Annotated in this window: 60 protein-coding genes, 2 tRNA genes and 1 CRISPR repeat array (2 of these 63 running past the window's edge); of the genes, 16 read left to right on the top strand and 46 right to left on the bottom strand. The window is 35.8% G+C overall.

From position 1 onward, the window contains the following. On the bottom strand, positions 1-659 hold the 5' portion of the coding sequence (locus EPR_RS04150; protein ID WP_200764014.1) for a bifunctional 3,4-dihydroxy-2-butanone 4-phosphate synthase/GTP cyclohydrolase II. 364 nt of this gene lie to the left of the window's left edge; 659 of the gene's 1,023 nt are visible here — the first part of the coding sequence; its start codon is at positions 657-659; its stop codon lies beyond the left edge, outside the window. A gap of 156 nt (positions 660-815) precedes the next feature. Here EPR_RS04150 and EPR_RS04145 point away from each other — a divergent pair. The 11 genes from EPR_RS04145 to cas2 all read left to right on the top strand — a co-directional run bounded on the left by EPR_RS04145 (position 816) and on the right by cas2 (position 10,481). Next, positions 816-890: transfer RNA gene (locus tag EPR_RS04145), tRNA-Gln, on the top strand. 13 nt (positions 891-903) lie between these two features. Beyond that, positions 904-980 (top strand) — tRNA-Met (locus tag EPR_RS04140). Between the two features lie 129 nt (positions 981-1,109). After that, the gene (locus EPR_RS04135) at positions 1,110-1,931 is read left to right on the top strand and encodes a helix-turn-helix transcriptional regulator (RefSeq protein WP_200764013.1); all 822 of its coding nucleotides are present in this window, start codon (positions 1,110-1,112) and stop codon (positions 1,929-1,931) included. Positions 1,932-2,078: 147 nt separating this feature from the next. After that, on the top strand, positions 2,079-2,786 hold the full coding sequence (gene cas6 / locus EPR_RS04130) for a CRISPR-associated endoribonuclease Cas6 (RefSeq protein WP_200764012.1): 708 nt from the start codon (positions 2,079-2,081) through the stop codon (positions 2,784-2,786). Between the two features lies 1 nt (position 2,787). Continuing rightward, positions 2,788-4,449 carry a hypothetical protein gene (locus EPR_RS04125; protein ID WP_200764011.1) on the top strand — a complete coding sequence of 554 codons (1,662 nt, stop codon included), beginning with the start codon at positions 2,788-2,790 and terminating at the stop codon, positions 4,447-4,449. Beyond that, the gene (locus EPR_RS04120) at positions 4,446-5,381 is read left to right on the top strand and encodes a type I CRISPR-associated protein Cas7 (RefSeq protein ID WP_200764010.1); all 936 of its coding nucleotides are present in this window, start codon (positions 4,446-4,448) and stop codon (positions 5,379-5,381) included. The genes EPR_RS04125 and EPR_RS04120 overlap by 4 nt, the downstream gene beginning before the upstream one ends. Continuing rightward, entirely contained in the window at positions 5,378-6,133 is a 756-nt protein-coding gene (gene cas5b, locus EPR_RS04115) for a type I-B CRISPR-associated protein Cas5b (protein ID WP_200764009.1), read from the top strand. Before EPR_RS04120 ends, cas5b begins: the two co-directional genes overlap by 4 nt. Then, positions 6,126-8,459: a CRISPR-associated helicase Cas3' gene (gene cas3 / locus EPR_RS04110; RefSeq protein ID WP_200764008.1), complete on the top strand. Its 2,334-nt coding sequence runs from the start codon at positions 6,126-6,128 to the stop codon at positions 8,457-8,459. Before cas5b ends, cas3 begins: the two co-directional genes overlap by 8 nt. A 226-nt stretch (positions 8,460-8,685) precedes the next feature. Further along, positions 8,686-9,171: a CRISPR-associated protein Cas4 gene (locus EPR_RS04105; RefSeq protein WP_200764007.1), complete on the top strand. Its 486-nt coding sequence runs from the start codon at positions 8,686-8,688 to the stop codon at positions 9,169-9,171. A 9-nt stretch (positions 9,172-9,180) separates the two neighbouring features. Continuing rightward, positions 9,181-10,179 carry a type I-B CRISPR-associated endonuclease Cas1b gene (cas1b, locus tag EPR_RS04100; protein ID WP_200764006.1) on the top strand — a complete coding sequence of 333 codons (999 nt, stop codon included), beginning with the start codon at positions 9,181-9,183 and terminating at the stop codon, positions 10,177-10,179. After that, a complete protein-coding gene (cas2, locus tag EPR_RS04095; RefSeq protein ID WP_234697175.1) occupies positions 10,176-10,481 on the top strand; it encodes a CRISPR-associated endonuclease Cas2 in 306 nt (101 codons plus the stop codon). Before cas1b ends, cas2 begins: the two co-directional genes overlap by 4 nt. A 175-nt stretch (positions 10,482-10,656) precedes the next feature. Then, positions 10,657-12,333: direct repeats of the CRISPR family, unit length 30 nt; unit sequence ATTCAACCGATACATATGATGTATTGAAAT. Between the two features lie 119 nt (positions 12,334-12,452). Here cas2 and EPR_RS04090 read toward each other — a convergent pair. From EPR_RS04090 to ahbA, 7 genes are all read right to left on the bottom strand, one after another. After that, on the bottom strand, positions 12,453-13,010 hold the full coding sequence (locus EPR_RS04090; RefSeq protein WP_200764005.1) for an archaemetzincin family Zn-dependent metalloprotease: 558 nt from the start codon (positions 13,008-13,010) through the stop codon (positions 12,453-12,455). Between the two features lies 1 nt (position 13,011). Beyond that, positions 13,012-13,941 (bottom strand): PGAP1-like alpha/beta domain-containing protein, encoded by a 930-nt coding sequence (locus tag EPR_RS04085; protein ID WP_200764004.1) that lies wholly within the window; start codon positions 13,939-13,941, stop codon positions 13,012-13,014. A gap of 50 nt (positions 13,942-13,991) precedes the next feature. Further along, the gene (locus EPR_RS04080; protein ID WP_200764003.1) at positions 13,992-14,684 is read right to left on the bottom strand and encodes an anaerobic ribonucleoside-triphosphate reductase activating protein; all 693 of its coding nucleotides are present in this window, start codon (positions 14,682-14,684) and stop codon (positions 13,992-13,994) included. Next, positions 14,666-14,836, bottom strand: coding sequence for an anaerobic ribonucleoside-triphosphate reductase (nrdD, locus tag EPR_RS04075; RefSeq protein WP_200764152.1), 171 nt, complete (start codon positions 14,834-14,836; stop codon positions 14,666-14,668). The genes EPR_RS04080 and nrdD overlap by 19 nt, the downstream gene beginning before the upstream one ends. Before the next feature lie 74 nt (positions 14,837-14,910). Next, positions 14,911-17,037: a ribonucleoside triphosphate reductase gene (locus tag EPR_RS04070; protein WP_200764002.1), complete on the bottom strand. Its 2,127-nt coding sequence runs from the start codon at positions 17,035-17,037 to the stop codon at positions 14,911-14,913. A 174-nt stretch (positions 17,038-17,211) separates the two neighbouring features. Beyond that, entirely contained in the window at positions 17,212-17,574 is a 363-nt protein-coding gene (locus tag EPR_RS04065; RefSeq protein ID WP_200764001.1) for a hypothetical protein, read from the bottom strand. Further along, the gene (gene ahbA / locus EPR_RS04060; protein ID WP_200764000.1) at positions 17,567-18,556 is read right to left on the bottom strand and encodes a siroheme decarboxylase subunit alpha; all 990 of its coding nucleotides are present in this window, start codon (positions 18,554-18,556) and stop codon (positions 17,567-17,569) included. Before ahbA ends, EPR_RS04065 begins: the two co-directional genes overlap by 8 nt. A 144-nt stretch (positions 18,557-18,700) precedes the next feature. On the opposite strand from ahbA, the gene EPR_RS04055 reads away from it, so the two are divergent. Together EPR_RS04055 and EPR_RS04050 are read left to right on the top strand one after the other, a co-directional pair. Further along, positions 18,701-19,285: a precorrin-2 dehydrogenase/sirohydrochlorin ferrochelatase family protein gene (locus EPR_RS04055; RefSeq protein ID WP_200763999.1), complete on the top strand. Its 585-nt coding sequence runs from the start codon at positions 18,701-18,703 to the stop codon at positions 19,283-19,285. After that, a complete protein-coding gene (locus EPR_RS04050) occupies positions 19,278-19,670 on the top strand; it encodes a hypothetical protein (RefSeq protein ID WP_200763998.1) in 393 nt (130 codons plus the stop codon). The genes EPR_RS04055 and EPR_RS04050 overlap by 8 nt, the downstream gene beginning before the upstream one ends. Here EPR_RS04050 and EPR_RS04045 read toward each other — a convergent pair. The 21 genes from EPR_RS04045 to EPR_RS03945 form a co-directional block, all read right to left on the bottom strand. Next, entirely contained in the window at positions 19,658-20,713 is a 1,056-nt protein-coding gene (locus EPR_RS04045; protein WP_200763997.1) for a cytochrome-c peroxidase, read from the bottom strand. The genes EPR_RS04050 and EPR_RS04045 overlap by 13 nt on opposite strands. Positions 20,714-20,805: 92 nt before the next feature. Further along, positions 20,806-21,285 (bottom strand): nitrous oxide reductase accessory protein NosL, encoded by a 480-nt coding sequence (locus tag EPR_RS04040; protein WP_200763996.1) that lies wholly within the window; start codon positions 21,283-21,285, stop codon positions 20,806-20,808. An 11-nt stretch (positions 21,286-21,296) separates the two neighbouring features. Next, positions 21,297-22,124 (bottom strand): ABC transporter permease, encoded by an 828-nt coding sequence (locus EPR_RS04035; protein ID WP_200763995.1) that lies wholly within the window; start codon positions 22,122-22,124, stop codon positions 21,297-21,299. Then, the gene (locus EPR_RS04030) at positions 22,124-22,573 is read right to left on the bottom strand and encodes a nitrous oxide reductase accessory protein NosL (RefSeq protein ID WP_200763994.1); all 450 of its coding nucleotides are present in this window, start codon (positions 22,571-22,573) and stop codon (positions 22,124-22,126) included. The genes EPR_RS04035 and EPR_RS04030 overlap by 1 nt, the downstream gene beginning before the upstream one ends. After that, positions 22,560-23,201 carry an ABC transporter ATP-binding protein gene (locus EPR_RS04025; RefSeq protein ID WP_200763993.1) on the bottom strand — a complete coding sequence of 214 codons (642 nt, stop codon included), beginning with the start codon at positions 23,199-23,201 and terminating at the stop codon, positions 22,560-22,562. The genes EPR_RS04030 and EPR_RS04025 overlap by 14 nt, the downstream gene beginning before the upstream one ends. Next, positions 23,198-24,109, bottom strand: coding sequence for a NapH/MauN family ferredoxin-type protein (locus tag EPR_RS04020; RefSeq protein ID WP_200763992.1), 912 nt, complete (start codon positions 24,107-24,109; stop codon positions 23,198-23,200). Before EPR_RS04020 ends, EPR_RS04025 begins: the two co-directional genes overlap by 4 nt. Positions 24,110-24,131: 22 nt before the next feature. After that, positions 24,132-24,638 (bottom strand): c-type cytochrome, encoded by a 507-nt coding sequence (locus tag EPR_RS04015; RefSeq protein WP_200763991.1) that lies wholly within the window; start codon positions 24,636-24,638, stop codon positions 24,132-24,134. A gap of 2 nt (positions 24,639-24,640) precedes the next feature. Beyond that, positions 24,641-25,192 (bottom strand): c-type cytochrome, encoded by a 552-nt coding sequence (locus EPR_RS04010; protein WP_200763990.1) that lies wholly within the window; start codon positions 25,190-25,192, stop codon positions 24,641-24,643. Positions 25,193-25,194: 2 nt separating this feature from the next. Then, complete coding sequence (locus tag EPR_RS04005) at positions 25,195-25,977, bottom strand: 4Fe-4S dicluster domain-containing protein (RefSeq protein ID WP_200763989.1); 783 nt, start codon at positions 25,975-25,977, stop codon at positions 25,195-25,197. Beyond that, on the bottom strand, positions 25,970-27,193 hold the full coding sequence (locus EPR_RS04000; protein WP_200763988.1) for a nitrous oxide reductase family maturation protein NosD: 1,224 nt from the start codon (positions 27,191-27,193) through the stop codon (positions 25,970-25,972). Before EPR_RS04000 ends, EPR_RS04005 begins: the two co-directional genes overlap by 8 nt. Further along, on the bottom strand, positions 27,193-27,981 hold the full coding sequence (locus EPR_RS03995; RefSeq protein ID WP_200763987.1) for a cytochrome C: 789 nt from the start codon (positions 27,979-27,981) through the stop codon (positions 27,193-27,195). Before EPR_RS03995 ends, EPR_RS04000 begins: the two co-directional genes overlap by 1 nt. A 186-nt stretch (positions 27,982-28,167) precedes the next feature. Continuing rightward, positions 28,168-30,768 carry a Sec-dependent nitrous-oxide reductase gene (nosZ, locus tag EPR_RS03990; RefSeq protein ID WP_200763986.1) on the bottom strand — a complete coding sequence of 867 codons (2,601 nt, stop codon included), beginning with the start codon at positions 30,766-30,768 and terminating at the stop codon, positions 28,168-28,170. A gap of 287 nt (positions 30,769-31,055) precedes the next feature. Further along, on the bottom strand, positions 31,056-31,793 hold the full coding sequence (cobA, locus tag EPR_RS03985; RefSeq protein ID WP_200763985.1) for a uroporphyrinogen-III C-methyltransferase: 738 nt from the start codon (positions 31,791-31,793) through the stop codon (positions 31,056-31,058). Between the two features lies 1 nt (position 31,794). Continuing rightward, complete coding sequence (locus EPR_RS03980; protein ID WP_200763984.1) at positions 31,795-32,871, bottom strand: cytochrome D1 domain-containing protein; 1,077 nt, start codon at positions 32,869-32,871, stop codon at positions 31,795-31,797. A gap of 10 nt (positions 32,872-32,881) precedes the next feature. Beyond that, a complete protein-coding gene (locus EPR_RS03975) occupies positions 32,882-34,030 on the bottom strand; it encodes a radical SAM/SPASM domain-containing protein (protein ID WP_200763983.1) in 1,149 nt (382 codons plus the stop codon). Next, positions 34,030-35,721, bottom strand: coding sequence for a cytochrome D1 domain-containing protein (locus tag EPR_RS03970; protein ID WP_200763982.1), 1,692 nt, complete (start codon positions 35,719-35,721; stop codon positions 34,030-34,032). Before EPR_RS03970 ends, EPR_RS03975 begins: the two co-directional genes overlap by 1 nt. Before the next feature lie 109 nt (positions 35,722-35,830). Next, positions 35,831-37,495: a nitrite reductase gene (locus EPR_RS03965; RefSeq protein ID WP_200763981.1), complete on the bottom strand. Its 1,665-nt coding sequence runs from the start codon at positions 37,493-37,495 to the stop codon at positions 35,831-35,833. A gap of 59 nt (positions 37,496-37,554) precedes the next feature. After that, positions 37,555-37,707, bottom strand: coding sequence for a hypothetical protein (locus EPR_RS03960; RefSeq protein ID WP_200763980.1), 153 nt, complete (start codon positions 37,705-37,707; stop codon positions 37,555-37,557). 58 nt (positions 37,708-37,765) lie between these two features. Beyond that, positions 37,766-39,205, bottom strand: coding sequence for a cbb3-type cytochrome c oxidase subunit I (locus EPR_RS03955; RefSeq protein WP_200763979.1), 1,440 nt, complete (start codon positions 39,203-39,205; stop codon positions 37,766-37,768). Next, positions 39,195-39,887 (bottom strand): c-type cytochrome, encoded by a 693-nt coding sequence (locus tag EPR_RS03950; protein ID WP_200763978.1) that lies wholly within the window; start codon positions 39,885-39,887, stop codon positions 39,195-39,197. Before EPR_RS03950 ends, EPR_RS03955 begins: the two co-directional genes overlap by 11 nt. 20 nt (positions 39,888-39,907) lie before the next feature. Continuing rightward, positions 39,908-40,237 carry a hypothetical protein gene (locus tag EPR_RS03945; RefSeq protein ID WP_200763977.1) on the bottom strand — a complete coding sequence of 110 codons (330 nt, stop codon included), beginning with the start codon at positions 40,235-40,237 and terminating at the stop codon, positions 39,908-39,910. 209 nt (positions 40,238-40,446) lie between these two features. Here EPR_RS03945 and EPR_RS03940 point away from each other — a divergent pair, with 209 nt between their 5' ends. Next, positions 40,447-41,085: a Crp/Fnr family transcriptional regulator gene (locus EPR_RS03940; RefSeq protein ID WP_200763976.1), complete on the top strand. Its 639-nt coding sequence runs from the start codon at positions 40,447-40,449 to the stop codon at positions 41,083-41,085. Between the two features lie 113 nt (positions 41,086-41,198). Here the strand turns inward: EPR_RS03940 and EPR_RS03935 are convergent, their stop codons facing one another. From EPR_RS03935 to EPR_RS03885, 11 genes are all read right to left on the bottom strand, one after another. Continuing rightward, positions 41,199-42,461 carry an OprD family porin gene (locus EPR_RS03935; RefSeq protein ID WP_200763975.1) on the bottom strand — a complete coding sequence of 421 codons (1,263 nt, stop codon included), beginning with the start codon at positions 42,459-42,461 and terminating at the stop codon, positions 41,199-41,201. A 122-nt stretch (positions 42,462-42,583) separates the two neighbouring features. Beyond that, a complete protein-coding gene (locus EPR_RS03930) occupies positions 42,584-43,129 on the bottom strand; it encodes a PAS domain-containing protein (protein WP_200763974.1) in 546 nt (181 codons plus the stop codon). A gap of 25 nt (positions 43,130-43,154) precedes the next feature. After that, positions 43,155-43,508: a chaperone NapD gene (locus EPR_RS03925; protein ID WP_200763973.1), complete on the bottom strand. Its 354-nt coding sequence runs from the start codon at positions 43,506-43,508 to the stop codon at positions 43,155-43,157. After that, positions 43,505-44,467: a WD40 repeat domain-containing protein gene (locus EPR_RS03920; protein ID WP_200763972.1), complete on the bottom strand. Its 963-nt coding sequence runs from the start codon at positions 44,465-44,467 to the stop codon at positions 43,505-43,507. Before EPR_RS03920 ends, EPR_RS03925 begins: the two co-directional genes overlap by 4 nt. Next, on the bottom strand, positions 44,464-44,949 hold the full coding sequence (locus EPR_RS03915; protein ID WP_200763971.1) for a 4Fe-4S dicluster domain-containing protein: 486 nt from the start codon (positions 44,947-44,949) through the stop codon (positions 44,464-44,466). Before EPR_RS03915 ends, EPR_RS03920 begins: the two co-directional genes overlap by 4 nt. A 2-nt stretch (positions 44,950-44,951) precedes the next feature. Continuing rightward, entirely contained in the window at positions 44,952-45,488 is a 537-nt protein-coding gene (locus EPR_RS03910) for a nitrate reductase cytochrome c-type subunit (protein ID WP_200763970.1), read from the bottom strand. A 3-nt stretch (positions 45,489-45,491) separates the two neighbouring features. Further along, the gene (gene napH / locus EPR_RS03905; protein ID WP_420827467.1) at positions 45,492-46,298 is read right to left on the bottom strand and encodes a quinol dehydrogenase ferredoxin subunit NapH; all 807 of its coding nucleotides are present in this window, start codon (positions 46,296-46,298) and stop codon (positions 45,492-45,494) included. A 1-nt stretch (position 46,299) separates the two neighbouring features. Continuing rightward, positions 46,300-47,121, bottom strand: coding sequence for a ferredoxin-type protein NapG (gene napG, locus EPR_RS03900; protein ID WP_200763968.1), 822 nt, complete (start codon positions 47,119-47,121; stop codon positions 46,300-46,302). Positions 47,122-47,171: 50 nt separating this feature from the next. Beyond that, a complete protein-coding gene (gene napA / locus EPR_RS03895; RefSeq protein ID WP_200763967.1) occupies positions 47,172-49,973 on the bottom strand; it encodes a nitrate reductase catalytic subunit NapA in 2,802 nt (933 codons plus the stop codon). A 189-nt stretch (positions 49,974-50,162) separates the two neighbouring features. Beyond that, positions 50,163-51,521, bottom strand: coding sequence for a type IV pili methyl-accepting chemotaxis transducer N-terminal domain-containing protein (locus EPR_RS03890; protein WP_200763966.1), 1,359 nt, complete (start codon positions 51,519-51,521; stop codon positions 50,163-50,165). Positions 51,522-51,533: 12 nt separating this feature from the next. Next, positions 51,534-52,196, bottom strand: coding sequence for a Crp/Fnr family transcriptional regulator (locus EPR_RS03885; protein WP_200763965.1), 663 nt, complete (start codon positions 52,194-52,196; stop codon positions 51,534-51,536). A gap of 129 nt (positions 52,197-52,325) precedes the next feature. Between EPR_RS03885 and EPR_RS03880 the strand changes: the two genes are divergently transcribed. After that, complete coding sequence (locus tag EPR_RS03880; protein ID WP_200763964.1) at positions 52,326-52,928, top strand: FmdE family protein; 603 nt, start codon at positions 52,326-52,328, stop codon at positions 52,926-52,928. A gap of 19 nt (positions 52,929-52,947) precedes the next feature. Here the strand turns inward: EPR_RS03880 and EPR_RS03875 are convergent, their stop codons facing one another. From EPR_RS03875 to EPR_RS03850, 6 genes are all read right to left on the bottom strand, one after another. Beyond that, positions 52,948-53,514 (bottom strand): DedA family protein, encoded by a 567-nt coding sequence (locus tag EPR_RS03875; protein WP_200763963.1) that lies wholly within the window; start codon positions 53,512-53,514, stop codon positions 52,948-52,950. A gap of 49 nt (positions 53,515-53,563) precedes the next feature. Beyond that, on the bottom strand, positions 53,564-54,073 hold the full coding sequence (locus EPR_RS03870; protein WP_200763962.1) for a DUF1858 domain-containing protein: 510 nt from the start codon (positions 54,071-54,073) through the stop codon (positions 53,564-53,566). A 235-nt stretch (positions 54,074-54,308) separates the two neighbouring features. Continuing rightward, on the bottom strand, positions 54,309-54,659 hold the full coding sequence (locus EPR_RS03865) for a metal-sulfur cluster assembly factor (protein ID WP_200763961.1): 351 nt from the start codon (positions 54,657-54,659) through the stop codon (positions 54,309-54,311). A 10-nt stretch (positions 54,660-54,669) separates the two neighbouring features. Further along, a complete protein-coding gene (locus tag EPR_RS03860) occupies positions 54,670-55,908 on the bottom strand; it encodes a hypothetical protein (protein ID WP_200763960.1) in 1,239 nt (412 codons plus the stop codon). Between the two features lie 3 nt (positions 55,909-55,911). Then, complete coding sequence (locus tag EPR_RS03855) at positions 55,912-56,259, bottom strand: hypothetical protein (RefSeq protein WP_200763959.1); 348 nt, start codon at positions 56,257-56,259, stop codon at positions 55,912-55,914. A gap of 67 nt (positions 56,260-56,326) precedes the next feature. Continuing rightward, complete coding sequence (locus EPR_RS03850) at positions 56,327-56,773, bottom strand: hypothetical protein (RefSeq protein WP_200763958.1); 447 nt, start codon at positions 56,771-56,773, stop codon at positions 56,327-56,329. A gap of 138 nt (positions 56,774-56,911) precedes the next feature. On the opposite strand from EPR_RS03850, the gene EPR_RS03845 reads away from it, so the two are divergent. After that, on the top strand, positions 56,912-57,671 hold the 5' portion of the coding sequence (locus EPR_RS03845; RefSeq protein ID WP_200763957.1) for an N-formylglutamate amidohydrolase. It continues 38 nt past the right edge of the window; the window shows 760 of its 798 coding nt (coding positions 1-760); it begins with the start codon at positions 56,912-56,914; the stop codon falls past the right edge of the window.

Genomic DNA, 57,671 nt, shown 5'->3' with positions numbered 1-57,671 from the left:
GCTTTCACATCGAAAAAATCCACAATCTCTTCACTAACCTTTTCCACCAATGATTCGTTTCTTAATCTGTACTCCACAATATCGGAAATATATACCGTTTTTAGATTATGTTTTTTTGCAAATTTTTCCAAATCGTTACGCCTTGCCATCGTCCCATCTTCGTTCATTATCTCACATATAACCGCTGCTTCTCTAAGACCTGCAAGACGACATATATCGACTGAACCTTCCGTATGCCCTGTTCTTACAAGAACCCCGCCCTCTTTTGCTATAAGCGGAAATATATGTCCCGGCTTTACAAAGTCATCCGGAGTGCTTATAGGATTTGCAAGCAACTTTATTGTCAAATCTCTTTCATATGCAGATATTCCGGTAGTTACCTCTTTAGCATCAACCGATACTGTAAAAGCAGTTTCATGCTGTGAGTTGTTGTTGTTAACCATTGGATAAAGTTCAAGACGGTCGGCTATTTTTTTGGAAATGGCAACACATATAAGGCCTTTTGCATGTGATGCCATGAAGTTTACTTTCTCAGGTGTACTGAAATTCGCCGCATAAACGAGATCACCCTCATTTTCACGGTCCTCATCATCTATCATTACAATCATATTACCGTTTTTTATCTCTTCAATTGCTTCGATTACTCTTTTGACAGGCATTAAAACTCCGTATTTTTTTTAAAAATTATACCATTTAATAACAACAATGTCATTGGCATATATAAAGAATTCGTAGAATTTTTCAATGGGGTATTGACAATATTGAAAAAATGTAATATAATTTCAGCCGAATTTGAGGGAAAGATTCCCGAAAATTGGGGTGTCGCCAAGCGGTAAGGCAGCAGGTTTTGGTCCTGCCATTCGGGGGTTCGAATCCTCCCACCCCAGCCACGTTTCTTTATGACGCGGGATAGAGCAGTCTGGTAGCTCGTCGGGCTCATAACCCGAAGGTCGGGGGTTCAAATCCCTCTCCCGCAACCAAATTAAAAATTTCTTATAGATTTATCCTTCTTTATCTTCTAAAATTATTTTTATTTTTTAATATCCCTCTAAACGCTTTTCAAATAATATTTTTTTGTCACAATATTAATTTGAAAAGAAGTTTTTGCTATGTATAAAAAAAATCCTGCCACTTCCAAAACCGCATCAAGACTTCTTTACATAGTAAAAAAATTATACAACAACGAACAACTCTCTCAAAAAGATCTCGCAAAATTTTTCAATGTAAGCGAAAGAACGATATACAGATATATGAAAGAGAGAATCGACCCAGTAATACCCCTGAGAAAAAACGGAGATATATGGTATCTCTCAAATATCGAAACAATTTTGGAAATAGAAAACAAACTTATAGAAAAGAATAGACTTGAAGAAGATTTGCAAAAATATTATCCTCTCCTGGAAACGATTTTCAACGCTACACAAAGAGATATGGCAGTTATTTTTGGTTATACAAACCGACACGAAAAGTTTTCACACAAAACAGTTACTCCCATAAAATTTTACAAAGAGACAGGACTTTGGTATCTGATAGGCTACGATCATGAAAAAAAAGAGATAAGAACATACAGAGTTTCCAGTATCTCCTTTGCAAAAAAAGCTGAAACTAACAGAGCAAAAATTAAGATAAACAAAATATCAAGCGTATGGCAGGATTTCAATAAAGAGAAGCTTCACATCAAACTGCTGATTCTAAAAGACATCGTCTATCATATCAAACGCTCTCCTCTGCACCCTACGCAAAAAGTAGTCGACTGTTTCGAAAACGGCGATATAGTAATCGAAACTGAAATAACAAACTTTATGGAGATATTACCACAGATAAAAAAATTTATACCCCATATTTTTATTCTCTCTCCTGAAAACATAAGAAATTCACTTAAAACTGAAATAGAGAATTATTTGGAAAAAATAGATATTTATAAAGAGTAATTTCCATATATGTGTCAAATTATTCAAGTATAATATGAAAAAAGGCGAGAAACCGGAAACAAAAAATTTGCGAAAAAGATGATAAAAAGCTTCTATGATTATTAAAGTCAAGATAAAAGTACATAAAGTGTACATTGAGGATCGTATATGAAATATTTTGAACTGAAAGTAGACCTGTTTTTAAAATACGATATCGAGCATAGAAAAAGCTATGAACCCTTGTCGAAAATGGTCTCATCTGCTTTAAACAACACCTCTTTTAAAGAACTTCACAATGAAAACCGTTTCAAACATTATGTTTTCAGCAATATGTGGAAAACTTCTAAAGACGGAATATACAAAAAAGGGAACAATCTTTTTTTTCTGAGAACCCCCGATGAAAAACTCTTTTCAGAACTTGGCAAAGCACTTTTTGACTATGAAAATGATATTTTCAAAATAACTGGTGTGTCAAAAAGTATCCACAGTCAAAGATTCATCTCTTCTTTGATATCTGTTACACCTGTCTTTACAACTTTCTCTAAGAATCGTAAAGTCTACTTCTGGACACTTCAAGAAGACGGTAATATCAACTATCTTTTAAAAACTATACACAACAACCTTAAAAAGAAATATGAAAGCTTTTATGGAAACAAAATCGATACAAAAGATAGCTTTATAGAATATTTTCAGATAAAAAATCAAAAACCACAGACAATTTTCTACAAAAGCGTGAAATTTTTTGGAAACAAGTTTTATATCGTTCCCAAAAGTGACGAAGCAAGCCAAAAGTTGGCATTCATGGCCCTGTCCTGCGGTTTGGGAGAAAAAAACGCTCTTGGCGGAGGATTTTGCAAAGGATTTGGGAAGGTGTAAAATGATAGCTGATTTATTGGAGTTTTTTGATATAGACTTTCAAAAAGCTATAGTCGATAAATATAAATTGAAAGATGGTCTATATGTCAAAATAGGAAAAGAAACAGAATACTTTATATATAAAAATAGAAAAAACGAACAAAAAGAACATTGCTTGAAAGATTTATCAGGTGAAATAAAAGAAGGCGAATACAAATGGTTTGCCATTAGAGATTATATAAGCAACTATTTGAATTCCAACAAAGCGATAGATGCACCAAAAAAGAAAATCCATAACAATAACTACCTGACGCTTTTTGTAAAAGCAAAAGAGTTTGTTGATGAAAACAAAGAACATTTTATAGATAAATTATATGAAAATCTGAAAAATTTCAGGAATTTTAATAAAAAAGAAGAGATTAAAGTTTTGAAAGACTTTGAAGACTACATTCTTGATGAAACAAGACAAAAAGATATCGAAGCTAAAAAACAAAAATTTTTGGATATTTTTGATGAAATTATAAAAATCTCAAAAGAAAATGAAATCAAAAACTATATAAAAATCTTCTTTGATGAACCAGTAAAAAAATATAAAGATGAAGCCAAAATATACTTTGCACTCAAAATATTCAACAAAATTGAAACCATTATAGAGATTGACGAAGAGATATACGGTTTGAGTGATTTCAATATGGGACTAAATCAAAAAAAGCCATATTTGGAACATAAAACCAGAGGTTTCGAGCTTCCCTTTATGGTTAAAAAGGAAGAGATTTTCAGATACAAAGAACTTTTCGATTTTCTAAAAAATCTCGATAATTTGATAGAGACAGAAAAAAATATTTTCAGACCCGCAATCTATTTACGAAAACATTCAAATAATGACCAGACGGAAATCGTCGATTTTGACATTGTTAGCATAAAGACAAATAAACTCGAAAAGCCATTTCTTTTTAAAAACCATCTTCTCGCAATTGATAAAAACGGATATATAGAAGATGAAAAAATTACTAAGGTCGATTCACTGTTCATGACTGTAGATGAAATTTTTTACAATGGCAATCTCTCAAAAAATCTTTATAACGATGTATATAGCCGTTTATCAAATGAACTACAAAATCTTCTGTATCTTACACGTGAAGCAATGATAAATTTTTCTAAAAAGGGCGAGATAGAAGGCTTTTTTTACATAACAAAAAAATACGGAGACGATTTTATCAGATATCATTTAAGATCAAACAATGAGTTTAAAGCGAAGAGAGCTTTAAATCTGAAACTCTCTATATTGGAATATGAAGGAGTTGGAATTATGGATATAGAAACAAAACTTGAGGAACTGAACGAAAAGGTTCAAGGTAGTTTGAGAGAAATAAACGGTGAAGACTTTTATATATTAAGCGGACAAATCATAAAGTATCTACTGGATAAAAGCAAAAAAAATGACAAAAGAGCCGATATGATAGAACCTTTTTTGAGAGCGGGGAAAGCCGGAAAATTGAAACAGGAGATAGAGGGACTCTATTTCAAGTATAAACACGAAATACCTATCAACTTTTCCAAATTAAATAACGCTATAGCATTGGTAATGTCATACGAAAATGATAACGAAAAGGTAAGCATGTTTAAAGATAAACTGTTTATAGGACTTTTGAGTGAAAATATCTTTTACAGGAGCAGCAAATGAAAAAAGCATACGGAGTCATTGGAATAAGAGCCATTATGAGCAATTGGAACGCTGACTTTACAGGAAGGCCCAAAACTACAAGCAATGGCGAGATATTTGGCAGCGACAAAGCTTTGAAATATCCGATTAAAAAAATGTGGGCAAATGAAGGGAAAAATGTCATATATCTCAAAAGCTACACTGAAGCATATAATAAAAAAGATAAAAGAAAATATTTGAGACCCAAATCGTTAAAAGAGAGATATGAAGAGTTTTTTGGAGAACTTACAACCACAACTTCAACAAAAGAGGTTCTGAAAAATCTTTTTAAATGTATAGATATAAAAAATTTTGGTGCCACTTTTGCGGAAGAAGGTCAAAATATCTCTATTACAGGGGCTGTTCAATTTGGACAGGGGTTCAACAGATTCGAAGATACTAATGTAGAAATACAAGATATACTTTCACCATTTGTGGATGGAAAAAAAATAAAAGAATTAGAAAAAGGGACTTCAAACCTGGAAGAGATAAACCAATCTACTCTTGGCACAAAGATCATGGTAGATGAAGCACATTACTTTTACGGATTTAGCGTAAATCCAAAAAATTATGAAGAGTACAATAGTCTGCTTGAAAATTTTGAAGGATACACAAAAGAGGATTTTGAAGAGTTCAAAAGAGTAGCAAGATTCGCAGTAACAAATTTTGCTACCAATTCAAAATATGGCTGTGATAACGAATTTGCCTTGTTCGTGGATTTCGATGATGAAGTATATCTACCTGATCTTAGTGAGTATATAAAGTTTGACAGCCAAGAAAGAATGATAGACTTATCTGACATAGAAAAACTGATCGGTGAGAAAGGAAATGTTGAAGTTTATATCAACCCTTACAAGCTGAAAGTAGATACAAAATACAGACTGAAAGATATTTTTAGCGGTAATGAGATATGAAGACCATCAGCTTTAAACTAAGCGGCAATTTTGCCCATTTTAAAAAGCCGGATGTAAACAGTTATGCTTTTTTTAGCTATTCACATATTCACAAGCCGGCACTATTAGGAATTTTGGGTGCAATTATGGGACTTGGAGGATACAGCCAGTTTTATGAAACAAAAAGACTGTCCAAAAAAAAGGAATCTTTATCTAAAGCTCCAAAATATCCAGAGTTTTACGAAAAATTAAACAGCTTAAAAGTCTCCATTATTCCTCTTAAACCATATTTTTCTAAAAAAATCCAAACTTTTAACAATTCAATAGGCTATGCAAGCAAAGAAGAAGGCGGAAATTTGATAGTAAAAGAACAATGGCTTGAAAATCCAGCCTGGGAAATTATAGTCATGGACGACGGAAGTGATATTTTTGGAGAGCTGAAGAATAGATTACAAAAAAAAGAGTTTGCTTTTCTTCCTTATCTTGGTAAAAACGACCATTTTGCAAAGATTGAAGATATAAAAGAAACAGAGCTTAATAGAACAAATAGGGAACTTGTATGCACATCTCTGGTAAAAAAAGATTTAGTTGATTTTGTCCGGATTGCTGATAGATTTGGCAAACAAGTCTATTATGAGGAGTACCTGCCTATTGGATTGAAAGAAAATTTTCTTATATACGAATTTGAAAAATTTATTTTAAGCAACTTGATTGTAAGACCAAAAGGTGAAGATTTTTTTGAAAAAGAAGGTAAAGGAGTCTGGTTTGGGTGAAAAAGAGTTTTTCGCACATATTCACCCGTCAAAACCTCCGGAACTTCTTGAAGAACATAAAAAACTTACAAAAGAGTATTTACAAAAAATATTAAAAAATCAAAATTTGGAATATATTTTAGAAAACCAGATAAATTCGCTTAAGATAACAGATAAAAAATTTGCAAAAGAGCTTATATATAATGCTGTAATTTTGCATGATGAGGGCAAGAAAAATCCTGCTTTTCAGGCAAAAAAGATGAAAAATGAAGCTTTCAAAGTCAGTAAAAGAGCCAACTCTAACCACTCAAAGCTTTCAAGCAAAGAATTCATCAAACTTTATCTGCCAAAAATCAAAGATGAATCAGAGTTTCAAAAAAAACTATTTTTACTTTTGTCTCTATCTTATATTATCTCGAAACACCACTCAAGTTTGGCAAATTTTAGAGATTTCATAGAAGAGATTGAAAACGAACTGAGAGATGAAATAAAAGACTTCGAGAGTTTTAATCTTGAACCAGATCAGTTCGATATCAGCATATATATAGTTACAAAGTTTATATTTTCATTATTAATCAGTAGTGATTACTATGCCACTTTACAATATATGAGCGAAATTGTAACAGATGATTTTGGCAAAGTGAATATTATAGAGCTTAAAAAAGAGTTTGAAAACTTTAAGATAGTTAGAAACGTAAGAGCAAAAAACTATCAAAAGCCAATAGATAAACTTCGAAGCGAAATGTTTTTGGAAGCAGAAAAGACTCTGCTAAAAAATCTCGATAAAAATATCTTTTATCTAAAAGCTCCTACAGGTGCAGGGAAAACTCTGATTTCATTGAATCTGGCACTAAGTTTTGAAAATGTCAATAAAATATTTTATATCTTCCCATTTAATACACTGGTAGAACAGACCAGAAGCAAGATAAAAGAGATTTTCCGAAGTCTCAATTTTATGGTAATAAACTCTATAACACCAATTATCGAAGATGAAGAAAAAGACACTTTACAGTATGAAAAGGTTTATCTAAACAGGCTCTTTTATCATTATCCACTTATTTTAACAACTCATGTGAACTTCTTTGATATCCTTTTTGGAACTGGAAAAGAAGCAAACTTTCCCCTTTGGCAGCTTGCAAACAGCATAATAATAATAGATGAAATACAAAGTTATAACAATAACCTTTGGTGGTATATGGCCGAGTTTTTCGAAAAATATGCAAAACTGCTAAATATCAAAATCATTATAATGTCTGCAACTTTACCAAAGATAGATTCCTTTTTGGAAAATAAAGATATTTTTGTAGAACTTCTTGACAGCAAAAAGTATTTTACACACTCACTTTTCAAAGACAGGGTTGATATAGACTTTTCACTTCTCCAGAAGGATGTGAAGTTTGGTGATTTAAAAAAGATTATACTTGGTAATGATAAAGTACTTATAGAATTTATCAAAAAAGATACTGCAAGAAAGTTCTATGAGTTCATCAAAGATATGAAAGGTTACGAAATATATGAACTTAGTGGAGATGACAATAAACTAATAAGAGAATATGTCATAAACAGAACAAAAAAAGCCAAAAAAATAATTGTAGTTGCAACTCAGGTAATAGAAGCTGGTGTAGATATAGATATGGATTTGGGACTCAAAGACATATCTGTTTTAGATAGCGACGAACAATTTTTAGGACGAATAAACAGAAATGCACTAAAAAAAGGAAAAGTCTATTTTTTCGATATGGATGACGCAGCCTCTGTATACAGAGGTGACAACAGGCTTGCATTCAGTTTAAAAAATAAAAACATTAGAAATATATTTTTAGAAAAGGATTTCGACAGATTTTATGAGATGGTTTTAAATCTCATTAAGAAAAAAGAAGAAAGCTACATAGGCTTTACATCAAAAATAGAGAGTTTTTTAAAAAGTGTAAGAGAACTAGAATTTGACAAGATAGAAAAAGAGATGAAACTAATAAAAACTCAACACTTAACAATATTTTTTCCATACAAAATACCTCTTGATGGGATATATAAAAAGATATTTGAAAAAGTTGACGAAAGATTTATTTTGCAAAATCATCTTGATGGTAAACTGATCTGGGAAGAATTTAAAAGACTAAACGATATAGAAAACTTTGCAAAAAAAGAGATTGAAAGATCAAAACTCAACTATTTGATGCAGTTTTTTACATTCAATCTTCAATTTATAAAAAAAATAGATATTTATAGTGATATGTGCTGCGGAATATATCTTATAAATGAATATGAAGATTTCATAGACGAAAATCTAAAATTTAACAGAAAAAAATTTTTGGAAAAACTGAACTGTGAATTTGAAATATTATGATTAAAACTTTCTCATTTTTGCTTTATAACTGAAATATAAACTGTGAAAAAAAAGCGTAATAGATTGATTAGGATATTTCTACAAAAGTTCTTTTTATATAGAAAAGTAAATATGTGTAACTAAAAGATAGTCTTATAGATGCTATTTGCATAATGTATAACCTTAATTTTATTAACATCAAACATAAATACTTAAATTCCGTTATAGAAACATTAAGGTCTTAAAAATGGTAACCGGCACTTTTATAAACTACTATTTTCATTGCAAAACTCAGCTCTGGCTTCATGCAAACCGTATAAATCTTGAAGATAACAGCGAAGAGGTAAGGATAGGCAAAGTATTACACGAGATCAGAGAAGACAAAGTGAATGAGGTCAGCTTCGAGAATATAAAGCTTGACAAAATCACAAAAGATTTTGTAGTAGAGGTGAAAAAAAGCGACAGTGATCTCGAAGCTGCAAAATGGCAGTTACTTTTATATCTGTATATTCTGAAACAGAAAGGTTTGGACAAAAAGGGACGTTTGGAAATATTTGAAAAAAGAAAGCAAAACAAAAAAAATTTCATTATCAAATTAAATGAAGAAAAAGAAAGAATGTTGACTGATATTATGGATAAGATTGAAAATCTAATTACAAAAGAGTATCCACCGGATCCAAAATTTGATAAAAAATGTAAAAATTGCGCTTTTTTCGAATACTGTTTTATCTAAGGACAATCCATGCCAAAAACAAAATATATTTTTTCTATGGGAGAGCTAAAAAGAAAAGACAACTCTATAGCTTTTAAAAACGAAAAAGGATGGTTTTATCTCCCTATTGAAGGGGTAAGAGAGATCTACTTTTTCAACGAAATCAGCTTTAATTCCAAATTTTTGGACTTTATAGCAAAAGCCGGTATAACTCTGCATTTTTTCAATTACTATGGATACTATAGCGGCAGTTTCTATCCAAAAGATTACCTCATAAGCGGGAATCTTACTATAAAACAGTCTATGGCATATATAGAAAAGCGTCTTCAAATCGCAAAAGCTATTGTAGAAACTGTTGCAGAAAATATCTATGAAATTCTATATCATTATTATCGCCATGGTAAAAAAGAGCTAAAAATCTACCTCGATTGGCTAAGAACAGATGTAAAAAATATGCTCAAAAAAGATCTGCACATAAAGCAGATACTCTTTATCGAGGGACAAATATGGAATAGATTTTATGACAGTTTCAAACATTTTTTACAAGAGGATTTTCTATTGAACAAAAGAGTCAAACGCCCTCCTGACAATCCGATAAACGCCCTAATAAGCTTTGGAAATACTATTTTGTATACAAAAACAATAACGGCCCTGTATCACACTCACCTAAATCAATCAATAAGCTATCTACATGAACCAAGAGAAGCAAGATTCAGTTTGAGCCTTGATATAAGTGAAGCTTTTAAACCAATTATTGTTTTTAAAACTATATTTGAACTTGTAAATCGAAAAAAAATTCAGATTCATAAACATTTCGATAAAAAACTTAATTTTGCTCTTTTAAATGAAACCGGTAAAAAAATCTTTATACAGGCACTGGAAGAGCGTCTAAATGAGAAATTTCATCATAAGAAACTAAAAAGAAAGATCAGCTATCAAAATACCATAAAAATCGACGGTTACAAACTCATAAAATTTTTACTAGAAAATAAAGAATTCAAACCTTTTTCTCTAAAAGAAAAATCATGAAAAACTACAAATATAATTATATTTTCTTGATGTATGATATAGCTGATGAAGAAAGTGAGGCCGGCAAATACAGAGTAGCAAAAGTCTTTAAAATATGCAAAAAGTATCTGAAACATCATCAAAAAAGTGTTTTTAGAGGTACTATAACCCCTTCAAAGCTATTAAAGCTTTCCAATGAATTAAAACAAGTTATAGATGAAAAACTTGATTTTATTTCTATCATAAAACTTCTAAATGCTGCTGCTTTTGAAGAAGAAAAAATCGGGACTCAACAAAAAGATGGAGAATCTTTTTTTATATGATTTTTCCATCCTCTTTTTATTGCAAATAGTTCAAAGTAATGATAAAATGGTATTTACACGCTCTTTGACATTTTATTGTTAAAAAAGATGAAAAAGATTGGAAAAATAAATGTATATTCCCTAAAAATTGGTTTTTCAATAAATTTTTATATACCGATCATCCCATAATATCTTTATTCAACCGATACATATGATGTATTGAAATTTGACATGATGACCGGACAGCTTAAAACGCTCGGATTCAACCGATACATATGATGTATTGAAATTAAACAATCTGTCCGTTTTCGATAGATACTTCCTCCAATTCAACCGATACATATGATGTATTGAAATGAGTAAAATTTATTAGTAATACAGGCTGGGCTTTGCATTCAACCGATACATATGATGTATTGAAATTACTCCAATAGTGCTTTTTCAAGCGTTCCTATGCCTATTCAACCGATACATATGATGTATTGAAATTAAATCCCAGCTCCATTTATGTCGATTAACATCTGATTCAACCGATACATATGATGTATTGAAATAGCCGTAGTCGAGAGGTTGTTTGAAATAAAAAAGTATTCAACCGATACATATGATGTATTGAAATGGAAATAGCGGCTCTAATAAGCGAAAAGTTTGACTAATTCAACCGATACATATGATGTATTGAAATGCTTGCGTGTACCTCGTACCCTGCAAGGTCTGGCTATTCAACCGATACATATGATGTATTGAAATAATATTGAAACATCTCCGAATTTAAAGAGTCCTCTAATTCAACCGATACATATGATGTATTGAAATATAATTTCTCCTGTTTTTCTTGTAACTATATCCTCAAATTCAACCGATACATATGATGTATTGAAATTGACATCAGTCGCACGTGCTATTTCCGACTATTTCATTCAACCGATACATATGATGTATTGAAATTGATATTTGACGATAAAAAATTTGCCGATACTGTTATTCAACCGATACATATGATGTATTGAAATTATTGCCTCCTCTACTTTTTCTGCTATACTTTTATGTATTCAACCGATACATATGATGTATTGAAATGACGGAAAGTTTAAATTTGTGCCTTTGCAATATGAATTCAACCGATACATATGATGTATTGAAATTCGATCTTTAGAAATTCGAAACGATTTAGTTTTTCAAATTCAACCGATACATATGATGTATTGAAATTCAAAAGCGTTTACAACCAGTTCGAGTTTATATTGCATATTCAACCGATACATATGATGTATTGAAATTATTCAAGCATAATATATTCTCTATCCTCTCTTTTAAATTCAACCGATACATATGATGTATTGAAATTACTTAAAACCTTTGTCGTGTATTAAGCCTATTATTATTCAACCGATACATATGATGTATTGAAATGAAATATATAGAATGCGTTTATAAAGGAACATTATGATTCAACCGATACATATGATGTATTGAAATTCAAATTCAAATACCTTTCACATGACGATATAAAAATTCAACCGATACATATGATGTATTGAAATCAAAGGACAAAAGAGGCACTCAAAGCGCGAAAGGCATTCAACCGATACATATGATGTATTGAAATGATAAAGAGATAGCAAAATGCGAAGCGGACATAAAAATTCAACCGATACATATGATGTATTGAAATTGAAACTGCTTCCAGCTGGTTTTGACTCCTCCAGCATTCAACCGATACATATGATGTATTGAAATGGAATTTCTTTCAATGCAATATGAAAACGACGGTCAATTCAACCGATACATATGATGTATTGAAATGTACGGTTTGCAATATTGCGGTTGAGAGCGATATGTAATTCAACCGATACATATGATGTAATACATTTAAATGGGCTTTTCGAAAATAGCAATAATTCATTTTAGAATTTAAAACAATATTCCATAAGCTTTAGTATATCCCTATAGTTTGAATATGGTTTGAAACTAAAATAGAATAAAAACATTCTAAATAAAATCATCCATACACAAAACTTTACTAGCTTTTTCCTGGCAGTTTTTGCAAAAATGATAGCTTTTCCTGTCTGTATCGGCAATAGAGTTGGAAAAATGCATAACACATTTTACATCCGGGCAGTGGGGAAGTCCAAGGATATGGCCGATTTCATGTACAGCTTCAGTAAGAACTCTTTTAAAATAGAGTTCTTCATTATTCTCTAGACCATAAAAAGTATTTGAAAGACGTTTCAAAGATATGATCCCTACTCCTATCTCATATGAAGCTAATCCAAATACAAAATTGAGACCCGGTTCATACAAATCTACATCAACGATACCCAAAACCATATCACTATCAAAAGTTTTTTTCAGTACCAGAATCTCGAGAAATTTCTCAGCAAGAAACTGGCTTCTTTTATGGTTATATGCTGATGCCGGAACTGGCATGTCACTTAAAAAATCCACATTGATCCTCAATATATCCTGTAGCGCAATCTGAAGCGGTTTTTTTAACGGCCATATTTCCAACCCAAATGTCTGAATCAACAGACGCTTATATCTGCACATATCACCACTCCAATTTGCCGAAAAATCTCAGCAATGTTTTTGCAAGTTTCGGCTGAAGCAGATAACCGTACGATTTATGAGGATTTGCTTTACCTCTTTCATTTTTATAAGGATTATAAAGTCTTTTATAATCTCTAAAATCCTTAAGTCCTTCCGTTCTTCTAAACTCATCTGTAAGAGTCTGATCGTGGCATACTATATCTCCTAGTGCTGCAAAGTTAGCCCAATAGTCGATATTGGAAAGTGCTCCTTGTTTTGTTTTAAAACCATATCTTTTACCAAGCATAAGGTCCTGTATCATCTCATCGCCCAGAGGACTGCCCATGGTAACGAAAGTATGAACTCTTTTATCCCACATATCCTCTTCATCTCTGTGATGACAAAACCTCCAAAGTACGTCATATGCTATGAAAGTCCCCATGCTATGGCTTATAATTATGACTTTTTTATTTTCTCTCAGAGCTTTTCTTAGAACAGAAGCGAGTATCTGTCTTATATTCGTTGCGATATATTGATCGTCCCAGTATAGTTTTATCTCAAGCAGAGATTTTTTTAGGACATCATCTTTTACAGTCAAGACATTTGTAACAATATCTATAGCTTCCACACCAAGATTTTTCCAAAAAGCTTTAACTTTCGACATCGGTTTGGGAGTATGAAAAGAGTCTCCCATCTTTTTTCTTATCTCTATTATTTTTTGAACAGGTCTTTCAAGCTTTTTGGGATCCTCTTCTATATGATTCGGTATCACATTCGCCCAATATGCCATTTCGAATAACTCATGATCTTGTTGCATCTGTCTTGAGAGTTCCTTGTCATATTGGGCAATGTTTTCTATTATGCATTTTTTCCAGTAGTTTAACAGATCTTCTTTTGGGGGTTTTGAAGCAAGACCGTGGATCATGATTATTTTGTAATCGGCAAGCGACATCGTATGTCCTTTGTGCCTTATAAAACTGACCGTTTTCGGCTATGAAACGATCAAAAATTTCTAAACTCACACTCGACCGGCAGATTCAGTGACGATATATCTAGAGTCTGCATCTGGTCATCGAGTTCGCCTATCATCTTTTCGCTAATTCTAAAATTCTGGATGCAGTATTTACCACTGTATCCAAAAGAATGCAATATTTTCGCTATATTCATTATATCATGTTTATCGAGCAATGATGTATGGACTGTAGTTCTTACTTCAAACTTTATCTTCTTTTGTATAAGATATTTTATACTTTTTAGAAGATTTTCATATCCATCATATCCAGTAATTGCTTTATATTTCTCTTTCGGAGCCTTAAAATCGATAGCAAAAAAATCAACAAGATTATTATCGGCGAGTTCTTTCAGTATTTCGAAATTGCTTGCGTTGGTATCAACTTTTACTTTAAAACCCATCTCTTTAACCATCTGGCAAAAAGGTACGATATCTTTATATAAAGTACATTCTCCACCGGAAATCACTACACCTTCCAGAAGATTTTTACGGGATTTCAGAAATTTTTTTACATCATCGACAGATTTTCGGCCTTTTCCAAAAACAATGCCAGGATTATGACAGTAAGAGCATCTCATGTTGCAGCCTGCAATCCATATTATGCAGGCTGGCAACTCTGGAAAATCAAGAAGAGTAAAAGAAGTTATATCATATATAGGCAGCTTCAGGCCACTATCTTGCATCTAGTCTCTTTAAACTGCTTCCTCTCTTTATGCTCTCCTTTTTTTCCTATATTGAAACTCTCTACCGGTCTATGATAACCCATTACTCTTGTATAAACCATGCACTTTGTTCTTCTGTTTTTTAACACTTCCAAGATATCCTCTCTGTTCATCACACTACCTCCTTTTTGGTTTGGTTTTTCAAAATTTATACACAACAAGTCAGGTCAACATTCAAAATAGCCCATCAACCTTCAACTCTTTGATTTTCTTTTTTTAGATACTCTTCAATAAGCTCCTCATCACACTTCGGACAATATTCATGCTCTCCTTCCAGATAACCGTGTTTAGGGCATATAGAAAAAAGTGGAGTAACTGTTATATAGGGCAGTTTGAAATTTTCTATCACATTTTTCACCAATTTTCTACAAGCTTCTGCAGAACTTACTTTTTCGCTCATATATAGATGCAGAACTGTCCCGCCGGTATATTTACACTGGAGGTCGTCTTGCAGAGTCAATGCCTCGAATGGATCATCAGTATGCCCGACAGGTATCTGCGAACTGTTTGTGTAGTAGATATTTTCTCCAAAACCTGCCTGTATGATATCTGGATATCTTTTTTTGTCCTCTTTTGCAAATCTGTATGTAGTCCCTTCTGCAGGAGTCGCTTCGAGATTGTAAAGATTTCCGGTCTCTTCCTGATACTCTTTGAGCCTATCTCTCATATGGTCCAATATCTCAATGGCAAACTCTATACCATCTTCTTGTGTTATATCCGTTTTATCATCTGTAAAGTTTCTTATCATTTCGTTCATACCGTTTACTCCGATGGTAGAGAAATGGTTGTTGAAATTAGGCAGATATCTTTTTGTATACGGATAAAGTCCCCTTTCAAACATTACATTTATAAATTCTCTTTTTTTCTCTAGAGTCGATTTAGCAAGATCCATAAGTCTGTCAAGCTCTTTGTAAAGAGCTTTTTTATTACCTTTGAATCTGTATCCGAGTCTAGCCATATTTATAGTGACAACTCCAATACTTCCCGTCATCTCCGCACTTCCAAAAAGACCATTACCTCTTTTCAGAAGTTCCCTGAGATCAAGTTGCAGACGACAGCACATACTTCTTACCGCGTTTGGTTTGTAGGCTTCAGGATTTTCTCTAAGTTCTCCGGTCTCCGGGTCCCGTATATACTGGCTGCCTATGAAATTCTGAAAATAAGAAGAACCTATTCTCGCCGTATTCTCAAAAAGAATATCGGTATTTTCACCATACCAGTCAAAATCTTCCGTTATATTTACAGTAGGGATAGGAAAAGTAAAAGGCTGCCCGTTTTTATCACCCTCTGTCATAACTTCATAAAAAGCTCTGTTTATGAGATTCATCTCTTTTTGAAAATGTTTGTATGTAAGATCTGTGAGCCTCTCTACGCCCCTTTCTCTGGCAAGTTTTTTCAACTCTTCATCATTTACATACTTGAAAAGATGTTCATCTTTTTTTGTCGGAATCTGGTCTTTTAGATCATTTGGAACAGTCCAGTCAATTGTAATGTTTGTAAAAGGTGACTGACCCCATCTTGCCGGAACATTTAGATTGTATACAAAACTTTGAATTGCCTCTTTTATATCTTCGTAACTTAATTTGTCTTTGAAAACATAAGGAGCCAGATACGTGTCAAAACTACTGAATGCCTGGGCACCGGCCCATTCACTCTGCAAAATCCCAAGGAAATTTGCCATCTGTCCCAAAGCAGTTCTGAAATGATTTGGAGGCGTACTCTCTACCCTTCCCCTTACTCCGTTGAATCCTTCGTTCAGCAGAACCCTTAGGCTCCATCCGGCACAATATCCGGTAAGACAGTCAAGATCATGGATATGATAGTCACCGTTTCGGTGAGCATAGCCCTCTTCTTTCGTATATACTTTGTCAAGCCAGAAATTTGCTATAACCTTTCCTGCCAGGTTATTTACAAGTCCGGCATTGGAATATCCTGTGTTGGCATTTGCATTTATACGCCAGTCGCTGCCGTTTATATACTCTTCCACACTCTGAGTACAGTTTATAAATGTAGTGTCATCTGTAAGACCGGCTATATGTTCTCTTTGTATTTTATGAAGAAAGCGGTACGTGATAAATGACTTCATCACATCAAAATAACCGCATCTGAAAAGCTCATATTCGATGATATCCTGTATCTCTTCTACAGCTTTAACCGTATCGAAAGAAATTCTAACTAAAACGCTTTCGAACACTCTTCTGTCATAAGGCACAAGAACACTGTCAAAGGCCGCTTTTATGGCATCTTCTATCTTATAAGCCCTGAACTCTTCAGTTGAGCCGTCTCTTTTGATTATAATTTTGGGCAGTTCCATGCAATCCCCTCAAAATGATTTTTCAGATATAATTGTATCTTATAAAGATGATTTTTGTGTGACAATTTTTTTTTGTTCTGTTTTTTGCATTTTTATCTAAATACAAATAGAGCTCAGTTAAAAAAAATAGAACGAAGTAGAAGTAATATAGCACTTTTTTCATATTACCCACTTTTACTCTACGATACACTGCCTAATGTTATATCCTCTGGGAAATTCCGGGTGCATAAAGGTATCCCCTTCCAGTTTCCAGTCCGCCTGTTTGTTTATAACAACCTGGCCAGAAGCTCTGTTTGTTTTATCAACACATAAAATCGTTTTGTTATGTTCAAAAGCCTCTCTTACTTCTTTCATATTTGCTTTTCTCATAAAATAGTGTGATACAAGAAGCAGAGTCAATATGGAAAATACGAGAGGAATACCTATTTTTCTACTTTTCGGCGGCATAAAAGGCCTAGTAGTAACTATAATCGTAATCACCATTATAAAAGCGACAATAAACAGATATATCGCTTCTTCTTTTAAAAAATCAACCATATTTTAACTCCCATTCTTTAAATTTAGGCGAAAAATAATCGATTCTCTGCTTTTTGAACTCTCTTGTCGAATAGAGATAACTATACTCTTTTATACCTGTCTCTTCAGATATATCTTTTACCACATCTTCTACTTCTTCTTTGCTTTTTCCATGAATCATTGAAAAAAGAGGATACGGCCAGTTAGGATATACCGGTCTTAGGTAGCAGTGACTTACCGCACTGTAAGCTGCAACTTTTTCTCCTATCTCTTCGGCTTTCTCTTCGGGTATTTTCCAAACAACCATTGCATTTGCTTTAAATCCGGCATTTCTGTGATATAAAATAGACGCAAATCTTCTCATAATACCGGCTTTTTTCAAAAGCTCAGCCTCTTTGGAAAGAGTATCGTAATCGATTCCAAGTTCATCTACGATATATTTAAAAGGCGATTTTACAGGCTCTATATCTTTTTGCAGTCTTTTTATAAGTTCCATTCTAAAGTCATTCAGTTCAAGGTCAATCTTCTCTCTTCTCTTTAATTTCTCTTTTTTTGACCTGTCACCTTTTACATCAAGTTGAACTGAAATTTTAAACATCTTTTTTGTGGGAAGGATAATGTATTCTTTGGCATCTGTTTTTTGTGCAAGTATCTCTACGCTTTTTTCAAGTCCCAGCAAAGAATCGGAAGGAACCGCGATAGTAAACCAGAGATTGTACTCATTATCTCTTTCGTAATTGTGACTAACTCCTGGATGTTCATTTATTATTGCGGCGGCATTTTCAATGTCATCTACTTTAAAAGCCACGAGAGATGATCTATACCCAAGAGATTTTGTATCGAAAATTGCAGATGTCTGTCTTATTATCTTCTCATCTTTGAACTTTTTATAAATATTCAGTACATCTTCTTCACTTGCTCCCAGCTGCTCTGCCAACTCTTTAAAAGGATGTTCGCAAACGGGAAAATTTTTCTGTATTATGTTAAGAAAATCTTTTTCCATCATTAAACCTTCTTGTTTTATTTATAGATTTTAATATCATTTCAGACTCTTTTCCTTGATTGCCATCAAATGGTTTAAAAGTTTAATATGATAACATTTCAGTATCTTATCATATAAGAAAACAAATTCCACCGAAGGAGCCTAATGTCTTTTTTCCCAGCACTTTTAAAACTTGATAAAAGCAAAATATTGGTCATCGGTGGCGGTAAAATTGCCGGTGACAAGATAGGTCATCTACTTGATTTTACATCTAACATCACCGTTATAGCTCCTAAAATCGATAGAAATACGCAAAATCTAATAGAAAAGGGCGATATAACACTTCTAAAAAGAGAATATAAAAAAGGTGATATAAAAGGTTTTGATATCGTAATCGTTGCGGTTGACGATATAAATCTTCAAAAAGAGATATATGAAGAGTGTCAAAATGAAAGGATACTATGCAACAGCGTCGATTCGGTAGATTATTGCGATTTTATATTTCCTTCCTATATAAAAAGAGGGCCTCTTGTGATTGCTTTTTCAACATCGGGTTTCTCCCCTGCTCTTGCCAAATATCTAAGACGTGCCATTGAAAAACTTATACCGGAAAATATAACTGAATTTTTACTAGAGATGAAAGAGATAAGAAAAAAGTTGCCAAAAGGTAAAGAGCGACAAAAACTTCTAGAAGAGAAGGCTAAAGATTACGTGGAAAAAAATATAATCAAAAAGGATGAAAATGTTTAGTAGAAAGATGATGTACGGATTTCTATTTATATTTCTGTTTTTAAGTTTCGCTTTTCTGTATCAGAATATGCCTGAGCCAAAGAACAAAAGAATATATAACGAGATATTAGAGTACTTTCCGTATGAAATAACAAAAGAGTTCGGGGGTCTTGATATAGTAAACAAAAAAACCGGAGAAGATATAGATGTTGCAAATGCAAAGGTTTTTATTGTTTTTGATGATCTTCTCAAAAAATGGGGAAAAGATCATATCAAACTTGAAGGGAATACTATTCGCGTTCTCGATGATAACAACAAGACAGTAAAAACGATAGAGATAAAAGACGAAAAAGAGCTTCGGTTTGTACTCGATTTTTTCGGTCTTGAAAAAAATCAGAACCGGTAATCAACCGGTTCGCCCTCTAAAGTTTTTAAAAATTCGACTATACTATCTATCTCCTCTTTGCTAAAGTCTATACCGAGTTGATGTTTTCCCATTATCCTGACCGCCTCTTCTATATTTTTAACGGCTCCGTTATGAAAATAAGGGGCTGTCTTGGTCACATTTCTCAAAATAGGCACTCTAAATCTTTTTGTACCATCTTTTCCTCTAAAACCACCCACATTCTTAAAAGGAAAAGAGTAGTCTTCCACAACTATATCTGGAAAAATTGAGTTTTCGCTACCTTCAAATCTCACATTAAACCACTTTTTATATTTTCTGAGAGGAAATTTCTGAATACTTTGCCCTCCTACCGATATACCCGTATGACACCCTTTGCACCCTTTCATTATAAAAAGTTCAAGCCCTCTTTTTGCCTTTTCGCTGATAGCAGTATCGTCACCCTCCAGATACCTGTCAAAACTTCCTCTTGTCAAAAGTGTTTTCTCATATATGGCAATGGCCTTAACAACATTTTCAAAAGTGATCTTTTCGCTACCGAATGATTTTTTAAACATTCTCACATATTCAGGGATATTTTGAAGTCTACGGACTACCATTTCAGGTGTTGCAGCCATTTCAAAAGGTGCCTGTACAGGTCCTTTGGCCTGATCTTCAAGAGATGGGCTCCTGCCATCCCAAAAAAATCGTTTTGCAAGTGCAGAATTAAATACAGTAGGAGAGTTTAAATGAAAAGGATTAGCCTGACCTTTGTGACCGATAGCTGTAGGAAGACCGTCTGCTCCCCCTTTTTCAAAAGAGTGACACGTTGCACAGCTTATATCTTCATTTTTTGAGAGCCTTTTTTCAAAAAAAAGTTTTTTTCCAAGTTCGATCTTTATCTTTGTAACCGAATCTTCAGTTAAACCCATCAGTTGAAGAAGTTTTTTAGAATCTGACGGAACCGGCCCCATCCCCCGCTTCAATGCAATTTCTCTGAGTATGGAGTCTTCCATAGCGGATAGATTTAAGACAAAAAATAGAAAGAAGATAAAAATTCGTAACATATAAAACCTTTTGCATATCTTCTTTCTATATTAGCAATTTTTAAAAATTTTTCATTGATGAATGTCAAAAGTGGGACAAAAGAGTTATAACATTAAGGCATATCGAGATATTTTATAAGGCCTTTTGTTATTTTTCCAAAAGGCATTATCCTACTTCCACCATGTTTTAATGTAAAAAGCTGTGCTTTTTCATAATTTTCAAAAGGTATAAGATCATCTCCTTTAGGTCCGACTATTCTGCTTCCGAAAACATAAAAAGCGCTTTTGGCATCTACTTTTTTCCCGCTCATATAATCCTGTACATACATCTCTTTTATCTCTTTGGCATCTTTTACATTAAACTCTTTATAAAACCATGGTCTAAAATAGAAATCCATCATACTTTTAACACAACAAAAATGGATCACTCTTCCGTCTTTTAAAACAATCTCTGTGGCGAATTCGGGATGTTTTGAAATATCGATCATATAAACATGATCAAGCTCTTTGTTTTTTATCTTGATTTCCCCTGCATGTGAATAAGAAAAAACCATAAACAGTGTAAAAACAGCAGTCAAAAAATTTCTTATCATTATTTGCCCTCCTATAACAGATCTCTTTTTTTGAATGAAAGATACCCAAGAGCAGCAAAAAACATGCCCAAAACTATGGGATAAACAACAGAAAACACTATAAACAACGAATGACCAAATGTATCAAGTATATAGTATGCAACTGGACCAATGACCGTAAGTTCCGGGTCAAAAAGAGATATCGCCCCCACTCTGAAAACTTCCATAGGATTTAAAAGAGCCAGAAAAATAATAATCTCATCAGAAATCCTGTTTTGAAGCATAAGCCCTATAAGCGCTATATCTATAAAAGCAAGCAGTGTTATCCATACCACAAAAGAAGCGCCCAAGGCTACATCGTGGGATTTTACGAGAGTCGATATAAAAAAAGCGATTCCCAGAAAAACAAAACAGAGTGCAAATATAAGTGCCGTATATAAAATTAACATTTTCCAGGGAAGTTCTCCTCCTTTGAATATACCCCAGGCAATACCAAGAAGAAGAGCCAAAATTACAGGTAAAAAGACAATTGTAAACCTACCTGCCATTTTACCCCAGTAGTAGTCTTTCAAAGATACGGGAAAAGACAGCATATATTCCAATATACTGCTTTCTCTGTCTCCCGATATGGATTTGACCGTAGTTATAAGTATGAAAATAGGTAAAATTACTATAGTAACCTGCATATACACCAATAAAAGCCGGCTAAGACCTGTAAAACCCATGACAACAGAGTCTGTAATCCCTGTTACAAAAAAAAGAGCCATCAATCCTCCGAATACGAGGAGATAGACTAAAAACCATTTTGAACGCATTGACTCTTTAATATCCAGTTTTGCTATTAATAATAGATTTTTCATTACCTGCCTATTTTTAAAACTCTTTTTTTCATCTCTTCAAAATCGATTGTCTCTTTGTTTTTCGGTTCAGTTCCGGGTTTATGTGCACCAAATCCATATCCCATAGGTGTTATATTGTCTGTAGTATACTTTGCACTTTTTGCATCTATCCACTCGCCGCTTTTACAGTCTTTTACCCATATTTTTGCATCTTTCTGCCATGGAATATTTTCTTCCTTAAACCAAAGAATCACACAACCTATATCATCAAAATTATAAGCTTTACCGGTTTTTGGATTTACGACCTGAGCCGCATATTTTCTCTCGCTAACCGCCATTTTGCAGCGTTCACACATATCTCTGTCCCAGTGAACAATCGCCGGCTCTTTTGTAAAATCCTTTTTCTCACACCCGCTTATGGCAATCAATAACAAACTTGTGATAAACAGCCAAGAACTAAACTTTCTCATCTTCAACAACTTTTCCCAAATCCATATAGATTTTCCGATTTACCAAACCCTCTATTTCCTCTAACCTGTGTGTAATGTATATAGTACTGCAGTTATCATCAATTTCACTCAAAAGAGAGTAGAATTTTTCTCTGGCCTTCGGATCAAGGTTTGCTGTAGGTTCATCAAAAACAAGTAGATCACTCTTTTTTGCCAAAGCAATAGCAATAAGCAGTTTTTGCTTCATACCGCCTGAAAGCTTGAAAAAAGGCTTGTTTTTATGTTTATGGATATCAAGCTCCATCCTGTCAGCCTCTTTATATATAGTTTGAGTATCAACTTTTGAACTCTTGGAAACATACTCTGCAAGTTCGGTAATACTCAGCTTTATAGGAGGCGGCAATTGCGGTATAAAACTTATCTTTTCCAATACCTTGGTTCGCTCTTTGATTGGAGAGTATCCGTCTATCTCTATAGAACCGGCATCCAGATGGTAAAAACCCAGAATTGAACGCACAAGCGTAGTTTTACCTGCTCCGTTAGGCCCCATCATAGCGATTTTATCGCCACTTTTTATAGTAAGCGTAACATCGTCAAGTACTTTTACACCCATAAACTTTTTTGTTACATTTTTTATTTCTACTCTCATATCAAATTTTTCAACCTAAATTCAAAATTATATGCATCCGTATGGCAAACATCAAAACATCTAGCACAAAGAGTACAGTCACCGTTTTTTACAAACTCTTTTGTAATACCCTTCTTTTTTCTATCTTCATCATATTTGGCTTTTGCAAACTCAAGAACATGGTCTTCTGGACAGACCGCAAAACAAGCCATACAGTGGTCACATTTGTCCATATCCCACTGAACTTTTGTAGCACTTGTCCAGCCGATAAAATTATATGTTGTTCCTACCGGACAAACATACTTGCACCAGCCTCTTCGTGAGAAAAAAATCTCAAACAAAAGTATAACAAATACCCAGATTATTGCCAAGCTCCAGCCGTATACAAAAAATCTGCTGAGAATCCCTACGGGATTTATAACTTCAAATACCAGATATCCGTCTACTGCCGCCATAACAAGAAAAATAGCCCAGAAAATATATCTTACCCTTGGATCAAATTTTCTCTCTTTTATTATATGTCTGTTTACCAGTATCTGATGGATTCTCTCTCCTATTTCGCTTATTAGCCCATATGGACAGACCCAGGCACAAAAAGATTTTCCTCCCGCAAAAAAATAGAAGAATACAATTGTCAATGTTCCTATAATTATGTTTGTATGTATATGATGTTCCGCTGCTAAAATCTCAAGGGCTACAAATGGATCGATCAGATGAAATCCCAGCAGTCTTGAACCGCTAAGCGTTCCTTCAAGAAACTGTATATCAAGATAATAAGAAAGAAAAAAAGCAAGATTTATCAAAAATACCACAAACCATCTAACTGCTCTGTATGAAGGTCTGATTTTTCCCTCTTTCGTTTTATAATAAAGTGTCGATAAAAGCGGAGCGTTTACCAGTTCTTTTACACTCCAGTTGTATCTATCCATTCCCCCTCCTTTTAAAAACACATCATCTGTTTCTTAACTTTTCTTCGAAAGAAGAAATCTCTTCAGCAAGCTGTTCTAACTGCTCTTCATCCAGCTGACTCAAAAGACCGTACATAACATAATTCTTTCTTTTACCGCTCTTAAAATCTATAAGCGCTGAATATAACTCTTCTTTGCTTTTACCCAGAAGTTTGGGACCGATTATCCCTTCACCGGTTACACCGTGACAAGAAGCACACTTCTTTTTATAAAGGGGGCTTACTTTTATAACAGCGATATTACCTGCTTTTTCTTTTAGAGCCTTTAACTGCTTTTGAGTTTCATCTTCCTGCTTTTCTTCTACCTGAGCAACCGGCTCTTTCGCAACCGGCTGTACATGCTGTTTTGAAACAGGCACTTCCATCTTAGACTTTTCTATAATCTCTTTAATATGTTCAAACTTTCTACACTCAATATCAAGATAGGCCATATACGCTATAGCAGCGATACTAAGCAGACCTGCCACCCCAGCAATTATATGTTTTATCATTGCTAATTCCTTAATTCTCTGATTTTTTTATTGAATTCTGAAATCTCGTTAGCCAAAGATTTGAGCTCTTTTTCATCCATCTGAGCAACCAAATCTTTCATCAACACATTTGCTTTCTCTTTCGTTTTATACTGTGTAAGTCTTTTATAGATATAATCCCCATCTTTATCAAGCAAAGATGGTCCTATAATACCGTTTGCATAGTCATCATGGCATGGAGAGCATTTGACAAGAAAATCTTTACTAAGTTTTTTTGCCATCAAAGATATCTGAACTTTTTCATAGGGCGAACGGATGTTTTTATAAGCATCGATTTCACTCCTTGGCATCTCCTCTTCTCTCTCCTCTTGCGCTTTACTGTAAGAGTAGTAAAATTCTCCTTTATCAAGAGACTTTTTCTCTTTTTCCTGACCAGGTTTCAAAACGCCTTCGGTTATTTTTATCTCTTTGACCGGCTCTTTTGCTTTACTTTCTTTATTATCTTTCTGTTCACATCCGGAAACAGAGAAGATCACTAAAGACAATACGACTGCTATGCTTATTCTCTTTCTCATTTTTAAGCCTTTTTATAGATTTCTTGATATGTGGCTCTTGGGATAATTTTGAGCACATCTGTCGGACAAAGTTCCACACATGCTCCACAACCCACACAAGCTTCCCTTATTTCAGGTATATATCCACCGTTTTTGGCCACCATGCCTATTGCTAAAGTCGGATCCGGGTGATAAGGACACAAATCAGCACAGATAGTACACTGTTTACCTCTAAACTTCTCTAGTTTTTTAAGCAGTTCTACCTGAAGTTCTCTTTTTTCAGAAGGATTTGGAATATCCTCTATCTTTTTTGTCTCTCTTTCCTCATCTGTCAATACCTTTGTATGCTCGTATATTCTATCTATCGCACTGTCAGGGACCGGTTTGTTATATAGAGCCAAACATGCACTCTCATCAGCTATCACAGCCATGCCCATATGAACATACTTTATCTCCGCTTTCTCATGATCCAAAGCACCGCTAGGACAAGCGAGTATGCACGGGAATGCTTCGCAAAGATAGCATCCTCTCTCTCTAGGTTCTATATATGCGGTACCAACTCCGGCACCCCCTTCCAAATCTTCAAGTATTATAGAATCATAAGGACATACCTGCAGACACTGTCCACATTTTATACAAAGCGCCAAAAAATCATCTTCATCAACTGCACCTGGAGGTCTTAGACGAAGCTTATCTGTTTTGAGGTATCTGCCGCCTATTATACCAGCGGCAGCAGCAAGTCCCAAAACTCCGAGTCCCGCCATTTTTTTTATAAAATCACGTCTCTTTTTATCCTCATTAGTCATATATCTCCCCCTTCATTCTGGGATGCTTATCCGTCAAAAGTAAAACAGGCTCCGAGAAAGGAGCAAGTTTGGCAAGAAAATTGAGTATCGATATAACCGGTGAGCCGTAAAAAAACTTTACATTGGGATTGAACAGCCACATCTTATCAGCATAATAGTAAAGATTATACGGAGTATCGCCAAAACCATCTCGATTCTTGTCAAAGCCCTCATAATCATCCCAAAAGTTTCTATCCCATATATTTTGTGAAATCTTTACCTCTTTTGTATCGTTTATAACATTTTCAATATTACCTTTAAAAATATTATCCGTTATTATATTTCCCACACTCATTGAGTGAAAATGTATACCTTCGCTGTTATATAAAATATTGTTTTTTTCTATAGTATTGTTCATATCGGGCTGATAAGGAGACCTGTCGATATAAAAACCTCTTGCACAGTATATAACCGTATTGTTTTTAATTATAAAATTTGAGACGTCTTTCAGACCTATCCCCACTCCCGTATTTCCAAGGGAATTTTTAATCGTATTTCCAACGGCTTCACTATCCTGTGAATACATAAAAAAAATACCCACACTGTTATGCACATAGTAGTTGTTTTTTATTATATTTTTCCCCGCATACATAAGATGCAGAGAATATCTGCAGTTTTCCCCGTAGTTTTCTTCTATAATATTTCCATGCGAATACCAAACAACAAAATCCCTTGAATTGACAAGAGAATTCTTTCTAAATATATTGTCATTGCTATACCAGACTCTGATCCCATCTCCTCTAAGCCCCAAAGAGAAAGGTTTTGAACTGATCTTATTACCGATAATTTTAGAGTTGTGAACATTTTGTAAATCTATGCCAAAAAGTGTATCTTCAATATCGCAGTTCAATATTTCACAAAAATCAGAATCTTTGATAGATACGCCAGCATCAACATCTTCATGCCTTGTACCGCTGTTTTTGATAGTAAGATTTTTTAGAATAACGTTTGAGCTTCTTACTTTTACTACCGTACCTTTACCTTCTCCGATAATAAAAGCTTTTTTGTTTTTACCATCTATAATAAGAGGTTTTGTTATTATGATATTGCCGTGATATTCGCCTTCCGGAAGTTCAAGTAAAGAGCCTGGTGCAGCTTTGTCAATAGCTTCCTGAAGCAGATTTTTTCCAAAAAGAATACAGGAAGCCGACATAAAAAGCACCAGGATTTTTTTCATTACTGTTCCTTGCCTTTTTGTCTAAGAGCTTTATTTTTTGAAACTATTGCCAATAGTGTCAAAACACTTATAGCTATCAAAAGCCAAAAACCTATAGTCGGATAGGAGTGCGTAGTAAACTGTGCAACTTTTCCGTCACCGAAAACCGTCGGCATAAACGGTTTTATCTTGAATGCTCCCCAGTCGTGCATATGATGGCCGAACCAATAGAGCCAGTAAGCATAAAATCCCAGAAAAATCACCGGTAACAAAACTGCTATATACATTATAAAATTAAGTATTTTCCAGTCATACAAAATAAAAAGAACATAAGCGAACGAAAGCAATACCAATACATAAGGCGCTATGGCTCTAAGATAAGGTGCACCTCTCTCCATAGGATCCATACCGATAAAGTGGTTTATCGTATTCATCTCATGTATATCGCCGCTGAAACCGTCAAAATGATAATAGACCGGAATCCCTTCCGGAAAGGCATCTTTTGGGTAGTTGGGAGCCTCAAGAGAGACGTACCATATAGGTGCAGTTGCTGCTCCTATTTCAGCATTTTCTTCTATCATTTTCTTCAGATCACCCACTGCATCTTTTGGGGTATTGGGACTTACATATCTTCCTTTTTGGTAAAAATTCCACACTTTATAGGCAATTTCAGGAATTTTATCCGCTTTGCCTTCTCTTACCAGATCCGGAATGTCATGGGTTAAAACAGCCGGTATAGTAAACCAAAAAAGTAAAATACCAAGTGCAATGCCCGCAAAAATCTTATATTTGATTTTTGAACTGCTCATAATTGTTCCTTTTTGGTATTGAATTATTTTGTATTTTACAATCATTTACATAAAACAGGGTTGATATAAATCAAATATTTTTATCAAAATCATTCGTTTTTCTAATATTAATATAAATAATTTATGAGCTTGATAAAAATATATGATGGAAATTTGAAGTTAAAAGCGGGGAATTCCCCCGCTTTTTTAGAAGAGATTTGCGTTCTCATCGACCCATTTGAGATATTCGATTATATCTTTTATCTCCTGGTCGCTCATATTTTGATTAGGCATTTTGAGATTGAAGTAGTCTATCATAGCTTTTACATACGGATCGTTATAGAATTTTTCAGGATTTTTGATAAATTCAAATACCCATTTTTCTCCGTTTTCATGTCTTGAAAGTACCCCTGTAAGGTCAGGACCGGAGCTTACTTTTCCTATAACGTGACATCCGTTACATCCGCCTTCTTTAAATGCTACTTCACCTCTTTTTGCTGCTTCACTCATAGGAGTAGCAATTTTTCTAACAAGAAGATCTTTCGCTCTAATACCCATATCCGCAGTTTTAACCATGTATTGCCAAATCATATTTTCAAAGAGAATCGCTTTTTCAATATCTCCTTTTTTAAACGCTTCGTCAGCTTTCTTTTTCTGCTCTGGAATTTTTCCGTATTGATCGAGAGCATCAACTACAAGCTGTTTTACAAGCGGATACTTCTCATAATGGTGTTCTTTTAGGAACTTCACAACGCTTTGGATAACTTCGTCAGTCGCTTTGTTTGTTGCAACAATTTTCTTATACTCTTTCATGAGCTCTTCTTTGCTCATTTTTTTGAGTTTTACTTTTTGAGCAGAGACATATTTTTTCTTAGGATCTTTTACTAATAGGTATCCCATCATCTCCAGGTGAAGGGCTGAACAGAATTCTGTACAGTAATACGGGAATACACCTTCTCTGTCAGCAACAAAATCTATTCTTGCTGTTTTACCAGGCTCCAAAGAAGCATGAACATTGTACCAGTCTACAGTAAATCCGTGTGTTTCATCTTCCGCACGCTCAAGGTTTGTCAAGAAAATCGTTACTTTATCGCCTTTGTTAACTGTAATATGTTCAGGATTGATATGGCTTCTAACCATAGTTGCATAAACATAAACATGGTTTCCTTTTCTCTCTATCCTCTCTTGTCCTGCAAGAGTTTTTCCTTCATGCGGTTCACCGGTAAATGGATTTGTTCCCATCGGATACCTGACTTCCGGATGAAGTTTGCTCGCTCTTATAGCAACAGCCTGATGCGGTTCACCAAGTGGCAAAGGCATATCGTATAGAAGCTGCATCTTCTTGCCGCTTATATCAATCAACTGGTGGTTTTGCGGATGCAGAGGTCCGATGTTGTTGAATCTATCTATAGCCAGTTTGTTCAATGCTATGATATATTCACCCTGAGGATCGGCAGTTTTTCCTTCCATACCACATAGGTGACCTATGTTATAGTTAACATTGATCTTATCAATAACTTTCAAAGTTTTAAAGTTCCACTTGACAACCTGAGAATCCACATACAAAGAGGTATATATCTCTCCATCTACAGGGCTGAACTGGCTATGCAAAGGTCCAAGTCCTAGTTCAACCTGACCGTGTATAGATTTTTTTAGATCTAGTATAGGAATACCGAAAGGATCTTTTCCCACATATTCTTTATTTTTGATTAGTTTCATAATCTTTTTAAAGTCATAAACGGTTGCATGAGTATCGAGTTTACCGCAAACAACAATATACTGACCTGTTGGATCAACATCTACACCGTGTGGAGATTTTGGCTCAGGAATGAGGAAAAGTGCATCATGCTTTACGGCTACCTCTATAGGTATTACCTTATGTCCGTTAATGATTTTTACATTTTTAGGATCTTTAGCAAGTTCTGCAAGTTTTTTCCAGTTATATACATGAAGATAGTCTGTATCATTTCTACTCATACCGGCTTCAAAAGGAGGAAGACCTTTTTGAATACCACCTGTATACATCTCAGAGTTGAAAGAGTTTGTAAAAGCCCATCCGTAGCTCATATTTTTTCCGGCGTCACTAAGGTCCTGCATATAAGGCGGCATTTCAATTGTAAAGGATTTTTCCGGAACAATTCTTCCCTTTTTCCTGTCAAATTTCCACATTGTGACTCCGCCTCTATATACATCCGCATACTCTTCGATAGGATGATAGTTGTTATCAAAAGGCGCAGCATACTGGCACGCTTCTATAACATATTCCGTATTAGGCGTAACAAAAGCTCCACCGTGATCGGATTTGAAAACGGGATTAACGACTATCTGCTTTGTTACGAAGTCATGAAGGTCTATAACCGCGATTCTAGGATTTGCTTTATCATTGATAAAAAGCCATCTTCCGTCATATTTTCCATCCGTTTCGGAAATTGCCGGGTGGTGAGTATCACCCCATGTGATAGGTTTTCCATGATAATAACCCTGCTCGAGAATCTTTTTTGTATCAGAGTCATATCCCCAGCCCTGCCAAGGCTCAGGAGTAAAAACACCGATATATTTCAGGATTCTCATAGAAGGCACTCCATAGACTATAACCTGCCCTGACTGTCCACCTGAACTGAAAACTATATATTTGTCATGTTTTCCGCTCGGTGTGTAAGTTTTTGCAGCAGCAAGCAGGTCTTCCTGTGTCAGCCCCCTCTTTTTCATAATCTTTTCAAGCTCGCTGCTCGCCGTCGAAAGTGTCGTCACCAGACAGACCCCAATCGCAGCGCCCAGGAGCTTCCTGAATCTTGTCACCCAGTCCATTGCTTCTCCTTTCAAATGTTAATTTTGTATTAAAAACATTATATATTACTAAGACTTGAACAAAACTTAACAACATTAAGATTTGAGAGATTTTTTTATGATTTTCTGATAAGTATCATAATTTAAAATTAAAAATTTCCGATATGACAAAAGAGTGACAGCTAAATCTAACGGTAATAATTTTTCGATAATGCCCATATTATGGGGGTTTTAGAGGAATATTAGAATTTGTTAATAATTTTTTGCTTAAGAAGATATATTATATTGAGACAGAAAAGAAGGTGAAGTTATCTGAACCACTTCAAATCTTCTCTGAGGCTGACAACCTGACCAACTATGATAAGAGCAGGTGTACCTATACCTTCTTTTTTTACAGTTTCGACAATATTTTCAAGAGTACCGACTGCTACTTTCTGATTGTTTGTAGTTCCCTCTTGAATAACTGCGCAAGGAGTATCTGGAGCTTTTCCTATTTTTATAAGATTTTCGCATATATTAGCCAGATTATGTAATCCCATTAGAAAGACTATAGTCTCGTCATACCTAAATGAGTTCCAGTCTATCTGTGATTTCTGTTTGTTTGGAGCTTCGTGTCCTGTAACTACTCTGAAAGAGACTGCAATACCTCTATGTGTCACAGGGATTCCCGCGTAAGCAGGTACTGAAATTGCAGACGTCACGCCTGGAATTATCTCGAAATCTATTCCTCTGTCTCTAAGATATTTTGCTTCTTCTCCACCTCTTCCGAAAACAAAAGGATCGCCCCCTTTGAGTCTTACAACATTCTCTTTTTCCAAAGCTTTCTGGTACAAAACTTCGTTTATTTCATCCTGAGGGAGTGTATGTTTTCCATCAGCTTTTCCCACATATATCATTTCAGCATCTTGGGGCGCTTCATTGAGTATTTCAGGATTTACAAGTCTATCGTATACAACAACATCGGCATTTCGAATAACTTTCAATGCCTTGATAGTTAACAGATCCATATCTCCAGGACCTGCACCTGTCAGATATACTTTTCCCATATCACTTTACCTCGTATATAAAAATTCCGGAAGGTTTTGGCACAGAGACAGAAAACGCTTTTTTCCAGCTATCTGTATTCATACCTACAACTTCACTGTTTCCATTAACTGAAACATATAAAAGAGGCTCTTCTTTGGACCATCTTACATGAAGTACTGTGCCTCCAAAATCAAATCTTTTTTTGATCTTTAAAGTTTTTGTATCTATTATCTGAACTATTGGAAATTTTTTCCCGCTGAATGTTACTGCAAGAAATTTTCTATCCGGACTAAGCGAGGTAAAAACAGGATTACCTTCTACTTCAATAGCTTTTATAAATCTAAAATCGTGATCAAATACAAATACTTTGTTGTTTCCAACAGCGGGAATGAAAAATTTGCCTTTGGAAATACTCCAGAAACCGAAATGCGGAACTTTGAGAACTACTCCTTTTCGCCCAAGTTCAAGCGGAACTATACGGTATTCAAAATTGTCAAGATTCAGTACACCGACGAAAGGAGAGTTGAAAAAGCCAACAACATACAGGTTTTTATTTATCATTGCATCAAAGGGTACCTGACCTACCTTTTTAAACCTTTTTTTTATAACAAACTTCGGTTTGCCTTTTCCTTCATTTTTATCTTCCAAAACCCATATCTCATCTTTATCCATCAAAGAAAAAACAAGATAGTTTTTATAGACTTTTATCCCTACATTTTTAGACTCGGTTTCGAAGGTCTGAATAGGATTTAGGTCTCGGTCAAGAATTTCAACACTTTTGTTGTCATAGTTCGCAACTGCTAGATAGTTTTTTGTGACTGTAAAGCCGATTGCACTTTTGCTTGTTCTATACTCTTTGAGTTTTTTCTCATTGATCGGATCAAATTTTATAACATAACCGTCTCTTGTTATTGCATAGCCGTCTTTATCGTAAAATTTTACAACTGCATGATTAAAGTCTCTCATATCTTTGATTTCGTTTTTAAATTTGTGATTTTCTATAACTGCCAAAGCAGAATTTTCTCTCTCAACAACAAATACTTTTTCATGAGCAAGTAAAAAAGTCAAAAACATACTTATAATAAGCAGATATCTCATTATTACCCCTTTATATTCCTACTGCCTCAGGCAGTTCATTTTCAAAAATCTCTTCGTCTTTAAGATAACAGGAAGGATCCTCCTGCCACAAATCGCCTGTAACAGCATATGCTCTCGGCCTGGATCCACCGTTGCATATTTCTAAGAATCTACACTCTTTACATCTTCCTTTTATATCTCTTGGAAAAGTTCTGAGTTTTTTTAGAAGTTCACTTTTTTCATTCAGCCATATCTCATCAAAACTTTTTTCAAAAATATTTCCTATAGAAACCGGAAAAAAAGGATCAGGCTTTACAATTCCTTCGCTGTTTATATTTACAAGTTTTCTTCCGGCACTGTTGCCGCCCCACTGAAGCAGCCGTGATGTAAGCCTGTCAAGAGACTCAGGATATCTTTTTTCAAACTCCTGTATCAGCATTATCGCATCCATCTCCATATTGCCGGTGACGATATCTATATCTTTTTCGTTTTCATAGTATTCAAACGCTTTTTCGATAATAAACTTAACAGCTTTTCGCCTCTCTTCTTTACTCAGATCCATTTTGAGATTGTCCAGACCTCTGCCTGAGTATACAAGATGAGAGATGTAAATTTTATCGATATTCTCTTTTTCGGCAAGTTCGAAAATAAACTTTAGAGACTCTTTTGTCTCTTTTGTTATTGTAAATCTTATACCTACTTTTGCACCGTTTGAGTGAATCAGACGAATCGCCTGCATGCTTTTTTCATATGAGCCTTTCAATCCTCTGAATTTGTCATGAATTTCAGGCGATCCGTCTATACTGATTCCGATATATCCAAATGTATCAATGATTTTTTTAACATTTCCAGGGTTTATATAAAGACCGTTTGTAGAAAGATATGTAAATATCCCCTCTTCTTTAAAAGCTTCGGCAATTTCAAATATATCTTTTCTCGTAAGCGGTTCTCCTCCCGAAAATATAACAAACTTGATGCCGCTTTTTTTAAGTTCTGGAATTACCGAGAGTATCTTTTCAGTACTCAATGTATCGCTCTCTTCAAGTCCCGATTTGCTATAACAATGAAGGCAGGAAAGATTACATCTGTTTGTAAAATTCCATATCAGTATCGAACCGTTCAGTTCTCTTGTTTTTCTGTCTTCAATTGCAGACGATATCAAATTCGACAATCTAAACATTATTTTTCCCTGCAGCTTTTTATATATTCTACTATACTTTTCAACTCTTTTTCATTCAACTTGAATGCAGGCATAAGATTTCTTTTGTATCCAAGTTGTTTATAAGTATGCACAGGGTCAACTATCTGGGAGATCATCTCACCTTCGGTTCTAGTTTTTGCTATCTGGCTAAACGAAGGCCCGAAAGCTTCAGAAGTTTGATGGTGGCATCCCCAACATTTCTCTTTGAAGATAGACTGACCAAAGAGTCGCGGATAAAAAACTCTATTTTTATTGACAAAGTTATATTTTCCAACAGGAACATTCGCTTCGTATCTTACCAACTCTTTCATTGTATCTGTCTGAATCACCTGCAGTGCACCATCACTTTCATAAATACTCAGATAAGCTATATTTCCCGCCGCATTAAATTCCGTATGTATAAATCTCTTCCCTTTCATAGGAGTAAAAGTTTTGATTTTATAATTTTCTTTATCAATAAGAACAATTTTGTCAGTACCGTTATCTGCCCAGAGATATTTGCTGGCCGGATGTGTCTTTACAAAAAAACCGTCTCCGTCTATATTTATCTTTTTTACAAGTTTCCAGTCATACATCTGCCAAATTGTTACATAAGGTTTTCTCAGATGCGGAGTAGCGAAATAGAATTTCCCGTCTCTGTACCAGTAGGTTGCAGAAAAAAGATGGGGCATTCCCTCAATTTTCTCTTCAAAAACTTTCTTTTTTGAGTCAATCTCATAAACTCCAAGACGGCTGCCCCTTCTGGTCGTTCCGATGATATACTCTTCAAATGGATCAATAAAAAAATCCTCAATTGGAGCATCAAGCTTTTGATAAGTTATATCAAAAGTCTTTGTATCAACCGTAGCGAAAAGAGGTTTGTCACGGAAGGAGAAGATTGCTATATCTTTTGAATAAAGTTCATATAGAGCACTTATTTTGCCATCAACATTCACCATCTTCAAAGGTTTCAATGTCTGAGAATCCAGCATTACTACTGACTGTGGCAAAAGACATGTGGCAAATATCGTTTTTCCGTCACGGGAAAGCGAAATATTTCTAAGGTTTACGCACGCTCTTACTTTTGAATGAAGTCTTCCTTTGTCAAGCTGATATCTGCCTACCCATCCATCTCTTGTGGGAATATAGAGATTTTTTCCATCCATAGTATATTTCAGTCCACCATGGACATTTTTAAAATTGAAAAAATCGAGCAGTTTCTCATTTTCCATTATCCATATTCTGTTTGCACCTCTCTCTACCACAGGAGTAACATTTTCGATATTTTCTATCCCAAGATCTGCCGCCTTTTTATCAAACTTTACTATCGATTTTTCTATATTTGTGATATCCCATTTGATATCACCAGCGGGTTGTCTGAGATATTTTACTATCAGGTCGATATCTTCTGAACTTAAAAAATCAAATTTCGGCATAAGAGTCTGCGGAAGAGAATTTTTAATGATATCGTGCAGTTTTTTATCTGAAATCTTTCTTATAAAAGCTGGTAACAACGGGGGTCCGCTTACTCCGATCCTCTCTTTGTGATGGCATCCGGCACAGTATCTGTCATAAAGTATTTTGCCGTTTTTCTCTCCGCTTTCCAATTGATGAACATAAAAACTGTCAAACTTGGATTCAGCGAAGAGAGATGTGAAAAAAAGCAGTGAAAATATGATGTTTTTTTTCATACATCCCCCAATGCAGTATATAAAATCAAATGACTAATGAATACTCCAAGGAGCACTCATTAGTCATTTTTCCGGGCAATTGCCCGGAAAAAATCTTGAAATCAGGATATCAATAGATATCTTTCATAGTGTTGTAAACGTTGAATTTACCGGTTGGTGTTCTGACCCAGTCACCTTCGATAGCTTTTTTAAGCTTAAGTGTTTTGGAATCATATACCAATATAGCAGATGGAACTAGTTTATGTCCCCATACGCTGACCCAGAATTCACTTCCGTCTTTATTAAATTCGATATGAACAGGACCTCTTGGCTTGATCTCGATAGTTTTGCCGTTAACTTTAACTTTTCTAGCCTTTGTGTATTTGCTAGGAATTTTTATAGTTTTGACAACTTCGAGTTTGTTTTTATCTATAATATATAGCTGAGTCTGCAGTTTTCTATCAGGGTTAACAGGTCTGTCAGCTATTAGATAGTTACAATTTGGATGGGTTTTGATAAACAAGTTACCACCGCCATCTCCTGGAAGCTCAATAGTTTTGACAATCTTCCATGCATTTTTAGGATGGTTGTCAGGATCAGTTCCTATAAAATCTATATGATGAGATCCGATATGTCCTGTAGCCCATAGAGGACCATATTTTGGATGGTCAACATTCGCACCACGTCCAGGGTGTGGCTTAACACCACTTGTAGGAATGATGGCTTCGACTTTACCCTCTTTAGTATCGACTGCCACAACTTTGTTTCTAGCATTTGCAGCCACTAGGAAATATCTTTTTGAAAGATCCCATCCACCGTCATGAAGATATCTTTCAGATTCCAGCATTGTAATTCTAGGGTTATTTGGATCAGCATAGTTATAAAGCCATACCTGTCCTGTCTCTTTTACGTTTATAACCCACTCAGGCTTGTGGTGGTCAGCAACGATAGAAGCAACCCTTGCTTCTCTTGTAAACTCTTCAGTATCATAGTAATAGCTTGCAGTAGAGACTATTTTGATCGGCTCAAGAGTATCACCTTTCAGAGTAACGATTGAAGGCGGCCAGTAGCATCCTACAACAGCATATTTGTCTTCATAACCTTTTGCTTTTGAAGTATCGATACTTCTAGCATCGTTACAGACTCTTATCTCAGCAACGTTTCTAGGCTTTTTCATCCATAGGTCGATAACAGTAGCTTTACCGTCCCTACCTATAGCATACATATATCTTCCGGATTTACTTGTTCTAAGTATGTGAGTCGCAAAACCTGAATCAACAATGTTTACAAGCTCTTTTGTATCGCCGTCGATAATTGCAACCTTACCCACATCTCTCATAACAACGCCGAAATAGTTTTGCCAGTTTCTTTTAGTCTCAGGCTTTTTAGGTCTTTTATCTACAGGAACAAATACTTTCCAGCTTTTTTTCATGTCAGCCATACTCTTTTCAGGAGGGCTTACAGGGTCTAGCTGGATAAATTTCGCCATTAGTTCAGTCTCTTCTTTTGACATTTCGCCAGATGCACCCCAGTCAGGCATACCGCCCGGAGTTCCGCCGTAAATGATAGTAGCAAGAACTTCTGTTCCCATAGATCTAGTCTTTTCAGGAAGAAGATTTGGCCCAAGAGCACCTTTTCTAAGCATACCGTGACAGCCAGCACATCTATCAAAATAGATCTGCGTAGCCTTCTTCATCTCTTCTTTAGAGAGTTTCACACTTGCACTTGCAGTTGTAGTCATTCCTGACAACAGTCCTACTGCTAATACAGCACTCAATCCTACTTTTAGCTTCATTTTGGCTCCTTGATTTGGGATTAAATTTTCCCCTGCGCCCCTACATATCAGCAAAGAGGCTATTCACCTCTTTGCAACTTTTTCTTTTCATCAAAATATAGCCATACCATAGGTAGGACTATAAGTGTATGCAAGAATATGGTCAGAGTCATAGGACCCTGGTTCAAAATGGACCATATACTGCATACAACATCAGTACAAGGTTCAATCATAGCAATTTCCTCCTTTTTGTTTATTTAAACGGTTTATGAAACTAATCAATTATTTTTATCATGCCGGAACAGCTTCCGCTTCTGCTTCAGCAGCTACAGCTTTTTGCTTTTTCGCTATTGTGATCAAATCATAAACCAAAAGAACAAAACCTACAAATACGGCTAAACCAGCTGCAAGTCTCCAGCCAAGTCCCTGAACAAACCATACCTGAGCCTGGGATATAAAATAGCCTTCCCAGGTAGCACCAAACTGTCCTCTCTCAACCATAGTCTGAACATATGCAGAAAGTGTCAAAGAGACTGTCATGATAAGCACACCGCCGGTTATCAAAGAGATTGACCATTTTGTAGCTGTACTCATTCTCATCTCTTTTATACCATGTTTTCCCTGAACTGCCATATAGAACATACCGATAAGGATAGCTGCATAAGCACCGAAGAAAGCAAGGTGTCCGTGAGCAGCCGGCCACTGAGTTCCGTGTGTATAAAGGTTTATCTGAGGCAATGTGTGCATAAATCCCCATACACCGGCACCAAGGAAGTTACCGAATGTTTCAACAGTCAACCATGCAAAAGCAGGCGTATTTTTGATATTGTTTCCTTTTCCTCTCTCTTTACCCCAGTCATAAAGTACGTGAACAAATAGACCTACCAAAGGAACAGGCTCAAGAGCAGAGAAAAGTGCACCTATCTCCCACCAGTATTCAGGAGTTCCGATCCAGAAGTAGTGGTGTCCGAGTCCGAGTATACCTGATCCGAACATCATAGCTACTTCGATCCATAGCCACATCTCAACAACTTGTCTGTTAGCACCAAGTGTTTTCATTAGCATGTAACCACCGACACAAGCCACGAAAACTTCCCAGGTAGCTTCAACCCAAAGGTGGATAACCCACCACCACCAATACTGATCAACACTTATATTTGATGTATAGAACATACCGCATAGATAAAGACCCGCAAGAGCAAGAAGGTCAGCCATCAATACGGTCATAATTCCGGTTCTTTTCTGAGCTTTTATGACTGTCGCATAAACATTGCCAAGGAATATCAATACAACAACGACTATACCTATGTCTGCCCATCTAGGAGCTTCGATATACTCTCTACCTTCTGTGATCAGCCATGTAGTCATCTCATTTCCAGGTCCTACCTGAACAAAAATATAAACTACAACTACAACAGCGACCGCAGCAGTCAATACATAAAAAGCCAGATTTGCAAGTTTGGCACCTACAACATCTATACCCGTCTCCTCAGGCATAAGCCAATAGACAGAACCTATCATCGCATAAAGCAACCAAACAACCAAAGCATTTATATGCACCATTCTAGCTATAGAAAAATCTAGCGTATTGAACAAAAAGCTTGGATAAAGATACTGTATTGCAGCAATCAATCCAAAAAGCAACTGTGCACCAAACAGCGCAACAGCAACTGTAAAGTATTTTACTGCTATTTTTTGCGACTCATACAGTCTTGCGTTACTACTCCACATAAACCGCTCCTTTTATCTTGCCGAAGTTTCTTGGGAAACCGTTTGTATCTATTGTTGACATATGTTTCAAAAACGCAACAACACCTTTTGCCTCTTCAGCAGTTATTCCAAGATTTGGCATCATTCTTTCGTGTGTCGGATATTTGTCAGGATTTTGCAAAAATGTTGCCATCGCTTCTTCTTTTGAACTCGCTCCTGTCATAGCTTGCATAGGCCCTTCCGGTCCCCATGCAGGATCCAACCACGCTTTTGTCAAGTCCGGAGCATAATATGCGCCGTTTCCAAGCAATGTATGACAATCCATGCAGTTTTTCGCCTGAACAGTCAGTTTTCCAAGATTTACAAGCTCCATAGCTTCTTCTTCAGTCCAGTCGTCTCTGCCGAAAAATTTCTCTTTTTCCTGGAAAAGGCTTTTTCCATTTCCATCGTTACCGCCAATTATAGGCACCTCATGACCTCTTCTTTGATCCATCTCATATGTGATTTTGTAATTGATCACTATTGGTGAAGGCACTCTTTTTGTGACCTTATTCTCTACATCCTCCGCAGTACCCATCGTAATCTGCGCCATCGTGTCAAATGTCAGCAGAATCAGCAGAACCGCTGCCACACCTGTAACCCATCCTGCAGACCTGCTCCAGAAACGGTTGCTGGTCCAGACTGATGTCGGTTTGTTTTCCACTTTCGACCTCCTTTCAAGATTTAATTTTTCGAATCGGGTTCAAACTCTTCGTGCAGTCTTTGTAATATAAAAAAGACTGCATGAGGGAAGATAAGATATCCGACCATTGCACCCATCAACACTTTTTCGGTATAAGGCTCCACTCTAAGCAATGTACCTAGGTAATACATACATGCCGCAAGCATAAACCAGCTTAGATATGCAACATATATATAATACTTTGGTAAGACCTTTATCTTCACAAAAGTGAAGAATCCGGCATAAGCCATACCGAAAATAATGACAAATGCGGAACTGACAAATATAGGCAAGAAATCACCCGGAGGTATATCTTGCATAAAGTACTCCATCTTCCCTCCTTTAACTTTAGAGTTAATATGATTTTATTATGAAAAAAAACAAAAGTCTTTGATTAGAGTCAAATTTTTAAATTGTTGAACTAACACTATATTTTATGTCACTGTTAAATCACTTTTCTTACTTGCTATCGATTACTCACTTTTAAGTAGTAATGTTATATAATATGCTTACTTTATTAAAAAATACATGAAAGCAGGGCATGGAAAAACTAAAAGAATTTTATCTGTTTGAAAACCTGAGTGCCGATCAGATAAAAAAACTGGAAAGTATTTCACAAAAAGTCACATATAAAAAAGGGAATATTCTTTTTTACGAAGGAGACGAGCCAAAGTCTCTCATACTCCTTACGGACGGAATTTTACAGGTATATAAAACGGACCATAAAGGCAATAAAATAATACTTCATCAGTTTTTTCCCCAATCACTCATAGCAGAGATAGCAAATCTTGAACGAATACCTTTTCCCGCATCGGCAGAATTTGTCACTGACGGAAGTGCTGTATTGATTGATTATGAGAAATTTGAAAAAGAGTTTCTGAAAAATCCGGAAATCTCTTTTTTCTTGATTAAATCTTTAACAAAAAAAGTAAAATTCTTAGAGGATGTAATTACAAATAATATAGTTATGAATTCTACAGCCAGAGTGGCTAAGTTTATATGCGAGCATGAAAAAGAGTTTATCGAACTGAAAAAAGGGGAAATAGCCGCAAACCTAAACATAGCTCCGGAGACACTCTCTAGAATAATCAAAAAGTTCAAAACGCTTAACTTATTGGAAAAAAACGAAAACGGCTACAAAGTGATAAACAAAGAGGGATTGAAGTCGTTATATGAGTAAATAGTTATCAGGCTGCAGCGATTAGCAAAAGAGCAAGGAGTCAGCGGGAGTAGTCTTTTTACGCTGCAGCCAGATAACAATTTTCGGCGGAAAGTCCGCCGAAAATAGAAGTCTTACTTGCTGTTGAATTTATAGTCAAGTTGTACCCAATATTTTGTAGTGTCGACATAATTATATGTGGTCTTAAATGCGTCATCTCCAGCGCTATAATCAGCATACTTCAAAAGAAGTCCAAGATTTTTTGCCACTTTGTATTTGTACGCAATATCAAGTTCACTTCCAAGATCATCTTGTCCGTTTAGATCTTTGTCGCTTTGGAAATCATGGTAGATACCAACGATTTTTCCATATTCGCCTGCATTGTAAGCAAGCTTGACAGTCATATCTTTCAAACCTTCACCAGGCGTTACCAAAAACATATCTGCCCATCCATTCATAGCATGCAGAGTTGCCAAAGGTGTCCAGAAAGCATGATCTCCATCACCTTTATCGCTAAGCACTTCGTAGCCGACACCAACAGTAAATTTATCCATTGTCGCATCTACAGCAAGATTATAATAATCAGCATCTTCTTTTCTAGTTGCACTATATAGAGGTTCGCCTTTTTCATCCATAGATGGATCATTTTGAACAGCATATTCAGCAGTATATTTCAATTTAACACCGTTTAGATCAACCTTGCCAGTAGCTCTGATACCAACATGATCGGCGAAGTTTTGGATCATATAGTCATATGCAGTCAAAGTAAGCTCTGGCATTACCTTATAAGATGCATGAAGAAGAACGCTTCCTGTATCGAATTGTGTCCTCAAAAGAGGGTTGCTATTTGTATCGGTATTGAATATTCTGTGAACTCTATTAACATATGCACCGAAAAGGCTGAGATTTTCGATACCGTTATAAGTTACAGCTGCAAGATCATAAGTCTGTGGCATCTGTCTCCAACCAACGTTACCTATAAATCTCGCGTTATCTAGAACGAGCATCTTTCTACCTACTGTAACAGTAGCATCGTTAGCGCTATAAGATACGTTTGCCTGCGTAACTCTTGTTTGAGGACCATCTGCAATAGTCGAATATCTGGAATCTTCAGGATTGTATGTTGTGATACCGAAGTTAGCAACGTTTATCATTTGAACCTGTCCAGCAAGACCGTCAACGCCAAATAGCTTAGCCTTTACTCCAACAGCAGTTCTTGTTGTAAACGCTTTTGCATTTTTGAGAGTATTGTCTTGGTCGACATACTCATATCTAGGTCTGATTTGTACGCTGTATTTTGCATCGCTAAGGATCTCTTCAAGTCCTGCAGCGTTTCCTGCAGTCACTCCTGCCGCCAATACTGCAGCAGCCATAAGACTCATGTGTACTCTTCTCATTCTTACTCCTTTTTGAATTGATTGGTACATTTCTGTGACAGAATATGTACTATGTTTTTTTAACGCTTTGTTAAGCATACGGAAATTCTATCACAATTATTATTAAACTTAATTGACATAAGTCAAAAGTTGGGTTTTTTTGCATCTTTTATCAATTTTTCAAGCCATTTTTGAGGCGATACGCCTGCCGCTTCCGATTTTTTCAACAGATCATAATAGACAGGATAAGGTAAGTATGACACAACTCTTACCGGGTCCCTTTCATTTTTTCTCATCTGGTCATACAGTTTTTGCATCTGAATTCTTTTTTCTCTCTCAACATAACTTCTCATAGATTTATATTCTATTAGCCGTCCATTTTTATAAACTCCGGAAATTTCCGCATAGACCCAGTAGTATCCCCTGTCTTTTCTAATATTTTTAATATATCCTCTCCATATTCCACCGTCTTTTAAAGTCTTCCACATATCATAAAAAACGGAAGAAGGCATATCCGGATGTCTCAAAATATTATGCGGCTTACCCACCAGTTCATCAGACGAATAACCGGAAATTCTGGCAAATGTTTCATTTGCATAGGTTATAATGCCATTTAGATCTGTCCTGGATATAATTATCTCGTTTTTCGGAACCTCAGTTTCTATAAACATATTGAAGGACGTGTCCATATCAAGACCTCATTACAATAGAAAACTATATGATCTTTTTCTTAAGATCTCCGTTGTACACTATATCTTCTGCTTTTATATTGTCATTGTTCAAAATCTCAGGTACCGGCTCAGTCTTTTCAAATTCAGCTCTGGCCATTTCCAGTTCTTCTTCGCTATACGAATAGACCATATCTGCACTGATTACTCCTGGAAGTTCCTGAATAATCTTGAGTTTTTTTATCTCCTCACTTATCCCCTCTCCTTCTATAGTTACAATAATATAACCTTTCTCATCAACTATATGAATATCGCAGACATTTGCATCCTCTACCCTTTTTTTGACCTCGTCCAATTTTTTTGGATTACATCTTACTACTACACTTGATATATTACTCATGGTAACCTCCATTCTAAGATTTTTGGATCATCACTTGAACTGTAGAGATGATCTTTTGATACGAAAACAATAGTATTGAGTGTTGATTTGTGACCTTTTAACATATGTTTTATACTCATAGTCGATATATTCAATATAGCGATATCGTTTTCTTCGTTTATAGCAAAGGCTGCAATTTTGGCATCAGGATCCAAAGCGGCCGAATATATGAGAAAATTGCCCTGATAATATTTGTATCTTCCTGTATCTACGTTGTAAATACTAAGTCTTCTATCCTGACCTGCCGCTACGATTTTATCTTTTTTGATATCTACTTTATAAACATTATCTACATTTGCACCGGTAAAAGTTCTCAAAAGTTTACCACTGCCAACTTCTATCATAAAAATATCTCCGGATTCACAACTTGAAACCGCTCTTTTTCTATTTTCATCTAAAGCAAAATCTGAAAACCTTGATTGAGACAACTGCTCTCTGTATATCTCTTTTCTTGATTTAATATCATAAAGAATTATTTCATTACTTAACAGGCCTAAAAGTATCTTTTCATCATTGATAAATTTGGCTTTTTTGATAAAAAGTCTCTCTTCGCTGGAGATCAGAACATCGAATTTTCCATTTTTGTATAAAAAAAGATTTCTCGCTCCTCCTGTAGCCTCAGAAAGTATCAATATAGAAGTTTTGTCAGGCGAAAGATCTACAGAAAATACTTTAGGCGGATATAGTTCACCCATGAAGTCTTCGATTTTCTCAAGTTTTATACTTTTTTTGAGTTTATGGGAATTTAAATCAAATATATCCACACTACCTTTATCGGTACCTGCATATAACTCTTTATCGGTTACAATAAAATCTATAACGGCACCTGTTGCTTCAAATTTTCCTGCGGGCTTTATTTCCAAAGCAAATGCCGTTATAGATAATATTGTCAAAACAAATAAAGTTTTAAAAAATTTCATTTTACTCCCCCGTACGTTATTGCCTGCGTTGGACAAACGCCTACGCAAAAACCGCAGTTTGTACATTCATCGTAGTCAATCTCCGGATTGAAAAGACCTGTAAATTTTATCGCATTATCAAGGCATACATCAGCACACGACCTGCATATTGTTTTATTCCATGCCATGCAGTTTATAATGCCTATCTCAATTTTTGCCTGGATATTTTTTTTATACTCAAGCGATAAAACGTCCTTTGGACAAATGTTTGCACACTCATCGCAGTATGTACATCCCCCCGTTGTGAAGTTTAAAACCGGTCTTTTTTCTATAATCTCTATAATTCCTTCTTCACAGGCATCTACACAGACGCCTTCACAATCAAGGCAGTTTTGAAAATCATCGATATTTTCAAAATATGGAGGATAGACATGTTGTCTCTCCTCCTTTTTTTTAACAGAAAGGCCGGCAAAAGCCTTGAAAAAAGCCCTTCTGTCGCCCATTTTTACTGAACTCCTTCATTGAGAACATCAAGAAGATTTGATCTCTCTTTTGCTTTGGCACTTCTAAATTCCGGAGCAAAGTTGTTTTTCACCAACGGCTGAACTTTTGCCTGCGGTGCATGGCACTGAGAACAGTTATATCTTTGCTCAGCAAGATGTCCCAAAGGCTTTTGAGTTCTAAAGTCCATAAAATGTGTAGGAGGAATAGGCGTTGCCTTTACATCTTTTGCAACCTCCGGCATATGACATCCAAGACAAGAGTTATTGTCTTTTGTAATAGGAAGTATTCCATCTACAGAATGTGGAATCATAGGAGGCGCATTTTCAAACGCTCTTGCAAATTTTTTGGAAGTTCCCGGTGCTTCTTTAGGAAACTCCACCGGAGGAGGAGCCACATCTTTTTCCGTTGTTAGCGGAACATTTCTATAGCTTAGTTCCGTATCGCTGATAGACTGCTGAGTTGCAGCTGTACAGCCTGCAGCCATCAATACAGCCAAAATAGCCGAAACACTCATTACTCTGAGCTTTCCTTTTTTCATAATCTACTCCTTTTTAACAAAATCTCTTATACTGAAACCGAGGGCATCATCATCACATACCTCTACACAACGCCCGCATAGAGTGCATTCACCCATATTTATACTTTCGCTCTTTTTACCTATCATAAAAAGAACCTCTTTTTCAGGGCAGACATCTTTACATTTCATGCAAAGCGTACAGTTTGGCTGGTTGTGCTTTACTCTAAAGAGGCTAAATCTGCCTGTAAGAGAGTAAAAACCGCCCAAAGGACAGATATGCCCACACCAACCGTTTTTTAATACAAACAGATCGAACAGAAAAATACTCAATATAGCGGCCCATCCAAATCCCATACCGAATACCAATCCTCTGTGTAACATGGATATGGGACTCACCATTTCAAAAGCCGCAACACCGAGCAGAGCAGACAAAATAAGACTAAGTCCTATAACCCAGTATCTTATATTTCTGCTTGCCCACATTTTCCTTTCGGCTCTGTCTAAATCAAATCTTCTTCTTATCCAATTGGCAAGATCTGTAACCATATTCACCGGACAAACATAGCTACAAAATGCTCTGCCGCCAATAGTCATATAGAAAAGAAGTATTATCACGGCTCCCATTATTGCATCCATTGCAAGCAATCCGCCTGCTGCAAAAATCTGCAAAACAGCATATGGATCGGCAAGCGGCACTATATCAAAAAGCTTTGAAGAGCTGAGATTACCTGACAGAATCTTCCATCCGGCAACGTTGGCTCCTATATAAAGAGCAAGTATGGCGATCTGAGTGAAGCGTCTTAAAATCAAAAAGCGGTATTTTTTTATTATTTTATTCACTTAAAAGATCCTCGTCCATATTGAGATAATCCTCAGGGGATTTTTCACTTCTTTTTGTTCTTGTAAATACCTGCTTTTCATCCGCTTCTTTCAATCTCGCCTCGTCACTCTTTTCCCAGCCTTTTATATAGTGCTCTCCCACTTCACCCATAGCTATTTCTCTTGGGAGAACGAAAATAGCCGGTTTTTTGGTTACACATGCATGCTCACAAAGGCCACAGCCCGTACATGCATCACTATGAACTACAGGAAGAAGATAAGCATGTTTTCCTGTACGCTCATTTTTCCTGTACTCTAAAGTTATAGCATGATCCAGAACCGGACATGCTCTATAGCATGCATCGCACTGTATGCCCCAAAAAGCAATGCAATTCTCTTCATCCACTACCGCAAGACCCATTCTTGCTTTGTTAATGTCAAAGACCTTTTTGCCCTCCACTATACTCGAAACACTTTCTGCATCAAGAGCACCAGTGGGACAGGGCGGAACACATGGGATATCCACACACATATAGCATGGAACTTCCCTCGGTATAAAATATGGCGTCCCCATCGGTTTGTTGTCACCCGGTTTGGCCAACATCAATGTATCATAAGGACAGCCTTCCACACAAAGGCCGCATTTGATACATAAACTTACAAACTCTTCTTCTTTTCTGGCGCCGGGAGGCCTGAGTATTAGAGGAGCCGCTTTGATCTCCTCTACATAAGCACTCCATAAAAGCCCCCCAAGACCTGCAGTTGCAACGTTTTGCGCCATTTGAATAAGAAATCTTCTTCTTCCAGTCATTACAGACTTTTCATTCTTATCCATTCCTCCCCCCTGTATCGGACTTGATTGTTCAAAACAACCCTATCCTTTCGTTAAGCTTTGTATATCTTAACAGCACACTTTTTGAAGTCTGTCTGTTTAGACATAGGACATGTGGCATCCAGACAAACTTTGTTGATAAATACCCTCTCATCAAACCATGGAACGAACACAAGACCTTTTGGTGGTCTGTTTCTTCCTCTTGTAGTAACTCTTGCTTTTACCTTACCTCTTCTACTTTCAACCCAAACAAGTTCGCCAGGTTTAACACCGATTTTCTTGGCGTCCTCAGGATGCATAAAGCAAAGAGCTTCAGGAACTGCTCTATAAAGTTCAGGAACTCTCATAGTCATAGTTCCACTGTGCCAGTGCTCCAATACCCTACCTGTACATAGCCAGAAAGGATATTTGTTATCAGGAATTTCAGGTGGCTGCATATATGGTCTTGCAAATATTTTCGCTTTGTTTGGCAAAGGTTTCTTTTTCTTGTCTGTTACACCAGTCAAGTTACCGGATGGAAGAGCCTTAGCAATTTTTCCATAGAATGCAAAATCTCCGTTCGGATTTGCTTTTCTTGCATATGGGTCATATTTAGTGTTAAATCTCCACTGAGTCTCTTTTCCGTCAACAACTGGCCATCTCAAACCTCTTACTCTGTGGTATGTTGCAAAGTCAGCAAGGTCATGAGCATGTCCAAGTCCAAAGAGTCTGTACTCTTCCCAGAGATATTCATGAATCATAAAACCATACCCTTTGAAGACTTTACCGTCACTTCCTTTTACATTTCTCGCATCACCGAGACATTCACTGTTATCAAATCCTTTTTGCGGGAACTTAGTCAAGTCGATTTTATATTTTTTCGCTCTGTCGTTCGCAAATAGGATTTCGAACATTGTAGTATCTTCGCTGTAGCCCATTTTTTTGGCTTCTTCGATAACACTTGGAAGAGGTTTCTTTCTTGGGCCACTTGGAGGATAAGCTCCCCATAGATCTTTTACTGTAAATCTTTTACTAAGTTCAACCCACTGCCATGTATCACTCATAGCTTCGCCAACCGGAAGAACTTGCTGTCTCCAGTGCTGAGTTCTTCTTTCAGCGTTTCCGTATGCTCCCCATTTTTCATAAATCATCGCACTTGGCAAAATAAGGTCTGCAACTTTTGCACTGATTCCCGGATAACCGTCACTTACAACTATGAAGTTATCCATGTTTCTGGCAGCTTTGATCCAGTGGTTAGCACTTGCAGAATCTTGATACGGGTTACATACGTTAACCCATGCAAACTTGATCAATCCATCTTCAAGACCTCTGTGGATAGCCATGATATGCTGCTTTCCTACAGGGTTTATAGTACCATGCGGTACTCTCCAGATTTTTTCTGCTATTTTTCTGTGTTTAGGATTTTTTACCATCAAATCAGCCGGCAATCTGTGGGTAAATGTACCAACTTCCCTTGCGGTACCGCACGCACTAGGCTGTCCTGTCAAAGAGAATGCACCACATCCCGGCTTCGCTTGCTTATTAAGCAAAAAGTGGACATTGTAAGAAAGAGTATTTACCCATGTTCCTCTTGTGTGCTGGTTCATACCCATTGTCCAGAAAGATACAATTTTTCTGTCTTTTTCTATATATAGATCAGCAAGAGCTTTCAGTTTACCTTTGAACTCTTCCAAAGACTCATCAGGATCACCTTTTGCCACTCTTGCAACATAATCTAGCGTGTAAGGTGCTAGAGATTTTTTGTACTCTTCAAAAGAGATCTCCCAGTGCTTGAGAGTTCCACCTTTGTGTTTAATCACATCTCCGGCTTTATATCCGTAAGGCTCTAGAGCAGGAGCTTCATCTTCACTTACGACATGCTCCATTTCTTGTTTAATTGTTTCCATCTCTTTTGGACTATATTTGCTAAGAGACTTATCGCCGGCTCTTCTCATACCGTAACCGATATTTATAGGTCCGGTTGCAAAAACTATATATTTTTTGACAAAGTCCCAATCGATAGCTTCAGGATGATTGTATACTATCTCATGAGCTATATAGTTCCATATAAGCATATCTGTTTGGGGCTTGAAGATAATGTTTATATCACCCAAATCGCAGGTTCTGTGAGTGTATGTTTGAAGGTTTACTATCTTTACTCTATCCGGGTTGCTGAGTTTTCTGTCCGTAACCCTTGACCAAAGAATCGGGTGCATCTCAGCCATATTTGAACCCCATGTTACGATCGTATCTGTAAGCTCTATATCATCGTAACATCCTGAAGGCTCATCCACACCGAATGTTTGATAAAAACCGACAACCGCACTTGCCATACAGTGTCTTGCATTCGGGTCTATAGCATTGGATCTAAATCCCGCTTTCATCATCTTATGTGCGGCATATCCTTCCATAACGGTATACTGTCCTGATGCAAATACAGCAACACCTTCTGGTCCGCTCTCTTTCAAAGCTCTTCTTATATGCTTCTCCATCTCATCGAATGCTCTTTTCCAGCTTACAGGTCTAAATTTGCCTTTCTTATCAAATTCACCTTTGTCATTCATTCTGAGAAGCGGAGTTTTGAGTCTGTCTTCACCGTACATAATCTTGGCGTTGAAGTAACCCTTGATACAGTTAAGACCTCTGTTAACAGGTGCTGCAGGGTCACCTTTGACAGCAACTATTCTGCCGTTTTTAGTAGCGATCATAATACCGCAACCGGTTCCGCAGAAACGACAGGCAGCTTTATCCCATCTCCAGCCGGCTTCAGCGTTTTTGCTCGCAGCTTCCATCTCTTTTGGAACTGCAAGCCCGACGGCGCTCGCTGCAGTTGCAGCAGCTGCACTCTTCAAAAAATCTCTACGACTAAGTGCCATTTACTCCTCCTGTATATGATTTTGCAAAACATAAAGTTTCACAATGTCTGTAGTTTACAGGTATGATTTTAGCATTCCTTAAAAGTAAGAGTCCTTGACTTGAGTCAATTTTATAATTCAACATTATTAAAATAATTAAGATAAAATATATCCTATTTAACTTTTGCCGCTAAAACCGGCATTATAAAGTTACTTTGAATGTTTAAGAATTGAAACAAGATTTTCATGCAGCTTTTGAAGAAGCAGTGTACTGTTTTGAAGTTCCTCCAGAGATTGGATTGCAATATCTTCGGTGTTATCGACATATTTGTCAAGTTTTTTCTTTTTATCTTTGTCTATATTTAATTTGTCAATATCTTTTTCAATAATTTCACCTACACTTCCAATCTCTTTTGCTATTTTTTTAGATGTTTCGATAGCGTTTTGAGCATCAACTATCATTTTATCTATTTTTTTAATAAATTTTTCAAGATGTGTAGCAGCCTGTGTCAACTCATCCGTCTGCTCGCATAACTTTTTTTCCGATTCACTTTCATATGTGCTTGCGTCATCACCGCTTATCTTGACGAGAGATTTAGAGTGTTTTAGAAACTCATCAAAATCTTTTTGGATTCTTCTAATCAAAAACGATGAATAGAACATAATCACAAGAGCAATAAGTCCCAGTATATACTCTATATTTTCAAGAGTTTCTCTTTGCTGCTCGGAATATATCGTATACATAGAAACTGCCTGATCCATACCTTCAAGAAGCACGGTATTGAACTGATGAACGTATGAAACGATATTGTTTATATTGCTTTGTGTCTCCATCAACTCCTGAGCTTTTCTGGAGTAAACTTTCCAAAGATTGATATTGGTTTTTACAAGCTCCTCAATTTCGGTACTTTTTCCTAAAAGTTCCATGTCATTGTAAAACTCATTCAAGGTTTTATCATAAAGATTCAGACTTTCATAAAAAATCCTGTAATATTTTGGTTCCCCTTCATTTAGATAAAGCAGTAAAAAATACATCATCCGCTGCGAAAGCATTCTTTGACGGCCGGCTTTGTCTATATATTCACCGCTTACTTCTGCACGGGTCATAGCTTTTACTATCTCATCGGAAATATCAAGAATCTCACTGTTTTTTTCTATAACATATCTTTTATCGTCATAAATTCTTAAAATCAGATCTTTAAATTCGTATACCTTCTGCCTGAACGGAAGCCAGAGAGATTTTACCCTTTCAAGCTGCTCTTTTATCTCTTGAGTCGGTGGCTTGTATATACCTCTTTTCTCATTGCCGTTTAAAAGATCAAACAGGTTTTTTTCAAAAATTTCTATCGACTGGTCAAGCTCTTTTGTATCGATATCATTGGCTGTTTTTAATCTAAAAACCTCTTTACTTATCCTCTGTGTCAACATTCTCTGTTTTCCTGAAACATTTATGACTACAGAGTCTGTTTTACTTTTGTGGTTGATGTAAATTACAGAAAAAATTATTGCAATAATAAAAAAAGAGAGAGCTCCGCCTATAAATTTTATTTGTGAAGTTATCTTTCGCATATCTGTTCCTGATCATTCATATATTTCTTTCAATCCTTCCGGATCGATTATTTTTATATCATTTCCTTTTGTCTCTATCAGCCCTCTTCTGGAGAGTTTTTTCAAAATTCTTGACAGAGTTTCAGGTTGAATATTGAGTCTATATGCAATCTCCTGTTTTTTGAGCTTATTGAATATATCAAGGTCGTTTATCAAAGTAAAAGCCACTTTCGCAACACCGTCATATACAAGTTCTCTGCTTATAAGACACTCCAGCATCGCATTCCGTTTTGCAAAAATTTCAACAAGTTTGAGCAATATATCGGACTTTTGTATGCAAAAATATCTAAACTTTTCATAGTTTATTATCAAAACTTCTGAATCTTCGATACATTCAATATTTCCAAAACAGTTTATACTATCTTCATTAAGGCTGCTTATCTTCGTTATCATATTGTCGCTCTCAATGTTGTATAAAAATATCTCGTTTTCAAACCTGTCTACTTTATAAACTTTTACCAAACCGCTTTTCAGATAATAGAGCTGCTTTTTTACTTCGCTTTCATAATAGATGATATCTTTGGCATTATAGTTTCTTAAAACTATAAAATCTGTAAGCTCCTCAAGATCCTCTTCACTTAGCGATTCAAAAAGGAAGAGACCTTTCAGATCCTCAACAGTCACTTTTTTGAGCATTATTCTCCTTGATTATAACCAACATACAAATGATAACAAATTGACAGAGGTCAAATTTATTTTGGATATTTAAGTTTATAATAACTATCTTGATAATATTTTTAATAAAAACTTTACACAGGAGAAAATATGAACTATCCTAAGTTTTTCGACAATGTTAAATCGATAACTTTATATGACCCTCTTGCTGATTTTCTTGGAGCTTTTGAAGATGGTATTATAGAAATGCGCTATGTAGATATAGCAAAGTTTGCCGGTCATTCATGTCCTACAGTAGCAGGAGCTTATCTTATGACAATGCTGGGTCTTAAAAAACTCTATCCCGATAGCACACCTGTAAGAGGCGAGATTATAGTAGATATGAAAGGAGATATAAGAGAAGGGGTTACAGGCGTAATCGGAAATGTAATAGGATTTATAACAGGAGCAGCCAATGAAGGGGGGTTCAAAGGACTGGCAGGAAAGTTTGGAAGAGCAAACAGACTAAGATTCGGCGCAAATATTGAAAGTGAAGTAAAATTGACCAGAATAGATACAAACGAAAGTTGTCTTATCGACTACGACCCCTCATCCGTTCCTTCCGACCCTAGAACAGGAACTTTAATGCAAAAAATGCTGTCAGGTATAGCAAACGATGAAGAGAAGAAGCTTTTTAAAGCGCTCTGGCAAGAACGCGTAGAAAAAATTCTATGTGATGAAAATTTATGGGAAAATATCGTAAAAATCAGATAATAAAAATCCTCTTTTTATCTTATGCGTTTTTTTTTCTGGTTGCATATGAAAAATAGTACCAGATCAAAGCAAGAAGCGTCACCACAATAAGCGGAGCTATCCACGGCCTTTGCGAAACAATATCAGCAAACGCCAGAAGCATGGCTCCCGCGTTAAAACTGAGAAGACCAAAAAAAAGCGCCCATAAAATTGCCGAAAAAATATTCCATATCATAAATTTCGAGAACTCATATTTTGTAAGACCGATAGTAATCGGGATAAATGTTTTAAGTCCATAAACAAATTTTTGAAAAAATATTATTTTTGAACCGTATTTTTTCATTAAAACATGACACAGAGCAAGTTTTCTTCTATGTTTTGACAGATAGGGCATCACAACCGATTTGTTATATCTTCCGAGATAAAAAAGAATAAGGTCACCCAAAGCGTTAGCTGTCGCAGCTACCGCCATGGAGATGTAAAGATCCATTTTTCCTATATATGAGAGTATACCCGCTGCAATTATACCAACGAAGCCTCCACCAAGTGAATAGAAAAAAAGAATAATATATCCATATTTTGAAAGAGTATCTATTACTTCTTGCACCTATTTCCCTGCTATTCAAATTTTCTAAAAAAGACACAGAAATTTTACCCTATTTTGCTCTTTTTTTTATATATGTAAAACACTCTTCGCCTTTTTCTTCAGCAAATACTTGATGTCCCTCTTTTTTGAAAGTATCTATAAGAGGCAGAGGCATAAAATCTGTTTTTAACAAAATAATGTCACCCTCTTGAGCATTTTTGATAATTTTGTGAAGCTCCCTGAGAGGATTTTTTCCCTCGTCCAAAAGTTTGCTTCCGTCTACTTCGACAAAGGGTATCTCTTTTATCCATTCAGGCCGTTCAGATGGCTGAACTTTTTCTTCATACGCTTTATCTATCGGCGGCTGCCCCACATATGCTCTTAGTCTGTTCACAAGATCAACCGGATCCATCCCGCCAATTTTTGCTGCCTGGGCCAATGATGCTATTTTTGCAACGGTACGCCTAAGTACAGGATTTTTAAGCTTTTTGAATTTTGGATTTATCTCTATGAGCTTCTCTTCTAGTTCCGGATACTCTTTTAAAAGATCGTAAACTTTAGTGTCAAAACCTATCTGCATTATCTGCCTTTTTTAATTTTTGTCGCAGTAGTTTTTTTTTGCGATAAATTTCATATATATATCTTTCAAAATCAATATCAAACAATATAACCATAAAATATTTAATACCCAGTTGTTTTTATAATCCAAATAGAAATACAGAACGGGCAAACCAAGAACATATGGCCATTTCAGATAATAAAAAAAGAGTATACCCGTTCCATAAATATGGCGAAACTCTTTAAGAATACTCTCTTTAGAAAATATTATTCCACCCTTTTTCGGAATTTTCATCGTTGCCGCCTGCACCAAGCGCTTTTTTTACATTTTCACTGGCCATTGATATATTCCACGGCGGATCCCATACAACTTCTACTTCGCATGACTTTACTTCAGGTATTCTTTCAACCGCATCTTTAACCCATTGTGTCAGCATCTGATGCAGAGGACACCCTCTTGTTGAGAGCGTCATTACAACTTTTACATTGTTCTCATCATCTATAATTGCATCATATATTAATCCCATGTCAACAAGATTGAATCCGACTTCAGGATCAATGACGGTTCTTATGGCATCATAGACCTGCTCTTTTGTAACTTTTCCCACGACTGACTCCTTACTTAAATCTTATCATCCATAGTACGGCATACGAAAGTATAGCAGCACCCATTATCATAAAACTTACTCCCGCCATAAATATATCATATTTTTCAAAAATTATTCCAGTCCCGACAACTGTAACACCAACGAGACTGAAAAAAAATTCCGCATCGGATGCTTTTTTGGGAACCATTTCATGAAGCATTGGTACCTTTTGTTTACCGACAAGAGGTGAAAACCTATCAAACCATACAAGAAACGGCACAATTTTAAAAAAATGACCATTAATCAAAAATGCAAAAAAACCGGCAAACATAAACCATGCAGCTCCTAGTAAAACAGATTCAATCCCGCTTAAAATATATACAGTACCCACAATTAGTGAAACAATCAGAAAAAGAAAAGAAACTATCACAGATTTTGACCAAACATCCTGCTCTTTGCGTACTCTACCTTTCCATATAATATAAACCTGATATATATACACAACCATAGCAAGATAAAAAAAAAGAAGTGAAAGATATAGTATCGGCTTCCAGTCCGTAAAAATTTTCAATATCGATAAAATTACAGAGATATTAAGAAACAGAAAAGATAATTCAGCACTCTTTTGCGAAAAACCGTGAGAGAGACTAAACATCGGTATCAAAACCATAGATATCCCGATAATTGTTAAAATCACATACCCTGCTACCATATAAAAAACATGTGCGGTAACGAAAGAGACAATATTTATATCTAACAAGCCTGATATAGATATAGTCATAATCAGACCCAAAAACGTACCCACTACAAGATATATATTTGAAAAAAAAACAGCTTTGGCTGCAAATGACCAGTTTTGAACCTTTTTTATCGTCATAAAAACATTAAATGAAAACAGAAAAAATGCAGCACTCAGAAGCACTCCACCAACAACTGCAGTCTCAGGTTGTATAAAAAAAGAGAATATCAAAAATAGAACACCAAAAAGCAAAAGAAAAAAAATAGCATAAAAAAGCTTTACCCTATAGTGCCCTATTTCCAATACTACCGGTATAAGCTGCGCCATAGCACCGAATATTATCATCATTACATAACCAAGCAAAAATAGATGAACCCATCCTATAATTGTAAAATCAAATCTACCCGCAGTAAGAAAACTGCCGGCATAGGGCAAAAAAAGAACCGCCAGCAGATAAGCAATCGTACCGGCTATAAAAAACGGCGCAATAAGCCTAAAGGGAGGAGCAAAATCTGTGGAGATATTGAACATATCCTATCCGTGGCAGCTAACTTCGCTCAGATTCGCCTTTTCAGAAGCTTCTGGTTTGTAGCTGAATACCAGTTTTACATTTCCATCAGGAAGATTTTCTATGTCGATATCGTAATTTTCACCTATTTTGTCAAGAAGGCCCATAGGTTTTTTATGATTTATCATTACAAGTTTTACATTACTGTCCGTTACAAGCCTGAGTCCGGCCATTGCATTTACCATAGGTTCAGGCGGGCCGCATCTTGAAGTGTCGAACTGATAGTAGGTTATACCATCTTTCTCATATTTGTAAAAATCGACGGTTGCACCCTCAACTTCTACTTTTTGTGCATTTTCTGGCAAATTTTCCATATCCCCCTCCGAGAAACAAAATAATAACAATTATACATTATATGATAAAAAAAGTCTTTGACAAAAATCAAAGAAAGTTTCTAAGCTGAATAGCATACCATAGGATAAAGAGATTCAAAATGAATATCAGCATAGAGCTTGACCTTGAAACAACTGTTTGTAACAAAGTACGCTCTTTACCATGTGTTTTAAAAGCAAGATACATATGTATTGCGGTAAGTACGGTGATAGCGAAAACAAATAGGAGTTTTATTTTTACAGCCTCTCCCAAAGAACTCTCAGGCGCCAAAGTCAAAACATCATACAGGCCGTTGAATATAAACAGGACTGTTCCGGTAAGTATCAGTAAAATAAGCCAGAATGTCTCAAAGTATCCGTAAAGAGGGCCGATATGGAGATAAACATTTGATTGTGCATTTTTGTCTCTTAAAAAGATTCCCAAAGCAAACAGAAAAAGAGACCCTCCTATCCACGCTGTAGCAGCAAGAATATGAATATATAAAACAGTATCCATTCTTCCCCTCTAACTTTTTAAAAAAGTATATCAAAGCCGTTTATAGTATTCATTGACCGATATCAAGTATATTATTGTATAAATATAGGATATAATTTATAAAGGAGGGGGTTGATAATATAAAAAAAATGGATTAAAATGAAAAAAGTACTCTGGCAGATAAACACAGGCAATTCACCCATAATATCCACTGCAATTCATAACGGTCATTTCATTAGAAAAGAGATTAAAGATTTTCTTTTTTTAAATGAAGAGGATAGACTGAGAGAAGAGGACCCTTACGTGGGACTCTTTACAAAATATTTTGATAATAGGATTGTAGTATATAGATCCAGATTTGAAATCGACTTAAACAGGCCAAGAGAAAAAGCGATATATAAAACACCCAAAGATGCCTGGGGCCTTCAGGTATACAAAACAGATCTGCCGAAACATTTGGAAGAGAAGTCTCTGTTGATTTATGATCTCTTTTACAGATTAATGTCTGAACTATTTATATACATGAAAAAACGCTACAGATATTTTGTTGTATTGGATATGCACTCATACAACTATAGAAGAAAAGGACCGGATGCACCACCTGAACCGGATAAGTTCAATCCCGATATAAATCTCGGCACAAAAACGATAAAAAATAGAAAACTATGGGAAACTCTTATAGAAGCGGTCAAAGAACAGCTTTCAAAACATGAATTTTTTGGAAAATATCTTGATGTAAGAGAAAATATCAAATTTTACGGCGGCTATTTTGCAAGATGGTCACATGAAAATTTTGGGCCCAACGTATGCGTTCTTTCACTTGAATTTAAAAAAATTTTTATGGATGAATGGACAGGCGAAGCAGATTTTGAAAAAATAGAAGAGATAAGCCGTCTTGTAAAATCTTTAGAGCCTGTTA

This window comes from Nitrosophilus alvini, from assembly GCF_015100395.1.
GTDB lineage: Bacteria > Campylobacterota > Campylobacteria > Campylobacterales > Nitratiruptoraceae > Nitrosophilus > Nitrosophilus alvini.
The sequence above is the reverse complement of the archived record's forward strand: the minus strand, read 5'-3'. Positions and strand labels throughout refer to the sequence as shown.

Coding starts and splice junctions, on each gene's coding strand:
- EPR_RS04135 (WP_200764013.1), top strand. CDS start 1,110: ATGTATAAAAAAAATCCTGCCACTTCCAAAACCGCATCAAGACTTCTT.
- cas6 (WP_200764012.1), top strand. CDS start 2,079: ATGAAATATTTTGAACTGAAAGTAGACCTGTTTTTAAAATACGATATC.
- EPR_RS04125 (WP_200764011.1), top strand. CDS start 2,788: ATGATAGCTGATTTATTGGAGTTTTTTGATATAGACTTTCAAAAAGCT.
- EPR_RS04120 (WP_200764010.1), top strand. CDS start 4,446: ATGAAAAAAGCATACGGAGTCATTGGAATAAGAGCCATTATGAGCAAT.
- cas5b (WP_200764009.1), top strand. CDS start 5,378: ATGAAGACCATCAGCTTTAAACTAAGCGGCAATTTTGCCCATTTTAAA.
- EPR_RS04105 (WP_200764007.1), top strand. CDS start 8,686: ATGGTAACCGGCACTTTTATAAACTACTATTTTCATTGCAAAACTCAG.
- cas1b (WP_200764006.1), top strand. CDS start 9,181: ATGCCAAAAACAAAATATATTTTTTCTATGGGAGAGCTAAAAAGAAAA.
- cas2 (WP_234697175.1), top strand. CDS start 10,176: ATGAAAAACTACAAATATAATTATATTTTCTTGATGTATGATATAGCT.
- EPR_RS04090 (WP_200764005.1), bottom strand. CDS start 13,010: ATGTGCAGATATAAGCGTCTGTTGATTCAGACATTTGGGTTGGAAATA.
- EPR_RS04085 (WP_200764004.1), bottom strand. CDS start 13,941: ATGTCGCTTGCCGATTACAAAATAATCATGATCCACGGTCTTGCTTCA.
- EPR_RS04080 (WP_200764003.1), bottom strand. CDS start 14,684: ATGCAAGATAGTGGCCTGAAGCTGCCTATATATGATATAACTTCTTTT.
- nrdD (WP_200764152.1), bottom strand. CDS start 14,836: ATGAACAGAGAGGATATCTTGGAAGTGTTAAAAAACAGAAGAACAAAG.
- EPR_RS04070 (WP_200764002.1), bottom strand. CDS start 17,037: ATGGAACTGCCCAAAATTATAATCAAAAGAGACGGCTCAACTGAAGAG.
- EPR_RS04065 (WP_200764001.1), bottom strand. CDS start 17,574: ATGGTTGATTTTTTAAAAGAAGAAGCGATATATCTGTTTATTGTCGCT.
- ahbA (WP_200764000.1), bottom strand. CDS start 18,556: ATGGAAAAAGATTTTCTTAACATAATACAGAAAAATTTTCCCGTTTGC.
- EPR_RS04055 (WP_200763999.1), top strand. CDS start 18,701: ATGTCTTTTTTCCCAGCACTTTTAAAACTTGATAAAAGCAAAATATTG.
- EPR_RS04050 (WP_200763998.1), top strand. CDS start 19,278: ATGTTTAGTAGAAAGATGATGTACGGATTTCTATTTATATTTCTGTTT.
- EPR_RS04045 (WP_200763997.1), bottom strand. CDS start 20,713: ATGTTACGAATTTTTATCTTCTTTCTATTTTTTGTCTTAAATCTATCC.
- EPR_RS04040 (WP_200763996.1), bottom strand. CDS start 21,285: ATGATAAGAAATTTTTTGACTGCTGTTTTTACACTGTTTATGGTTTTT.
- EPR_RS04035 (WP_200763995.1), bottom strand. CDS start 22,124: ATGAAAAATCTATTATTAATAGCAAAACTGGATATTAAAGAGTCAATG.
- EPR_RS04030 (WP_200763994.1), bottom strand. CDS start 22,573: ATGAGAAAGTTTAGTTCTTGGCTGTTTATCACAAGTTTGTTATTGATT.
- EPR_RS04025 (WP_200763993.1), bottom strand. CDS start 23,201: ATGAGAGTAGAAATAAAAAATGTAACAAAAAAGTTTATGGGTGTAAAA.
- EPR_RS04020 (WP_200763992.1), bottom strand. CDS start 24,109: ATGGATAGATACAACTGGAGTGTAAAAGAACTGGTAAACGCTCCGCTT.
- EPR_RS04015 (WP_200763991.1), bottom strand. CDS start 24,638: ATGATAAAACATATAATTGCTGGGGTGGCAGGTCTGCTTAGTATCGCT.
- EPR_RS04010 (WP_200763990.1), bottom strand. CDS start 25,192: ATGAGAAAGAGAATAAGCATAGCAGTCGTATTGTCTTTAGTGATCTTC.
- EPR_RS04005 (WP_200763989.1), bottom strand. CDS start 25,977: ATGACTAATGAGGATAAAAAGAGACGTGATTTTATAAAAAAAATGGCG.
- EPR_RS04000 (WP_200763988.1), bottom strand. CDS start 27,193: ATGAAAAAAATCCTGGTGCTTTTTATGTCGGCTTCCTGTATTCTTTTT.
- EPR_RS03995 (WP_200763987.1), bottom strand. CDS start 27,981: ATGAGCAGTTCAAAAATCAAATATAAGATTTTTGCGGGCATTGCACTT.
- nosZ (WP_200763986.1), bottom strand. CDS start 30,768: ATGGACTGGGTGACAAGATTCAGGAAGCTCCTGGGCGCTGCGATTGGG.
- cobA (WP_200763985.1), bottom strand. CDS start 31,793: ATGGGAAAAGTATATCTGACAGGTGCAGGTCCTGGAGATATGGATCTG.
- EPR_RS03980 (WP_200763984.1), bottom strand. CDS start 32,871: ATGAGATATCTGCTTATTATAAGTATGTTTTTGACTTTTTTACTTGCT.
- EPR_RS03975 (WP_200763983.1), bottom strand. CDS start 34,030: ATGTTTAGATTGTCGAATTTGATATCGTCTGCAATTGAAGACAGAAAA.
- EPR_RS03970 (WP_200763982.1), bottom strand. CDS start 35,721: ATGAAAAAAAACATCATATTTTCACTGCTTTTTTTCACATCTCTCTTC.
- EPR_RS03965 (WP_200763981.1), bottom strand. CDS start 37,495: ATGAAGCTAAAAGTAGGATTGAGTGCTGTATTAGCAGTAGGACTGTTG.
- EPR_RS03960 (WP_200763980.1), bottom strand. CDS start 37,707: ATGATTGAACCTTGTACTGATGTTGTATGCAGTATATGGTCCATTTTG.
- EPR_RS03955 (WP_200763979.1), bottom strand. CDS start 39,205: ATGTGGAGTAGTAACGCAAGACTGTATGAGTCGCAAAAAATAGCAGTA.
- EPR_RS03945 (WP_200763977.1), bottom strand. CDS start 40,237: ATGGAGTACTTTATGCAAGATATACCTCCGGGTGATTTCTTGCCTATA.
- EPR_RS03940 (WP_200763976.1), top strand. CDS start 40,447: ATGGAAAAACTAAAAGAATTTTATCTGTTTGAAAACCTGAGTGCCGAT.
- EPR_RS03935 (WP_200763975.1), bottom strand. CDS start 42,461: ATGAGAAGAGTACACATGAGTCTTATGGCTGCTGCAGTATTGGCGGCA.
- EPR_RS03930 (WP_200763974.1), bottom strand. CDS start 43,129: ATGGACACGTCCTTCAATATGTTTATAGAAACTGAGGTTCCGAAAAAC.
- EPR_RS03925 (WP_200763973.1), bottom strand. CDS start 43,508: ATGAGTAATATATCAAGTGTAGTAGTAAGATGTAATCCAAAAAAATTG.
- EPR_RS03920 (WP_200763972.1), bottom strand. CDS start 44,467: ATGAAATTTTTTAAAACTTTATTTGTTTTGACAATATTATCTATAACG.
- EPR_RS03915 (WP_200763971.1), bottom strand. CDS start 44,949: ATGGGCGACAGAAGGGCTTTTTTCAAGGCTTTTGCCGGCCTTTCTGTT.
- EPR_RS03910 (WP_200763970.1), bottom strand. CDS start 45,488: ATGAAAAAAGGAAAGCTCAGAGTAATGAGTGTTTCGGCTATTTTGGCT.
- napG (WP_200763968.1), bottom strand. CDS start 47,121: ATGGATAAGAATGAAAAGTCTGTAATGACTGGAAGAAGAAGATTTCTT.
- napA (WP_200763967.1), bottom strand. CDS start 49,973: ATGGCACTTAGTCGTAGAGATTTTTTGAAGAGTGCAGCTGCTGCAACT.
- EPR_RS03890 (WP_200763966.1), bottom strand. CDS start 51,521: ATGCGAAAGATAACTTCACAAATAAAATTTATAGGCGGAGCTCTCTCT.
- EPR_RS03885 (WP_200763965.1), bottom strand. CDS start 52,196: ATGCTCAAAAAAGTGACTGTTGAGGATCTGAAAGGTCTCTTCCTTTTT.
- EPR_RS03880 (WP_200763964.1), top strand. CDS start 52,326: ATGAACTATCCTAAGTTTTTCGACAATGTTAAATCGATAACTTTATAT.
- EPR_RS03870 (WP_200763962.1), bottom strand. CDS start 54,073: ATGCAGATAGGTTTTGACACTAAAGTTTACGATCTTTTAAAAGAGTAT.
- EPR_RS03860 (WP_200763960.1), bottom strand. CDS start 55,908: ATGTTCAATATCTCCACAGATTTTGCTCCTCCCTTTAGGCTTATTGCG.
- EPR_RS03855 (WP_200763959.1), bottom strand. CDS start 56,259: ATGGAAAATTTGCCAGAAAATGCACAAAAAGTAGAAGTTGAGGGTGCA.
- EPR_RS03850 (WP_200763958.1), bottom strand. CDS start 56,773: ATGGATACTGTTTTATATATTCATATTCTTGCTGCTACAGCGTGGATA.